General features: G+C 69.7%; 39 protein-coding genes. 31 read left to right on the top strand and 8 right to left on the bottom strand.

Annotated elements, in window-relative coordinates; genetic code table 11:
- The first annotated feature begins 302 nt into the window (after window positions 1-302).
- A complete protein-coding gene (locus tag VXC91_RS18470; protein ID WP_329508368.1) occupies window positions 303-878 on the top strand; it encodes a hypothetical protein in 576 nt (191 codons plus the stop codon).
- Between the two features lie 119 nt (window positions 879-997).
- On the opposite strand, the gene VXC91_RS18465 is transcribed toward VXC91_RS18470, so the two are convergent.
- The gene (locus VXC91_RS18465; protein ID WP_329508367.1) at window positions 998-1,300 is read right to left on the bottom strand and encodes a ferredoxin; all 303 of its coding nucleotides are present in this window, start codon (window positions 1,298-1,300) and stop codon (window positions 998-1,000) included.
- 246 nt (window positions 1,301-1,546) lie between these two features.
- Here VXC91_RS18465 and arc point away from each other — a divergent pair, with 246 nt between their 5' ends.
- The 6 genes from arc (at window position 1,547) to prcA (ending at window position 7,727) form a co-directional block, all read left to right on the top strand.
- Complete coding sequence (gene arc, locus VXC91_RS18460) at window positions 1,547-3,313, top strand: proteasome ATPase (protein ID WP_329508366.1); 1,767 nt, start codon at window positions 1,547-1,549, stop codon at window positions 3,311-3,313.
- Window positions 3,314-3,545: 232 nt separating this feature from the next.
- Complete coding sequence (dop, locus tag VXC91_RS18455) at window positions 3,546-5,057, top strand: depupylase/deamidase Dop (RefSeq protein ID WP_345123951.1); 1,512 nt, start codon at window positions 3,546-3,548, stop codon at window positions 5,055-5,057.
- A gap of 182 nt (window positions 5,058-5,239) precedes the next feature.
- Window positions 5,240-5,458 carry a ubiquitin-like protein Pup gene (locus VXC91_RS18450; RefSeq protein WP_058079921.1) on the top strand — a complete coding sequence of 73 codons (219 nt, stop codon included), beginning with the start codon at window positions 5,240-5,242 and terminating at the stop codon, window positions 5,456-5,458.
- A 68-nt stretch (window positions 5,459-5,526) separates the two neighbouring features.
- Complete coding sequence (locus tag VXC91_RS18445) at window positions 5,527-6,114, top strand: endonuclease VII domain-containing protein (protein ID WP_329508365.1); 588 nt, start codon at window positions 5,527-5,529, stop codon at window positions 6,112-6,114.
- On the top strand, window positions 6,066-6,911 hold the full coding sequence (prcB, locus tag VXC91_RS18440) for a proteasome subunit beta (RefSeq protein ID WP_329508364.1): 846 nt from the start codon (window positions 6,066-6,068) through the stop codon (window positions 6,909-6,911). Before VXC91_RS18445 ends, prcB begins: the two co-directional genes overlap by 49 nt.
- Before the next feature lie 60 nt (window positions 6,912-6,971).
- Window positions 6,972-7,727 (top strand): proteasome subunit alpha, encoded by a 756-nt coding sequence (prcA, locus tag VXC91_RS18435; RefSeq protein WP_329508363.1) that lies wholly within the window; start codon window positions 6,972-6,974, stop codon window positions 7,725-7,727.
- Window positions 7,728-7,818: 91 nt separating this feature from the next.
- Here prcA and VXC91_RS18430 read toward each other — a convergent pair whose 3' ends face one another.
- Window positions 7,819-8,832 carry a LacI family DNA-binding transcriptional regulator gene (locus tag VXC91_RS18430; RefSeq protein WP_329508362.1) on the bottom strand — a complete coding sequence of 338 codons (1,014 nt, stop codon included), beginning with the start codon at window positions 8,830-8,832 and terminating at the stop codon, window positions 7,819-7,821.
- A 128-nt stretch (window positions 8,833-8,960) separates the two neighbouring features.
- Here VXC91_RS18430 and VXC91_RS18425 point away from each other — a divergent pair, with 128 nt between their 5' ends.
- From VXC91_RS18425 to VXC91_RS18350, 16 genes are all read left to right on the top strand, one after another.
- Entirely contained in the window at window positions 8,961-10,220 is a 1,260-nt protein-coding gene (locus VXC91_RS18425) for an MFS transporter (protein WP_329508361.1), read from the top strand.
- A gap of 9 nt (window positions 10,221-10,229) precedes the next feature.
- Window positions 10,230-11,591, top strand: a complete 1,362-nt coding sequence (gene pafA, locus VXC91_RS18420; RefSeq protein ID WP_329508360.1) for a Pup--protein ligase — start codon at window positions 10,230-10,232, stop codon at window positions 11,589-11,591.
- 127 nt (window positions 11,592-11,718) lie between these two features.
- Window positions 11,719-12,723: an FKBP-type peptidyl-prolyl cis-trans isomerase gene (locus VXC91_RS18415; protein WP_329508359.1), complete on the top strand. Its 1,005-nt coding sequence runs from the start codon at window positions 11,719-11,721 to the stop codon at window positions 12,721-12,723.
- A gap of 70 nt (window positions 12,724-12,793) precedes the next feature.
- Window positions 12,794-13,165 (top strand): FKBP-type peptidyl-prolyl cis-trans isomerase, encoded by a 372-nt coding sequence (locus tag VXC91_RS18410; protein ID WP_329508358.1) that lies wholly within the window; start codon window positions 12,794-12,796, stop codon window positions 13,163-13,165.
- Window positions 13,166-13,580: 415 nt separating this feature from the next.
- Window positions 13,581-14,558 (top strand): helix-turn-helix transcriptional regulator, encoded by a 978-nt coding sequence (locus VXC91_RS18405; protein ID WP_329508357.1) that lies wholly within the window; start codon window positions 13,581-13,583, stop codon window positions 14,556-14,558.
- 18 nt (window positions 14,559-14,576) lie between these two features.
- Entirely contained in the window at window positions 14,577-15,602 is a 1,026-nt protein-coding gene (locus VXC91_RS18400) for a helix-turn-helix transcriptional regulator (RefSeq protein WP_329508356.1), read from the top strand.
- A 77-nt stretch (window positions 15,603-15,679) separates the two neighbouring features.
- Window positions 15,680-15,940 carry a CpXC domain-containing protein gene (locus VXC91_RS18395; RefSeq protein WP_329508355.1) on the top strand — a complete coding sequence of 87 codons (261 nt, stop codon included), beginning with the start codon at window positions 15,680-15,682 and terminating at the stop codon, window positions 15,938-15,940.
- A 10-nt stretch (window positions 15,941-15,950) separates the two neighbouring features.
- Complete coding sequence (locus VXC91_RS18390; RefSeq protein WP_329508354.1) at window positions 15,951-16,145, top strand: hypothetical protein; 195 nt, start codon at window positions 15,951-15,953, stop codon at window positions 16,143-16,145.
- Window positions 16,146-16,490: 345 nt separating this feature from the next.
- A complete protein-coding gene (gene tatA / locus VXC91_RS18385; RefSeq protein WP_329508353.1) occupies window positions 16,491-16,769 on the top strand; it encodes a Sec-independent protein translocase subunit TatA in 279 nt (92 codons plus the stop codon).
- A gap of 47 nt (window positions 16,770-16,816) precedes the next feature.
- Entirely contained in the window at window positions 16,817-17,764 is a 948-nt protein-coding gene (gene tatC / locus VXC91_RS18380; RefSeq protein ID WP_329508352.1) for a twin-arginine translocase subunit TatC, read from the top strand.
- 107 nt (window positions 17,765-17,871) lie between these two features.
- A complete protein-coding gene (locus VXC91_RS18375; protein WP_329508351.1) occupies window positions 17,872-20,724 on the top strand; it encodes a DEAD/DEAH box helicase in 2,853 nt (950 codons plus the stop codon).
- A 569-nt stretch (window positions 20,725-21,293) separates the two neighbouring features.
- Complete coding sequence (locus tag VXC91_RS18370) at window positions 21,294-22,892, top strand: ATP-binding protein (RefSeq protein WP_329508350.1); 1,599 nt, start codon at window positions 21,294-21,296, stop codon at window positions 22,890-22,892.
- Window positions 22,889-23,296 (top strand): roadblock/LC7 domain-containing protein, encoded by a 408-nt coding sequence (locus tag VXC91_RS18365; RefSeq protein WP_329508349.1) that lies wholly within the window; start codon window positions 22,889-22,891, stop codon window positions 23,294-23,296. The genes VXC91_RS18370 and VXC91_RS18365 overlap by 4 nt, the downstream gene beginning before the upstream one ends.
- Window positions 23,293-23,709, top strand: coding sequence for a DUF742 domain-containing protein (locus VXC91_RS18360; protein WP_329508348.1), 417 nt, complete (start codon window positions 23,293-23,295; stop codon window positions 23,707-23,709). The genes VXC91_RS18365 and VXC91_RS18360 overlap by 4 nt, the downstream gene beginning before the upstream one ends.
- A complete protein-coding gene (locus VXC91_RS18355; RefSeq protein WP_329508347.1) occupies window positions 23,690-24,310 on the top strand; it encodes a GTP-binding protein in 621 nt (206 codons plus the stop codon). Before VXC91_RS18360 ends, VXC91_RS18355 begins: the two co-directional genes overlap by 20 nt.
- Window positions 24,311-24,411: 101 nt before the next feature.
- Window positions 24,412-25,923: a cytochrome P450 gene (locus VXC91_RS18350; RefSeq protein WP_329508346.1), complete on the top strand. Its 1,512-nt coding sequence runs from the start codon at window positions 24,412-24,414 to the stop codon at window positions 25,921-25,923.
- A 64-nt stretch (window positions 25,924-25,987) separates the two neighbouring features.
- Here VXC91_RS18350 and VXC91_RS18345 read toward each other — a convergent pair whose 3' ends face one another.
- Window positions 25,988-26,986: an RluA family pseudouridine synthase gene (locus VXC91_RS18345; protein WP_329508345.1), complete on the bottom strand. Its 999-nt coding sequence runs from the start codon at window positions 26,984-26,986 to the stop codon at window positions 25,988-25,990.
- Between the two features lie 456 nt (window positions 26,987-27,442).
- Here VXC91_RS18345 and VXC91_RS18340 point away from each other — a divergent pair, with 456 nt between their 5' ends.
- The 3 genes from VXC91_RS18340 to VXC91_RS18330 all read left to right on the top strand — a co-directional run bounded on the left by VXC91_RS18340 (window position 27,443) and on the right by VXC91_RS18330 (window position 30,107).
- Window positions 27,443-28,093 carry a PadR family transcriptional regulator gene (locus VXC91_RS18340; protein WP_329508344.1) on the top strand — a complete coding sequence of 217 codons (651 nt, stop codon included), beginning with the start codon at window positions 27,443-27,445 and terminating at the stop codon, window positions 28,091-28,093.
- Between the two features lie 227 nt (window positions 28,094-28,320).
- Window positions 28,321-29,334, top strand: a complete 1,014-nt coding sequence (locus VXC91_RS18335; protein WP_329508343.1) for an ATP-binding cassette domain-containing protein — start codon at window positions 28,321-28,323, stop codon at window positions 29,332-29,334.
- On the top strand, window positions 29,331-30,107 hold the full coding sequence (locus VXC91_RS18330; protein WP_329508342.1) for an ABC transporter permease: 777 nt from the start codon (window positions 29,331-29,333) through the stop codon (window positions 30,105-30,107). The genes VXC91_RS18335 and VXC91_RS18330 overlap by 4 nt, the downstream gene beginning before the upstream one ends.
- Window positions 30,108-30,159: 52 nt before the next feature.
- On the opposite strand, the gene VXC91_RS18325 is transcribed toward VXC91_RS18330, so the two are convergent.
- Together VXC91_RS18325 and VXC91_RS18320 are read right to left on the bottom strand one after the other, a co-directional pair.
- On the bottom strand, window positions 30,160-31,002 hold the full coding sequence (locus VXC91_RS18325; RefSeq protein WP_329508341.1) for a siderophore-interacting protein: 843 nt from the start codon (window positions 31,000-31,002) through the stop codon (window positions 30,160-30,162).
- A 246-nt stretch (window positions 31,003-31,248) separates the two neighbouring features.
- On the bottom strand, window positions 31,249-32,178 hold the full coding sequence (locus VXC91_RS18320) for a 5'-3' exonuclease (RefSeq protein WP_329508369.1): 930 nt from the start codon (window positions 32,176-32,178) through the stop codon (window positions 31,249-31,251).
- 192 nt (window positions 32,179-32,370) lie between these two features.
- On the opposite strand from VXC91_RS18320, the gene VXC91_RS18315 reads away from it, so the two are divergent.
- The 4 genes from VXC91_RS18315 (at window position 32,371) to VXC91_RS18300 (ending at window position 37,997) form a co-directional block, all read left to right on the top strand.
- The gene (locus tag VXC91_RS18315; RefSeq protein WP_329508340.1) at window positions 32,371-33,456 is read left to right on the top strand and encodes a quaternary amine ABC transporter ATP-binding protein; all 1,086 of its coding nucleotides are present in this window, start codon (window positions 32,371-32,373) and stop codon (window positions 33,454-33,456) included.
- Entirely contained in the window at window positions 33,449-36,064 is a 2,616-nt protein-coding gene (locus tag VXC91_RS18310) for an ABC transporter permease/substrate binding protein (RefSeq protein ID WP_329508339.1), read from the top strand. The genes VXC91_RS18315 and VXC91_RS18310 overlap by 8 nt, the downstream gene beginning before the upstream one ends.
- A gap of 508 nt (window positions 36,065-36,572) precedes the next feature.
- Window positions 36,573-37,148 carry a helix-turn-helix domain-containing protein gene (locus VXC91_RS18305; protein ID WP_329508338.1) on the top strand — a complete coding sequence of 192 codons (576 nt, stop codon included), beginning with the start codon at window positions 36,573-36,575 and terminating at the stop codon, window positions 37,146-37,148.
- A 120-nt stretch (window positions 37,149-37,268) separates the two neighbouring features.
- A complete protein-coding gene (locus VXC91_RS18300) occupies window positions 37,269-37,997 on the top strand; it encodes a helical backbone metal receptor (RefSeq protein ID WP_329508337.1) in 729 nt (242 codons plus the stop codon).
- Here the strand turns inward: VXC91_RS18300 and VXC91_RS18295 are convergent.
- The gene (locus VXC91_RS18295) at window positions 37,963-39,084 is read right to left on the bottom strand and encodes a TDT family transporter (RefSeq protein ID WP_329508336.1); all 1,122 of its coding nucleotides are present in this window, start codon (window positions 39,082-39,084) and stop codon (window positions 37,963-37,965) included. The two genes, VXC91_RS18300 and VXC91_RS18295, sit on opposite strands and share 35 nt — an antisense overlap.
- A gap of 71 nt (window positions 39,085-39,155) precedes the next feature.
- Here VXC91_RS18295 and VXC91_RS18290 point away from each other — a divergent pair, with 71 nt between their 5' ends.
- Complete coding sequence (locus tag VXC91_RS18290; protein WP_329508335.1) at window positions 39,156-40,073, top strand: LysR family transcriptional regulator; 918 nt, start codon at window positions 39,156-39,158, stop codon at window positions 40,071-40,073.
- A 48-nt stretch (window positions 40,074-40,121) separates the two neighbouring features.
- Here VXC91_RS18290 and VXC91_RS18285 read toward each other — a convergent pair whose 3' ends face one another.
- Together VXC91_RS18285 and VXC91_RS18280 are read right to left on the bottom strand one after the other, a co-directional pair.
- On the bottom strand, window positions 40,122-40,805 hold the full coding sequence (locus tag VXC91_RS18285) for a gamma-glutamyl-gamma-aminobutyrate hydrolase family protein (protein WP_329508334.1): 684 nt from the start codon (window positions 40,803-40,805) through the stop codon (window positions 40,122-40,124).
- A gap of 51 nt (window positions 40,806-40,856) precedes the next feature.
- Window positions 40,857-41,221: FadR/GntR family transcriptional regulator (locus VXC91_RS18280; RefSeq protein ID WP_329508333.1), on the bottom strand; the 365-nt coding region annotated here is incomplete at its 5' end.

Below are 41,221 nucleotides of genomic sequence, written 5' to 3'. Positions count from 1 at the left end.
CCGCCCATGCGCCGTCGCCGGCCCGCCAAGGGTGCCTACGGCGAGGACTACGCCGGGCCCAACGCCGACGGAGGCGCCGGCCACTGACCCGGACCCCGCCGCAGCCAACGGGCGAGCGCCGTGGCCGAGTTCCCGCACACACCGCGGAACACGGCCACGGCGCTCGCCCGTTGAAGTCCCGGAACACACCGGGAGTTGACGCGACGCCAGAAGTACCGCCCCCGCCGTTCCGCCCCGATGTGACGTGTGGCACGATGCGGGACACCCCCACCGGTACAGCTCTCACAGGAGACACTTCTCGCGTGCAGCACCCCGCCGTTCCGGAACTCGCTCACACGACCACCCGGCCCATCCACTGGGTCGCTACGGCCACCGCCGTCTCCGGCGTGATCGCCCTGTCCTCCATGCTGCACCCCGGCTCCGCGACGGCGGCACAGCCCCACGGCGGGACCAAGACGGACCAGGCCACCGCAGCAGCCCCCGACCCGTCCAGAGCCGACATCCCGCTCGACTGCGGCCCCGTCAAGCTCATCATCGGAAAGAAGGCCACCGGCGACCTCGACGGCGACGACCACCCCGAAACGGTCGTCGTGGTCCACTGCGACGCGAGCATGGGCACCCCGCCCGACGGCGTCTACGTCCTCACCCAGGCCCCCGACGCCACCGAGCCCCGTGTCGTCGCCACTCTGGTCGACCCCAAGGACCGCATCACGGTCACCGACTTCGCCGTCCGTGACGCGGCCGTCACCGCCACCCTCCTCGGCTACTCCTCGCCCGACGTACCGAGTTGCTGCCCGGACGTGAAGACCCCCGCCAAGTGGCAGTGGAAGGGCGGCGCGTTCATCCGGTCCACGCCCTCCGGCGCACGGAGCGTGTGACGTCGCACACCCCACCGCCGGCGCGCACCGCCGTGTGAGCGCCCGGGAGCGCACAGGCGTCGATACGGCGAACCCGATGTGAGGAAACAGACACTGAATAACGCGGAGTGGCCCTGCGCTCACTCCGCGTCAGGTCCGTGGACCTCCACGCTGTCCGAAATTCGCCGTACATGAATGCACTCGCCAGGACACTCCCGTGCCGAGTCCACCACGTCCGTGAGAAGCGGCAGCGGTACGGGCGTTGCGGCTCCCCTGGCCTGCAAAAGCTCGTCGTCCGGGCCCTTCACATAGGCCAGACCGTCGATGTCCAGCTCGAAGACCTCCGGCGCGTACTGGGCGCAGATGCCGTCGCCGGTGCACAGATCCTGGTCGATCCAGACCTCCAGCGCCTCGCCGTCGACTCCGGCTTGCTGCACGGTCATCTCTCCTGCCGTTTCCTGCGCAGAGCCGCTCCGGGAATCCGGCAAGCTCTGACGGGTGTTGAACAGCGTGAGCCTACCTTCGGCGGCTTCCCAATCATGTTCGGTGGGTATTCCCCTGGCGTGAGGGAGAGCGCAAGGGTGAAGATCGGACACACCTCGACAGTCTTTGTGATCTAGGGGTTTCAATCGACACCCACCCAGGTAGGGTCTGGAAGCGTCCAGCTCCCCTTGGAGGAGGTGAGGACCGTGGCAGCCCACGACGACGACATGAACCGCGGCATCCGCCCGGGACGGGGGTCCGACGACCCGGCCGGGCAGATCGCCTACCTTGAGCAGGAGATCGCCGTCCTGCGACGCAAGCTCGCCGACTCTCCGCGGCACACGAGGATTCTCGAAGAGCGGATCGTCGAGCTGCAGACCAACCTGGCCGGCGTGTCCGCACAGAACGAGCGACTCGCCAACACGCTCCGTGAGGCCCGCGACCAGATCGTGGCCCTCAAGGAGGAGGTCGACCGGCTCGCACAGCCGCCGGCCGGCTTCGGTGTCTTCCTGCAGGCGAACGAGGACGGCACGGCCGACATCTTCACCGGCGGCCGCAAGCTTCGGGTGAACGTCAGCCCCAGCGTGGAGCTCGACGAGCTCCGCCGCGGCCAGGAAGTGATGCTCAACGAAGCGCTCAACGTGGTCGAGGCCATGGAGTTCGAGCGGGTCGGGGACATCGTCACCCTCAAGGAGATCCTCGAGGACGGCGAGCGCGCCCTGGTGCTCGGGCACACCGACGAGGAACGGGTGGTACGGCTCGCCGAGCCGCTGCTGGACGTCACCATCCGCCCCGGCGACGCCCTGCTGCTCGAACCACGCTCGGGATATGTCTACGAGGTCGTGCCCAAGAGCGAGGTCGAGGAACTCGTCCTCGAAGAGGTACCCGACATCGGCTACGAGCAGATCGGCGGCCTCGCCGGCCAGATCGAAGCCATCCGCGACGCGGTCGAGCTCCCGTACCTCTACCCCGACCTGTTCAAGGAGCACGAACTGCGGCCGCCCAAGGGCGTCCTGCTGTACGGGCCCCCCGGATGCGGAAAGACGCTCATCGCCAAGGCCGTGGCCAACTCGCTGGCCAAGAAGGTCGCCGAAGTCACCGGCCAGGCTGCCGGCAAGAGCTTCTTCCTCAACATCAAGGGCCCCGAGCTGCTGAACAAGTACGTCGGCGAGACCGAACGGCAGATCCGCCTCGTCTTCCAGCGCGCCCGTGAGAAGGCCAGCGAGGGCACACCCGTCATCGTCTTCTTCGACGAGATGGAATCCCTCTTCCGCACCCGCGGCTCCGGCGTCAGCTCGGACGTGGAGAACACCATCGTTCCCCAGCTGCTCGCCGAGATCGACGGCGTGGAAGGCCTGCAGAACGTGGTCGTCATCGGCGCCTCCAACCGCGAGGACATGATCGACCCCGCCATCCTGCGGCCCGGCCGCCTCGATGTGAAGATCAAGATCGAACGTCCGGACGCCGAAGCGGCCAAGGACATCTTCGGGAAGTACCTCACCGAGAAGCTCCCTCTGCACGCCGAGGACGTCGGCGAGCACGGAGGCGACAAGTCGGCCACCGTCCACGGCATGATCCAGACGGCAGTGGAACAGATGTACGCCGAATCGGACGAGAACCGCTTCCTCGAGGTGACCTACGCCAACGGCGACAAGGAAGTCCTCTACTTCAAGGACTTCAATTCCGGCGCCATGATCGAGAACATCGTCGGCCGCGCCAAGAAGATGGCGATCAAGGACTTCCTCGAACACAACCAGAAGGGCCTCCGGGTCTCCCACCTCCTCCAGGCGTGCGTGGATGAGTTCAAGGAGAACGAGGACCTGCCCAACACCACCAACCCGGACGACTGGGCCCGGATCTCCGGAAAGAAGGGCGAGCGGATCGTCTACATCCGTACCCTCATCACCGGAAAGCAGGGCGCGGACACCGGACGCTCCATCGACACGGTGGCGAACACCGGCCAGTACCTGTAAAAGGCAGGGGCGGCTGCGGGTGCCCTCACCGGGTACCCGCAGCCGACTGCTTTTCGCGCACGGCTGGAGCAAGGCAATGACGCAAATGATCTCCCCACCAGCGCAAAGGCGTTCTAGGCTCTTCGTACCGCCGCGTCGCGCCGTGCGGGGACGGGCACCGCACGCGCACCGGAGCACCAGCGGTATCTGAGCGCCGCCCCCGACCGAGGGCGCCGCCGGCAAGGAGGGCCGCATGACCGTACGGCGAGTAATGGGCATCGAGACGGAGTACGGCATCTCCGTCCCCGGGCACCCCAACGCCAATGCCATGCTCACCTCGTCCCAGATCGTCAACGCCTACGCGGCGGCGATGCACCGGGCCCGCCGGGCCCGCTGGGACTTCGAGGAGGAGAACCCGCTGCGGGACGCGCGAGGCTTCGACCTCGCCCGCGAGGCCGCCGACGCCAGCCAGCTCACCGACGAGGACATCGGCCTCGCCAACGTGATCCTCACCAACGGCGCACGGCTGTACGTCGACCACGCACACCCCGAGTACAGCGCCCCCGAGGTGACCAACCCCCGCGACGCCGTCCTCTGGGACAAGGCCGGCGAGCGGATCATGGCCGAGGCCGCGGAACGGGCCGCGCAGCTCCCCGGCGCCCAGCCGATCCACCTCTACAAGAACAACACCGACAACAAGGGCGCCTCCTACGGCACGCACGAGAACTACCTGATGAAGCGGGAGACCCCTTTCTCGGACATCGTGCGCCACCTCACCCCGTTCTTCGTCTCCCGCCCGGTCTTCGCAGGAGCCGGCCGCGTCGGCATCGGCCAGGACGGACACGAACACGGCTTCCAGCTCAGCCAGCGTGCCGACTACTTCGAGGTCGAAGTGGGCCTCGAGACGACACTCAAACGGCCCATCATCAACACCCGCGACGAACCCCATGCGGACGCGGAGAAATACCGCCGCCTGCACGTGATCATCGGCGACGCGAACCTCTCCGAGATCTCCACGTACCTGAAGCTCGGCACCACCGCCCTGGTCCTGTCGATGATCGAGGACGGCTTCATCGCCGTGGACCTGGCCGTCGACCAGCCCGTGCGCACCCTGCACCAGGTCTCCCACGACCCCACACTCAAGCGCCTCGTCACCCTCCGCAGCGGCCGGACACTCACCGCCGTCCAGCTTCAGATGGAGTACTACGAGCTGTCGCGCAAATACGTGGAGGAGCGGTTCGGAGGCGACGCCGACGAACAGACCAAGGACGTCCTGACCCGCTGGGAAGACACCCTGAACCGTCTGGAGAGGGACCCCATGAGTCTCGCCCGCGAACTCGACTGGGTCGCAAAACGAGAGCTCATGGAGGGCTACCGGCGCCGCGACGGCCTCGACTGGGACGCCGCCCGGCTCCACCTGATCGATCTCCAGTACGCCGACGTGCGCGCCGAGAAGGGCCTCTACAACCGTCTGGTGGCCCGCGGCCGCATGAAGCGGCTCCTGGACGAGGACGACGTCGAGCGGGCCCGTACGAAGCCACCGGAGGACACGCGGGCCTACTTCCGCGGCCGGTGCCTCGAACAGTACGCGGACGACGTCGCCGCGGCCTCCTGGGACTCGGTGATCTTCGACCTGCCGGGCAGGGACTCCCTCCAGCGGGTGCCAACCCTGGAACCGCTTCGCGGAACGCGTAATCACGTCAAGGAGCTCCTTGACCGTTGCCGCACGGCCGAGGACCTGGTCAGGGTGCTGTCGGGGAACTGACCGGTACCCCGGTGCGGTACCGGTCGGCCGGGGTGTAAAACCCCACGGCCGGGAATCATCGAGGTGGCCCCCGTACGTTGGAGTAACTGCGGGGCCGATGTCAGACCGGGCTTGTAGGGTCTGATCATCACTGATCGGCAGGAATGCCGACCATGTCGGGCGAACTGAGCGGGGTGAGGGTTATGGCGACCAAGGACACCGGCGGCGGACAGCAGAAGGCCACGCGCTCCACCGAGGAGGTCGAGGAGCAGGCGCAGGACGCGCAGGGCTCCGAAGACCTCAAGGAGCGGCACGAGAAACTGAGCGACGACGTGGACTCGGTTCTGGACGAGATCGACGACGTACTCGAGGAGAACGCCGAGGATTTCGTGAGGTCCTTCGTGCAAAAGGGTGGACAGTAAGAGGCGGGAGGCCGCTTTTTCCTTCGGATCGAAGGTTACGGGGGATGGGAGTGGCTGGAGAGCCGTCCATGAAGCGATGCACGGGCTGCGAGAGGGCGTTGCCGCTCACTGCCTTCGCTCGGGACAAGAACCGGCGCGATGGCCTTCAGGTGCGATGCCGGGAGTGCGTAGCGGAGTACAGCGCTGCGCACTACCGACGCCACCGGGAGGCCATCGGTAAGCCTGTGCGCGAGAGGATGGACGTTCCGGCGGGGCACAAGCTCTGCCGGACGTGTGGGGAGATCAAGCCCCACAGTGAATGGCACCGCAACGCGACTGCTTCTGACGGTCTGTCGACGCGCTGCAAGGCGTGCCGGGCGGTAAGGGGACGTGAAGACCACCTGAGGCGTCAGTACGGCATCACCGAATCCGAGCGCGACGAGTTGATCGCCTCCCAAGGAGGCGTCTGCTGCATATGTCTGTCAGCTCCAGCCGCACATGTGGATCACTGCCACGAGACGGGTAGGGTCCGTGGCGTACTGTGCTTCAGCTGCAATGCCGCGCTGGGGCAGTTCAAGGATCGGCCCGACGTCATAAGGCGGGCTGCGACATACGTGGAAGGAAACGCGTGGAAGCCAACCCTCGTAGCACCGGGCGTCTACCAGCTGCCTTCCTGACTCCCGGGTCGTCGTCCTTCATGGACTTCCTGTCGGAGCACCAGCCCGAGCTGCTGCCCGGCAACCGGCAGCTGCCCCCCACCCAGGGCGTGATCGAGGCCCCGCACGGCACGACCATCGTCGCCGTCACGTTCCCCGGCGGTGTGGTGCTCGCCGGTGACCGCAGGGCGACCATGGGCAATGTGATCGCGCAGCGGGACATCGAGAAGGTGTTCCCGGCGGACGAGTACTCGGCGGTCGGCATCGCGGGTACGGCGGGTCTCGCCGTGGAGATGGTGAAGCTGTTCCAGCTGGAGCTGGAGCACTTCGAGAAGGTCGAGGGTGCCCAGCTCTCCCTGGAGGGCAAGGCGAACCGCCTGTCGACCATGATCCGTTCCAACCTCGGCATGGCCATGCAGGGCCTGGCCGTGGTGCCCCTCTTCGCCGGTTATGACGTGGACCGGGAGAAGGGCCGCATTTTCTCCTACGACGTGACGGGCGGCCGCTCCGAGGAGCACGGCTTCGCGGCCACCGGTTCCGGCTCGATCTTCGCGCGCGGCGCCATGAAGAAGCTTTTCCGTGAGGATCTGGCCGAGGAGCAGGCCACCACGCTGGTGGTGCAGGCCCTGTACGACGCGGCAGACGACGACTCGGCGACGGGTGGTCCCGATGTCGCCCGCCGGATCTACCCGATCGTCACCGTGATCACCGAGGACGGTTTCCGCCGGCTCACCGAGGACGAGGCCTCCGAGATCGCCCGTGCGGTCCTGGAGCGGCGTCTGGAACAGCCGGACGGTCCGCGGGCTGCTCTGCTCTGACGCGGGCCCGGTGGTTGTCAGGGTGATCGAGTGACTTCGACAGAAAGGGACGGATAACCGGTGTCGACGCCGTTCTATGTCTCCCCCCAGCAGGCCATGGCCGACCGGGCGGAGTACGCCCGTAAGGGCATCGCTCGCGGCCGCAGTCTGGTCGTGATGCAGTACGCCGACGGCATCGTGTTCGTCGGTGAGAACCCGTCCCGGGCGTTGCACAAATTCAGCGAGATCTATGACCGCATCGGTTTCGCGGCGGCCGGTAAGTACAACGAGTACGAGAACCTGCGCATCGGTGGTGTGCGGTATGCGGACCTGCGGGGTTACACATACGACCGTGACGATGTGACCGCTCGCGGTCTTGCCAACGTCTACGCCCAGACGCTGGGCACGATCTTCTCGAGCGCGGCGGAGAAGCCGTACGAGGTGGAGTTGGTGGTCGCCGAGGTGGGGGAGACCCCGGAGGGTGATCAGATCTACCGTCTGCCGCACGACGGGTCGATCGTGGACGAGCACGGTTCGGTCGCGGTGGGCGGCAATGCGGAGCAGATCAGCAGTTTCCTGGATCAGCGTCATCGCGACGGTATGACTCTGGCGGAGGCGTTGAAGCTGGCTGTTCAGGCTCTGTCGCGGGACACGAACGGCAGTGAGCGGGAGATTCCCGCGGAGCGCCTGGAGGTCGCGGTTCTGGACCGTACGCGTCCGCAGAAGCGGAAGTTCAGGCGGATCGTGGGTCGTCAGCTGTCGCGTCTGCTGGAGGCGAACGGTGCGGCCACGGCTGTGGACACCGAGGACGCCGACGACGCCGAGGGCGAGGAGTGATCGCCTGCGCCGCTCTGTGAGGAGCCGGCGCTTTGTTTGTGCAAGGCCGTGTGCCCCGACCGTGCCGGGTCGGGGCACACGGCATTTGTGGTCAGGCGCCCGGGGGCGCCGTGGAGCCGCGGACGACGAGTTCGACGGGGATGTCGCCCTCTGCCGGTGTGCGGCCTTCCAGGACGGCGAGGAGGGCCTGCATGCCGCGTTCGCCGAAGAGTTCGGCGTCGAGGCGGACGGTGGTCAGTTCGGGGTCGATGGCAGTGGCGAGTGCCAGGTCGTCGATGCCGGTGATGGAAAGGTCGTCGGGGATGCGCAGGCCGAGGCGGCGGGCGGCCTTGTAGGCGCCGGCGGCCAGGAGGTCGTCGTCGCAGACGATGGCGGTGGGGCGGGCGCCGGGAGCGGCGAGAGCGGCTTCTGCGGCCGTGAGGGCGTCTTCGATGGAGATGGGTGCGTGGGTGCTGTTGAGGCTGGTGCCGGGGACCTGGGCGAGGTGTGCGGCGAGGGACCGGGCCCGGATCTCGAAGGTCCAGGAGGGGATGGCGGCGGCGAGGTGGAGGAAGTGGCGATGGCCGAGTGCGAGCAGGTGTTCGGCGACCTGGCGTGCACCGTCGGCGATGTCGAGGTTGACGGTCGCGGCGCCGAGGCTGCCTTCGGGGTCGCTGTCGAGCATGACGAGGGGGAGCTGGTCGCCTCGGATGGCGGTGAGGGCGCCGGCGGCCATGGAGGAGGCGATGACGCCGTCGAGGGCGGCTTGTGCGGAGTGGAAGGGGTCTCTGGCGGGGCCGACGCCCTCGGGTGAGGGGTAGAGGACGACGCCGAATCCGTGTTCGGCGGCGATCCGGGCGGCGCCGGTGTAGACGCCGGCGAAAAATTCGGTGGTGAGCGCCGGGACGACGAGGAGGATGGTGCGGGTGCGGCCGAGGCGGAGGTTGCGGGCGGCGAGGTTGGGGCGGTAGCCGAGGTCGCGTGCGGCTTCTCGGACCCGTTCGGCGGTGGTCTCGGAGACGCGCCCGCGCCATTTGCCGCCGAGGACGAGGGAGACCGCGGCCTGGGAGACTCCGGCGGCCCGGGCGACATCGCGGCTGGTGGGGCGCGTGCTACCTGGTGCCACCGTGGGCCTGCTCTTTCGTCTGGACTCGTGGACAGCGCACATGGTACGTATGGCGGACGGCGTTATACGTACAACCTCCCATGTGGCCGCTACCCAACGGCGACGAAGCGCACAAGAAGGGGCGGGGCATGGCCGCGGGATACCTGGAGATCCTCAGGGCGAGGCACGCCGTGCGCCTGCTGACCGGGACGTTGGTGGGCAGGCTTCCGAACGCGACCGCGGCGATCGCGGTGGTGTTGTTCGTGCGGGCCGAGGGCGGCACCTACAGCCTCGCCGGAGCGCTCGCCGCCGTGTACGGGGTCGCGAACGCCGTAGGGCAGCCGGTGCTCGGACGGCTGGTCGATCTGCAGGGCCAGCCGCGCGTGCAGTTGCCGGCGGCGGTCGTCTCCGGCCTCGCGATGACCGTGTTCGCCCTGGCGGGCGTGGCGTCACCCGTTCTGGCGTATGCGGCGATGATCGTCGCGGGGCTGTTCACGCCGCCGCTGGAGGGGGGTCTGCGTGCGCTGTGGCCGGTCGTGCTGCGCCGCGAGGCGCAGGTGCCCACGGCGTACGCGCTGGACGCGATCGCCCAGGAGGTCATGTTCACCGTCGGCCCGCTGCTGGTGGCCGCCTGTGTGGCCCTGTGGTCGGCCCGGGTGGCGCTCGTCGTGATCAACGTCATCGGTGTGCTGGGGGCCCTCTCCGTGGTCGTGTCGCCGCCGTCGCGCGCGTGGCGCTCGGGGCCGCGCGCGGCGCACTGGCTCGGCGCCCTGCGCTCACGGGGGCTCCTCGCGCTGCTCGGCGTGTTCCTGTTCGTGGGCATCGCGCTGGGTTCCATCACGGTGGCGGCGGTGTCGTACGCCGACGGTCACGGTGGTGACGGGGTATACGGCTGGCTGATGGCCGCACTGGGGCTGGGGGCCCTGGGCGGCGGGACCGTGTACGGGGCGCGGCAGTGGCGCGGTGCGCCGGAGCGGCGACTGCGTGTGCTCGTGGGGCTTCTGGCGGTGTGTTATCTGCCGCTGATGCTGATGCCGGGGGTTGTCACGATGGTGCTGCTCACGGTGCTCGCGGGGGTGTTCCTGGCGCCGTGTATCGCGTGTGCGTTCATCATCGTCGACCGGCACGCTCCGAGCGGTACGGTCACCGAGGCGTTCTCCTGGCTTGTGACGACGTTCACAGTGGGGGCGTCGGTCGGGACGGGCGTGGCGGGGCCGGTCGTGCAGGCGGGCGGAGCCCTGTGGGGGTTCGCGGTGCCGGGTGCCGCGGGGGCCGTGTCGTTGCTGGTGCTCCTGGCGACGGGGCGGGTCCTCGCAGCTCCCGCCGGGGGTGCGGTGGTTGCGGCTTCACCGGAAAATGATCCAAACCGTGCCGTCGAACCCCGTTTCAGCTCGGGGGATCGGGCGTAATGTTCACTCATGGACCGCCGCATCTTCGGGCTGGAGAACGAGTACGGCGTCACGTGCACGTTCAGGGGACAGCGCCGTCTGTCGCCTGACGAGGTGGCGCGGTACCTCTTCCGCCGTGTCGTGTCATGGGGCCGCAGCAGCAATGTCTTTCTGCGGAACGGTGCCCGCCTGTATCTCGACGTGGGCTCACATCCGGAATACGCGACACCCGAATGTGACAACGTGATCGAACTGGTCACCCACGACAAGGCCGGCGAGCGCATTCTCGAGGGGTTGCTGGTCGATGCCGAACGCCGCCTGCACGAGGAGGGAATCGCGGGCGACGTCTACCTGTTCAAGAACAACACCGACTCGGCGGGGAACTCCTACGGCTGCCACGAGAACTATCTGGTGGCGCGGCACGGGGAGTTCTCGCGGCTCGCGGACATCCTGATTCCGTTCCTGGTCACGCGGCAGCTGCTGTGCGGTGCCGGCAAGGTGCTGCAGACCCCGCGCGGTGCCGTGTACTGCGTGAGCCAGCGTGCCGAGCACATCTGGGAGGGCGTCAGCTCGGCGACCACGCGCTCCCGGCCGATCATCAACACGCGGGACGAGCCGCACGCGGACGCCGAGCGCTACCGCCGTCTGCACGTGATCGTCGGTGACTCGAACATGTCCGAGACGACCATGCTGCTCAAGGTCGGTGCCACCGACCTGGTGCTGCGCATGATCGAGGCGGGCACGGTGATGCGTGACCTCACCCTGGAGAACCCGATCCGGGCGATCCGCGAGGTCAGCCACGACATCACGGGCCGTCGCAAGGTGCGTCTGGCGAGCGGCCGCGAGGCGTCCGCGCTGGAGGTGCAGCGCGAGTACTACGAGAAGGCCGTGGACTTCTGTGAGCGCCGCGGGATCCGCACGGGCACGGTGGAGCAGGTCCTGGAGCTGTGGGGCCGCACGCTGGACGCGATCGAGTCCGAGGACCTGGACCGGATCGGCACCGAGATCGACTGGGTGATGAAGTACAAGCTCATCGAGCAGTACCGCGCCAAGCACAACATGACGATGTCGCATCCGCGGGTCGCGCAGATAGACCTCGCCTACCACGACATCCACCGCCGCCGTGGCCTGTACTACCTGCTGGAGAAGAAGGGCCGAGCCGCTCGGATCTGCAACGACTTGAAGATCTTCGAGGGCAAGTCGGTACCGCCGCAGACCACTCGGGCCCGGCTGCGGGGCGACTTCATCCGCAGGGCGCAGGAACAGCGCCGTGATTTCACGGTGGACTGGGTGCATCTCAAGCTCAACGACCAGGCTCAGCGCACCGTGTTGTGCAAGGACCCGTTCCGTTCGGTCGACGACCGGGTGGAGAAGCTGATCGCCGGAATGTGAGCACGCGTTTCACAGACATCACCGGAACGCAACGCGGGCGCCGTACGTTTGCCGTACGGCGCCTTCGTCACGCCGTAGAGTTGCGCGCACGCCATCAATCAAGATCGACCGATTACGAGGCCCCACCGTGCGCCGACGCTCACTCCTCCTCGCCGCTCTGCCCGCCGGACTGGTCACGCTCGCCGGATGCGGAGACGGCAAGTCCGGCTCGGGCCAGGCGAGTGCAAGCCCGACCTCCTCGGCCACGGTTCCGTCGGCCGCCCCGCCGCCGAAGATCGTCGACGGACCGCTGCCGGCCATCACCGCGGGCACCAAGTTCGGTGAGAAGCCGACGGTGGCCAAGGGCCCGGGCACGCCCTCGAAGGACCTGGCGGTCAGGACGGCGATTCCGGGCACCGGCCAGGCGGTCGCGGAGAACGACTACGTCCAGGTGAACTACCTGGGCCAGATCTGGGACACGGCAAAGGTCTTCGACAACTCCTACGACCGCAAGACGCCACTGGTGATCCAGCTTGCCCAGGGCAGCATCATCGACGGCTGGCGCTATGCCCTGCCGGGGAAGAAGGTGGGCAGCCGGGTCGAGATGTCCGTGCCCCCGACCTGGGGCTACGGCGCGCAGGGCAACACCCAGGGGGGCATCAAGGGCACCGACACCCTGGTGTTCGTGGTGGACGTCCAGAACACGTTCAACGCCAAGAGCTCCGCGAAGGGCAAGGACGTCGCGCAGACCGATCCCGACCTGCCGAAGGTGGGTACCAACACCGACGGCAAGGCCCCGTCCATCGACGTGCCCAAGGCGAAGGCGCCGACGGATCTGGTGGCGAACTATGTGATCGAGGGCGACGGCGCCGAGGTCGCCGCGGACAGCAGCGTGCTCGTGCAGTACAAGGGCGTGCTGTGGGAGGACGGCAAGGAGTTCGACTCGACGTACGGCCGCGGCCAGCTCGCCTCGTTCTCGCTGCAGCAGGTCGTCAAGGGCTGGGCGCAGGGTCTGACCGGCAAGAAGGTGGGCAGCCGTGTGCTCGTCGTGATCCCGCCCAAGCTGGGTTACGGCGACAACCCGCCCGCGGGCAGCAACATCAAAAAGGACTCCACGCTGGTCTTCTCGGTCGACATCCTGGCGAAGATGTAGCCCCTGTGGGGATGTGAGAGTGTCAGAGGTGCCGCAATGGCCTCAACACCGAACAGCAGGAGTTTTTGACGTGAGCATCGAGAAGCCCGAGATCGACTTCCCGGGCGGCGAGCCCCCGGCCGACCTCGAGATCAAGGACATCTGGGAGGGTGACGGCCCGGAGGCCAAGGCGGGCGACACCGTCTCCGTCCACTACGTGGGCGTGGCCTTCTCCAGCGGTGAGGAGTTCGACGCGTCCTGGAACCGCGGCACGCCGCTGAAGTTCCAGCTCGGCGTGGGTCAGGTCATCAAGGGCTGGGACCAGGGCGTGCAGGGCATGAAGGTCGGCGGCCGCCGTCAGCTGATCATTCCTCCGCACCTCGCCTACGGCGACCGTGGCGCGGGCGGCCGGATCAAGCCCGGCGAGACGCTGATCTTCGTCTGCGACCTGGTCGCGGTCTGATCCGGACCCGGTGAGCGCGGGTCGGGTCACCGACGCCCGAGCCGGACGTCCGCGGGGACGTCCGGCAGGACCCCCTTCCCCGGCGCGCCGGATGTGATCGGTGCGCCACGGCACGCTCGGCCGCGTTCCGGGCTCGGCAGCACATCCCGGACGGTGTGCGGTGCTCCGTGGGGGTGGCGAAGCCCCCGCGGCGTCCGGACCCGACTCCGTGTCGGGCCGGGCGGTGCCCCGGATGCTTCCCATACGGCCCCGGTCGCCGGCGCAGGGCGGCAGTCGCCGGGGCGATGCCGGTTCCGACCGGAACCGATCATCTGGGGCTCATGTCTGCGCGGGCATGAGCCCTCGGCTTTTGCCAGGACACCCGTGAGAGGTACGGTCGTCGGTCGTAGGCATCATGGGGAGGCGAAGGGCGTCGATGGCCATTGCCAAGGCAGAGCGGCTGATGAACCTGGCGCTGTGTCTGCTCGGGACGCGGCGGCCGCTCAGCAAGCGGGAGCTGCGCGAGTCCATTGAGGCCTACGTCGAGTCCTTCGGGCCGGAGAAGGCCGGGACGGGCTCCGACGACTCCTTCAATCGCATGTTCGAGCGCGACAAGGACGACCTGCGCGAGCTCGGTCTGGTCATCGAGACCGTGGAGAACCTGGACGGCGAGGTCGGCTATCTCGCCCGCCGTGACAGCAACCGTCTTCCGCCCATCACGCTCGACGCCGAGGAGGCCGCCGCGCTGGGGCTCGCCGCCAAGGTGTGGCAGCAGGCCCGGCTCGCGGGTGCCGCGAGCGGTGCGCTGCAGAAGCTGCGCGCCGCAGGCCTGCCCGAGGACGTGGATCCGTACGAGGCCCATGGGGCCCTGGAGCCGCGCATCCCCGTGCACGAAGCCTCATTCGAGCCGCTGATGCTCGCCTGTCGCGATCGCCGGCCCGTCGTCTTCGACTATCGCAAGGCCACCGCGGCGCGGCCGGAGCCGCGGCATGTCGAGCCCTGGGCACTGGAGTGCTGGCGCGGCCACTGGTACCTGGCCGGCTGGGACCGCGACCGGGGTGCGGAGCGCGTCTTCCGGCTCTCCCGGATCACCGGCAAGGTGCGCAGCCGGGGCGGCGGCTTCACCGCCGAGGTGCCCGATGTGGTCACCGTCCGTGAGACCGTCGCGAGCTGGGCGGGGGAGACCGCCGACCGTTCGGCCCGGATCCGGCTGCGGACGGGCGCGGGGTACCCCCTTCGGGCGAAGGCCACCTCCGTGCGGGAACTCGGCGGCGGGTGGGACGAGTTGGAGATTCCGTACGGGCACGGCCTGGACGCCTGGCTGGTGGAGTTCGGACCCGATGTCCTGGTCCTGGAGCCGGCGGAGCTGCGGGCCGATGTGGTGGATCGACTGCGCGCCGTGGCCAAGGGCTGAGGGGGGAGACGTACGAACGTGGCAGGCAAACCGGCCAGAGCGAACGCCATCGACCAGACGCGGCGGATGCTGTCGCTGGTGACCTATCTCCGGGAGCGTCCGGGTGCTCGCATCGAGGACGTCGCCCGTGCCTTCGGGATCACCGAGGACGAGCTGGTCTCGGATCTCGACGTGCTGCCCATGTGCGGGACCAGCTTCCGCGGCGGCGATCTGCTCGACATCGACACCGACGGCGAGCGCATCTGGTGGCACAACCCGGCCGCCCTCGGGGCGGACGCCGCCGAGCCCCTGCGCCTGGCGGCCGACGAGGCGACCGCCTTGCTGGTCGCCGCACGGGCCGTCGCCACCCTGCCGGGCCTGCGGGAGAGCGACCGTCAGGCCTTGCTGCGGGCCACCGTCAAGGTGGAGACCGCGGCCGGGGAGGCGGCGGGAGCCAGCTCCCGGCTCTCGGTCACCTTCGAGTCCGAGGGCGGCGTCTTCGCGGACGTCGACCGGGCCATCTCCGAGCGGCGCCGGCTGTGGATCCGCTACTACTCGCCGGCCCGTGACGAGGTCACCGAACGCGAGATCGACCCGATCCGCCTGGTCAGCGTGGGCCACACCTATGTGGAGGCGTGGTGCCGCCGCTCTGAGGCGCGCCGTACCTTCCGGCTCGACCGCGTCGCCGAGATCAAGATCCTCGACGAGCCGTCGGCGCCGCCGGAGGTCGAGCCCCGTGACCTCTCCGAGGGGCTCGTCCAGCCCGCCGCCGAGGACCCCGAGGTGGTGGTCGAGGTCGGCCCGGCGGGGCGCTGGGTCGCCGAGTACTACCCGCACGACAGCGCGGACGAGCTGACGGACGGCGGGCTCCGTATCACCTTGCGCACCCCCGACCCGGCGTCGCTGCGCCGGCTGGCGCTGCGGCTCGGACGCGACGGCCGGATCGTGTCGCCGCAGGACCTCGCGGACAGCGCCCGCCGGGCGGCAGCCGAGGCGCTCGCGGCGTACGACGGGCCGGACGGGGTTCAGGACGGGCTGGACGACAGGCAGGGGCAGGGGTTGTGAGCAAGTCGGCGACGTCTGGTGCGTCGGAGCAGTCGAACGCGTCGGCCCGTGCGCCTGAGGCGCCCGGAGCCGAGGAGATGTCGGTGCGAACGGCGTTCGCCGGCATGCGGCGGGTGGCCGACGTGGTGTTCAGGGCCGGCTGTCCGGACTGCCGGGCCCGCTTCGAACTGGGTGCGAGCGCGCTGCGGCTGGCCATCGGCGCCACCAGCAAGACCACCTTCTACTCCTTCACCTGCCCCGAGTGCGGTGCCTCCGTCCGCAAGCCGGCGGGGGAGCGCGTCGTCGAACTGCTCACCGGGGGCGGGGTGCGGACCCTGCGGCTGCACTCGACCCTCTAGGCTCGACGTCATGTTCTGGCCGATGCTCGCGATCGCCCTGGGATTCCTCGGGCTCGCCGTACTGGGTGTGCTCGCCGTCCGGGTCTTCGTGGAGGCGGAGCGTCTGGGGCGGCAGGTCTCGGACTCCGCACGCCGCATCAATCGCGCCGCCGAGGACCTGGAACGGTCGGCCGTGGGCGCCGCGCGAGCCGCGGACCGGATATGAGGACATGAACCAGGTGTGAGTCGCCCGTGGACTCCGAGTGGTCCATGATCCCCGCGCGGGCCGTCACCCGAGGCGCACCTGCTGGTCACCGGTGCTTTGTGATGCGTGGCGAGTTGCCCCATGGAGACGCAGCGGGTCACTTCGGCCTGTCTACTTGCCACCCGGGACAGGTACCCTCTGATCGCGGCCCCGAGAACGAGGCGCGGTCCGCAGACCGGGAGTACGCACAGGGATTGCCCCGCGTTCACCCCTGAGCGTTACGATCGCTGCACGGTGGTCGGACATGTGACCGACCGATCGGCCAGCAACTCCACCCATGCCGCCTCGGTGAGAAGGTAAAGACTTATGTTCGGACGGCTCGGAGCTCCCGAGATCATTCTCATCCTCGTCGTCATCATCCTGCTGTTCGGCGCGAAGAAGCTTCCGGACATGGCTCGCTCCCTCGGTAAGTCCGCGCGCATTCTGAAGAGCGAGGCCAAGGCGATGAAGGACGACGGCAAGCCGTCCGCGCCCGCCGGCCCGCCGAACGACGAGGCTCCCGCGCAGCGCACCATCCAGGCCGCCCCCGGCGATGTGACCAGCTCCCGTCCGGTCACCGAGCCGACGGACACGACCAAGCGCTGACGCAGGGCCGGATGCCTCCGGCCTGCCGCATGAGATGAGGACGTGGGTTGCTCAAGCCTGCCCGCAAGGAGAAGGACCCCGAAGGGCGCATGCCCCTTGCGGACCACCTTCGTGAGCTCCGCAACCGGCTTGCGAAGGCGATGCTGGCCATCATCCTGGTCACGGTCGTCGCCGCCTTCTTCTACAACGACATCATCAATTACCTCACCAAGCCGATCCTCGACTCGGTCGGCTGCGGTAAGACGTTCGAGGAACTGGCGAATGCGAACCAGCACGCACCGCCCTGTGCCCGGATCACGATCAACGGTCTGCTCGCTCCCTTCACGCTGGCCCTCCAGGTCTCGCTCACGGCCGGTGTCGTGTTCGCCTCGCCGGTCTGGCTCTACCAGCTGTGGGCGTTCGTGGCGCCGGGTCTGCACAGACACGAGCGCAAGTACGCCTACGCCTTCGTGGGAACCGGTGTCCCGCTGTTCCTGGGCGGCGCCTACTTCGCCTACAGGGTGCTGCCCACCACCGCGAAGGTGCTCATCGACTTCACCCCGGGTGGCGTCGACAACCTGCTGCCGCTCGACGATCTGCTTCAGCTCGTCACACGCATGGTGGTCGTCTTCGGACTCTCCTTCGAGCTGCCTCTGCTGCTGATCATGCTCAATATGACCGGGGTGATCACCGGCAGACGCATGCTCGGCTGGTGGCGCGCCATGATCCTGGGCATCACGGTCTTCGCGGCCGTGGCCACCCCGAGCACCGACCCGCTGTCGATGCTGGCGCTGGCCGGTCCGATCTGGGTGCTGTACTTCGCCGCGGTCGCCTTCTCGCTGATCAACGACCGGCGCAGGCGGCTGCGCGACGCCGCGGGGCCGGGCGACGACGAGGCCTCCGAGCTGGACCTCAGCCCCGAGGACGTCGGCGAGGTCGAGGCGGTGTCGGCCGGTGGCGCACCGACGGAGCAGCCGGGCACGGACCGGGTCAACGGCTACGACGACGTCACGTGACCGGACAGGCACCACACGTGCCATGACGGACGAGCCCACGGGCCCCACCGCGTATGACGGTGGGGCCCGTTACGGTGGGCGTTCCGGGCCGAGGCCTTGATCGGATAATGATCGTCCTGATGTCAGCGGGGCCCGGTACGCTCGAAAGTACGATGACAGAGGATCTCTCACCGGCCGAGCGGTACGCGGCAGCCCGTCAGCGGGCTGCCGAGCAGGCCACCGCGCTCGCCTCCTTCCGCGAGATGTACGACTTCGGCCTCGACCCCTTCCAGATCGAGGCCTGTCAGGCTCTCGAGGCCGGCAAGGGCGTACTGGTGGCCGCACCCACCGGCTCCGGCAAGACGGTCGTCGGCGAGTTCGCCGTCCACCTCGCCCTGCAGCAGGGCAAGAAGTGCTTCTACACGACCCCCATCAAGGCGCTGTCGAACCAGAAGTACTCCGATCTGTGCCGCCGCTACGGCACGGACAAGGTCGGTCTCCTGACCGGCGACAACAGCGTCAACTCCGGCGCCCCGATCGTCGTGATGACCACCGAGGTCCTGCGGAACATGCTCTATGCGGGCTCGCAGACCCTCCTCGGCCTCGGCTATGTGGTCATGGACGAGGTGCACTACCTCTCCGACCGCTTCCGCGGCGCCGTCTGGGAGGAAGTGATCATCCACCTGCCCCCGTCGGTGACCCTGGTGTCCCTGTCGGCGACGGTGTCGAACGCCGAGGAGTTCGGCGACTGGCTCGACACCGTCCGCGGCGACACCGAGGTGATCGTCTCCGAGCACCGGCCCGTACCGCTGTTCCAGCATGTGCTGGCCGGCCGCCGGATGTACGACCTGTTCGAGGAGGGTGAGGGCCACAAGAAGGCCGTCAACCCCGATCTGGTGCGCCTGGCCCGCACGGAGGCGAGCCGCCCGTCCTCCATGGACCGCAGGCGGGGCCGTGCCATGCGCGAGGCCGACCGTGAGCGGGAGCGCAGACAGCGCGCCCGGGTGTGGACTCCTGGCAGACCCGAGGTCATCGAGCGGCTGGACGCCGAGGGCCTGCTGCCCGCGATCACGTTCATCTTCAGCCGGGCCGCCTGCGAGGCCGCCGTCGAGCAGTGCCTGTACGCAGGGCTGCGGCTCAACAACGAGGAGGAGCGCGAGCAGGTGCGAACCCTCGTCGAGGACCGCACCGCCTCGATCCTGCCCGAGGACCTGCACGTCCTGGGCTACTACGAGTGGCTGGAGGGCCTGGAGCGCGGCATCGCCGCCCACCACGCGGGCATGCTGCCGACGTTCAAGGAGGTCGTCGAGGAACTCTTCGTCCGCGGCCTGGTGAAGGCCGTGTTCGCCACCGAGACCCTGGCACTCGGCATCAACATGCCCGCGCGCTCGGTGGTGCTGGAGAAGCTCGTCAAGTGGAACGGCGAGCAGCACGCCGACATCACCCCTGGTGAGTACACCCAGCTGACCGGTCGCGCCGGTCGGCGCGGCATCGACATCGAGGGCCACGCGGTCGTGCTGTGGCAGCGCGGCATGAACCCCGAGCATCTCGCGGGCCTCGCGGGCACGCGCACGTATCCGCTGCTCTCCAGCTTCAAGCCGTCGTACAACATGGCCGTGAACCTGGTCGAGCAGTTCGGCCGGCACCGCTCGCGCGAACTGCTCGAGACCTCCTTCGCACAGTTCCAGGCCGACAGGTCGGTCGTGGGGATCTCCCGCCAGGTCCAGCGCAACGAGGAGGGCCTCGCGGGCTACAAGGAGTCCATGACCTGCCACCTCGGCGACTTCGAGGAGTATGCCCGGCTGCGCCGCGAACTCAAGGACCGCGAGACGGAGTTGGCCCGGCAGGGCGCCGTGCAGCGCCGCGCCGAGGCCGCCGTCGCCCTGGAGAGGCTCAAGCCGGGTGACGTCATCCACGTCCCCACCGGCAAGTACGCCGGTCTGGCCCTGGTCCTCGACCCGGGCCTGCCCGCCGGCCGCTCCAACGGCCACCGCGGCTTCGAATACCACGACGGCCCGCGCCCCTTGGTCCTGACGGCCGAACGGCAGGTCAAGCGGCTGGCGTCCATGGACTTCCCGGTGCCCGTCGAGCCGCTGGAGCGGATGCGCATCCCCAAGTCGTTCAACCCGCGCTCGCCGCAGTCCCGTCGCGACCTGGCCTCCGCCCTGCGCAGCAAGGCCGGGCACATCCCGTCCGAGCGGCACCGCAAGCGGCGGGCCGCGGCCGCCGACGACCGCGAGATCGCCCGGCTGCGCGCGGCCCTGCGCGCCCACCCCTGCCACGGGTGCAACGACCGTGAGGACCACGCCCGTTGGGCCGAGCGCTACCACCGGCTGTCGCGCGACACCTCGCAGCTCGAGCGCCGCATCGAGGGCCGTACGAACACCATTGCCCGCACCTTCGACCGCATCGTCGCGCTGCTCACCGAGCTGGACTACCTGCGCGGCAACGAGGTGACGGAACACGGAAAGCGTCTGGCGCGGCTCTACGGAGAACTGGACCTCCTGGCCAGCGAGTGTCTGCGGGAGGGCGTCTGGGAGGGGCTCGCCCCGGCCGAACTGGCCGCGTGCGCATCGGCATTGGTATACGAGGCCAGGATGGGCGACGACGCGATGGCGCCGAAGCTGCCGTCGGGCCGGGCCAAGGCCGCGCTCGGTGAGATGGTGCGCATCTGGGGCCGGCTCGACGGCCTGGAGGAGGAATTCCGGATCACCCAGACCGAGGGCGTCGGCCAGCGCGAACCGGACCTGGGTTTCGCCTGGGCGGCGTACATGTGGGCCGGCGGCAAGGGCCTGGACGAGGTCCTGCGCGAGGCCGAGATGCCGGCCGGCGACTTCGTCCGCTGGTGCAAGCAGGTCATCGACGTCCTCGGCCAGATCGCGGCGGCCGCTCCCGCGGAGAGCTCGACCGTTGCCAAGAATGCGCGCAAGGCGGTGGACGGGCTGCTGCGGGGCGTCGTGGCGTACTCGTCGGTGGGGTGACGGTCACGGTCGCCTGAGAGCCCGCAGCGGCGGCCGGTCCGGCGGCTCTCGGGGATCGCCGGGTCGATCGCGTCCACGTGGCGCAGCCGCACCAGGTGTCACCGCTCCGACCCGGGGTGGTCGGAAGGGGGAGGGCGGTCGGGAGGCCTCCCGGGCCCTGCGCCGACGGGTGTGAGCCTCAGGCTCGGTCACCTCCCTGCCTGGCTCTGCGCCTCGTGCGGATCTGACGAGCCATCGATTCTCCGTCTCCACACGGGATTTCACCCGTGAAGACCGCTGCCTTCGCACATCAGTACCCGATTACTGATTGTGTTCGAACGACGGCGCTGCGTGTAAATAGGCCGAGCGTACCCCTGGCCTGGTGGGCATTTCAGGTGCTTGCTGAATACGGCACAGCGATGATCCGCCCGGATTAGGCTCGCGCGCAGCGCACCGAGTTGAGATGAATTCGTGCGTGTGTTCCCAAAGATACCGAAGGTTCCGCCGTTATCCGGGGCCGATCCGGTAACCACCCCAGCCTCTCCTCCTCAAGCAACCACGAACCAGCCGATTCGTCTCAGAGGGCATACATGGTGAGTGTTCAATCGCCCCCCGGTGGCCGCGAACTTCGCTACGCGTGCGAGCTGTTGGTGCCCGCCTTACTGACGGCGGCGGTGGCGGGGGCCGCCGCCGCGGTGGTCCCGGACCAGTCCCGGATCGCCGTCGGCTGGTGTGGAGCCATCGCCACCGTCCTGGTGACCGCCGTCGCGGCCGTGGCGGCACGCCGCGGGCGCACCCTCCGTGCCCTGCGCGCCGACTTCGCCCAGCGGAGCGCGTACCTGGAACAGCGCGTCGCCGCGCAGGACGACGACATCGAGTACTTCCGCTCGGAGGTGCTGCCCCCAACCCTCAGCATCCTGCGCAGTGGCGTCTCGCCCGCGGAGGTGATCCGCACGGTCGTCGACTCCAACCCCCAGTTCCGCGGACTTCCCCAACCGCAGAGGCAGTTGCTGCGCACCCTGCTCCAGCTCGTCGATCGTGAGATCGCGATGCGAGACTCCTCGCAGCGCGCCTTCGTCAACATCGCCCGCCGCGTCCAGGCCATCGTCCACCAGCAGGCCAAGGAACTCAGGGAGATGGAGGAGGACCACGGCCGCAACCCCGAGGTCTTCGACGACCTGCTGCGCATCGACCACGGCACCGCGCTGATCGGCCGCCTCGCCGACTCCATCGCCGTCATCGGCGGCGGCCGCCCGGGCCGTCAGTGGCCCCAGCCCGTCCCGCTGTACAGCGTGCTGCGTGGCGCGATGTCCCGCATCCTGGAGTACCGCCGTATCGAGCTGCACTCCATCGCCAAGGTCAACATCAAGGGCATCTCGGTCGAGCCGATCATCCACGCCGCGGCCGAACTCCTCGACAACGCCACGCGTTACTCGCCGCCGCAGACCAAGGTGCACGTCACCGCCACCGAGGTGCAGACCGGAATCGCCGTCGAGATCGAGGACGGCGGTATCAGCCTGAGTGAGGAGAACCGAGCCAAGGTCGAGAGGATGCTCGCCGAGGCTCAGGCCGGCGTGGACGTCCAGGAACTGGGCGAGGCCCCGCGTCTCGGTCTCGCCGTCGTCGGCCGCCTGTCGTCGATGTTCGACATGCATGTCTCACTGCGGCAGTCCGCCTACGGCGGTGTCCGCGCCATCCTCGTCATCCCCAACGACATGCTCACCACCGACCCCGCCCCCGGGTTCGCCCACGGCATCGGTGCCACCTCCGTGCCGACCCTGGACAACGACGGGGTCAAGGGTCCCGACCGCAAGGCGAAGAAGCGGCGGCCGACCACCGGCCCCCGGATCCCGCAGCAACTCGCCGTGGAGGACGACGTCCCCGTCGTCACCGAGTGGACTCCGGGCGGTCTGCCGCAGCGCCGCAGCCGCGTCAAGATCCCGCTGAGCCAGCGGATCGCGGAGGCCGCCGCCGCCGAGGCGGCGACGCACTCCCCGTGGACGCCCGTGCCCGAACCGGAGAAGGTGGAGTCCGCCCCCGGTCTGTGGGTCGAGGCCTTCATGAACGGACTCAAGGCCGACCCGGACCCGAACGCCTTCTCCGCCGGCCCTCCGGCCGACGACCCGTTCGCAGCCACCAACGACGAGCCGGCCCCGGCCCGGGCCGACGACGAGGGGGACCTCAAGTGATCCAGCAGCGAGGAAACTTCGACTGGTTGCTGAAGGAGCTCGCCGACGGCGTACCGGGCGTGCACCAGGTCGTGGTGCTCTCCGCCGACGGTCTGCGCATCGCCCGCTACGGCGGAGATCCCGACGCGGCCGACCGTGTCGCCGCGGCCTGTGCCGGGCTGCAGAGCCTGGCGGGAGCGGTCGCGGCCGAGATCCCGGACAGCGACGGCCGGATGCGCATGGTCATCATCGAGATCGACGGTGGCTATTTCTACATGATGGCGGCGGGCTCCAATGCCTACCTCGCGGTGCTGGCGGACACGGTCGCGGAGGCCGGCCTGATGAGCAACCGCATGCGGGATCTCGTGATTCGCATCGGCTCCCATCTCACGAGCCCGCCGCGGCACAACGGGCAGACCGTATGACTCCTCCACGACGCCGTCGGCGGAATCCCGAGGCACAACCCCCGCCGGAGCCTGCCGCAGCAGGCGGCGGGAAGGCGGGCGAGGAGAAGCAACCCGAGCGGTTGTACATCCTCACCGGCGCGACCGACGGGGGCGAGCGGGCGTCCATCGACCTGGTCACCCTGATCGTGGCGCGCTCCGACCCGGAGCCCACCGCAACGCCGGAGCAGGCGGTGCTGCTCCGGCTGTGCCGGGCACCCCTGTCCGTGGCCGAGATATCGGCCTACCTGAGCCTGCCGTTCAGCGTCGTGACCGTCCTGCTCACCGATCTGCTGGCGGCCGAACTGGTCCAGGCACGCGCCCCGATCGTCCGGCAGGCGACGCCCGACCGTTCCCTTCTCGAAGCGGTGATGCATGGACTGCAAAAACTCTGACGCCGTCCCGGGTCCACGGGTCGAGGACCACCTGCCGCACACGGCACAGGCCGCGGTCAAGATCGTGATCGTGGGCGGCTTCGGAGTCGGCAAGACCACCATGGTCGGTTCCGTCAGCGAGATAAGGCCGCTGACGACCGAGGAGACCATGACGCAGGCGGGCATCGGGGTCGACGACAACTACGGCTCCGACAGCAAGACGGCCACGACCGTGGCCATGGACTTCGGCCGGATCACCATCACCGAGCACCTGGTGCTGTATCTGTTCGGCACCCCGGGCCAGGAACGCTTCTGGTTTCTGTGGAACGGCCTGTTCGAGGGCGCCCTCGGCGCCGTCGTACTGCTCGACACCCGCCGTCTGGAGGTCAGCTTCGACGTCATCGGCCGCCTGGAGGAGCGCGGGGTGCCGTTCGTGGTCGCCGTCAACTCCTTTCCGGACGCGCCTTGTTACCCCATGGAGGAACTCCGTGCGGCGCTCGACCTGCCGGACGAGATCCCGATCATGGAGTGCGACGCCCGGCGCCGGGCCTCCAGCCGCGACGTCCTGATGACGCTGACGCGCTTCCTGCACTTCCTGGCGATGACTCGCGCTTCCCTCTGACCAGAGCGCTCGTGCGCCCCGCACACATACCGCCGTACCCCTCCGTATGGCCCGTCCCCACCCCCCGACACCGGATCCCTCTCAGCTTCGGAGCGACCATCGTGACGCCTGAATCCCACTCCCTGACCGGCAGGGACCTCACCGACACGGACGACGCCACCTCCTCGCCACCACCTGGCTGCCCGGCCCACGGCCGCGGTCCCGGCGGCACGCACCGGCTGTACGGGCCGGAGGCCGAGGACCTGGGAGCCCTGTACGAGAAGATGCGTGCCGAACACGGTGCCGTGGCGCCCGCGCTGCTCCACGACGACGTACCGATCTGGGTGGTGCTCGGCCACAGCGAGAATCTGCACATGGTGCGGTCACCCGCGCGGTTCACCCGGGACAGCCGCGTCTGGGCCCCGCTGATGTCCGGCGAGATCAAGCCGGATCACCCACTGAGCCCGCACTTCGCCTGGCAGCCCATCTGCTCGCACGTCGAGGGCGACGAGCACGTCAGGCTGCGCGGCGCCGTCACCGGCGCCGTGTCGACCATCGACTACCGGGGCCTGCGCCGCTCCATCAACCGTGCCACGCAGACCCTGGTCAACCGCTTCTGCGAGGCGGGCAGGGCCGATCTGGTCGGTCAGTTCGCCGACCATCTGCCGATGGCGGTGATGTGCGCGGTCCTCGGCATGGCGGACGAGTACAACGACCGGATCGTGCACGCCGCCCGCGACATGCTCAAGGGCACCGAGACCGCGATCGCCAGCAATCAGTACATCGTGGACGCGCTGACCCGGCTCACCGCCCGTCGCCGGGCTCAACCCGAGGACGACTTCACCAGCCACCTCATCAGCCATCCGGCCACGCTCACCGACAGCGAGATCAGGGAGCACCTCCGGGTCGTCCTGATCGCGGCGTACGAGGCCACGGCCAACCTCCTCGCCAACGTCCTGCGCGTGATCCTCACCGATCCGCGATTCAGGGCCCAGCTCAACGGCGGGCAGATGACGGTGCCCGAGGCGGTGGAGCAGTCCCTGTGGGACGAGCCGCCGTTCAGCAGCATCCTCGGCTATTTCGCCAAGCAGGACACCGAACTGGGCGGTCAGCGCATCCGCAAGGGCGACGGACTCCTGCTGGGCATCGCGCCCGGCAACGTCGACCCCCGGGTACGCCCGGACCTCTCCGCGAACATGCAGGGCAACCGCTCCCACCTCGCCTTCGGCGGGGGCCCGCACGAGTGCCCGGGCCAGGACATCGGCCGTGCCATCGCCGACACGGGCATCGATGCCCTGCTGATGCGTCTGCCGGACATCCGGCTCGACTGCGCGGAGGACGAACTGCAGTGGACCGGGTCCCTCGCGTCCCGGCACCTGGTGGAGCTGCCCGTGCGGTTCGAGCCCAGGCCGCCGCAGGAGACGACGCAGCGGTCGGCCCTGCACGCGGTCCCGCATCAGCGGCCCGGATGGCTGGTCACGACGCCCGACCCGGCGGCGACCACCCCGGCGCCGGAGGGCGCACGGCCCGTCCCGTCGACGCCCGTCGCACCCTCGCTGCCGGACCCGGCCGCCGGGCCGCAGCGCAGTTCCGGCGTGTGGCGGCGGCTGGTGCGGTGGTGGCGGGGCGAGTGAGCCACGGTGCCGCGTCCGCATCACGGGCGCCGGGCGCCGACCCACGCGATGGGGCGGACACCGCCTAGTGCGGCGACCGGAAAGGTTCACCGGCCTCCGGCAAACCTTTCCGGCCACAGCACCAGCGGGCCCATGACTCGTATGTCGGCCACGCCCGGAGCACCCTCTCGCTGACGAAACGATGCGCATGCCCCGTGACCGGATCGGTGAACTCCAGCACCCGCGCGAGCAGTTGGAGCGGTCGCCGGAAGTCGCCGGCCGGCCCGGGGCCCGCCACCACCGGATAGAGCGGATCGCCGAGGATCGGCAACCCCAACGCGTTCATGTGGACGCGCAGTTGATGGGTCTGCCCGGTACGCGGGAGCAACCGGTAACGGCCGAGCCCGGCGCGGTGCTCCAGCAGCTCGATCCGGCTCACCGCGTTGGGCTCGCCCGCCACCTCGTGGGCGGTCATCACCCCGCGCTCCTTCACGATCCGGCTGCGCACGGTGCGCGGCAGCGTCACCTCGGGGTCGTAGGCGGCGACGGCCTCGTACTCCTTGGCGACCCTCCGGTCGCGGAACAGCGTCTGGTAGGTGCCGCGCTCCTCGGGCCACACGGTGAACAGCACGAGCCCCGCGGTGAGCCGGTCCAGCCGGTGTGCCGCGGTCAGCGCGGGTATGCCGAGGTCGCGGCGCAGCCGGGCCAGGGCGGTCTCGGCGACGTGGCTGCCGCGCGGGGTGGTGGCGAGGAAGTGCGGCTTGTCGGCGACGACGATGTGCTCGTCGCGGTACACCACCTCGACCGGGTAGGGCACGCGCACCTCGTCGGGCAGTGCGCGGTGGAACCACACGTACATGCCCGGTACGTACGCCGCGTCACTCGCGACGGCCCTCCCGTCCGCCCCGACGATCAGCCCCGCGTCGAGCATGCCGTCGATCACCCCGTCCCCGGCGGCGAGCCGCGCCACGAGATGGTCCCGTACGGTGGCCCACGCCTCGCCGAACGGCAGCCGCAGCCGCACGGGATCGACCCCGTCGCGCTGCGGCAGGGGAGAGGGCGGGACCGGGGTCTTGCGTCGCATCACGGCCCAGCGTACGAGGCGCCGCGGGCACAGGGCGGAGCGGCATCGGGCGCCGGGATCCGCGGCCGCCGGGTGCCGCAGGCGGGGGTACCGAAAACCGCCGGGGCGCGGTGCCGGGGGCTTCGCCCTGGGGGCACCAAGCGCAGTGCCCTGCTCCACCCCGGACGGCCCGCACGACATGCACCTGCACGCACGGGTCGAGGGCGACCTGGCTCAGGCGGCCGGTTCCCGGGCGGCCGCGTCGGCGAGGGACCGAAGCGGCCGCCCGCCGTGGGGCCCGGGCCTCCACGCTCACCACCATCAGCCGGCGCAGCCGAAGGCGGCGTTCCGAGGCGATCGCATCCCTTGCGGGCCGCCCGACAACGCGATACATCGTGTCTATTGACTCCAAGCTCGAGGACGCGATATGTTCGGTCACGGATATTCGGTGGCGAGGTGAGATCGAGGTGAGACCCCATGGCGACGAAGCGCCGAAGGCTCGGCAACCCCTTGGCGCTCGCGGTCATGGTGTTGCTCACCGAGAAGCCGATGCATCCGTACGAGATCGCCCAGACGCTGCGCCGACGCGGCAAGGACACCAGTCTGAAGATCAACTACGGCTCGCTCTACACCGTCGTCCAGAATCTGCAGAAGCACGGTTTCGTCGAGGTCGCCGAGGTGCAGCGACAGGGGAACCGGCCCGAGCGCACGCTCTACGGGATCACGGACGCCGGGCGTGAAGAGGCCACGGAGTGGCTGTCGGACCTGCTCGCCGTCCCTGCGCAGGAGTACCCCATCTTCGAGTCGGCGCTCTCGCTGATGGCGGTGCTCCATCCCGACGAGGTGGCCCGCCTGCTCGAGGAGCGGCTGGACACCCTGGTGGTGCAGGCCGCCAGCGCGCGCGGCGGGTTGGAGAAGCTGTACGAGACGCTTCCGCGGCTCTTCCTCGTCGAGACGGAGTACAAGCTCCACATGATCGAGGCGGAAGCCGGGTGGGTGCGTGGCTTCCTCGAGGAGATCGGATCGGGCACGCTGCCCGGCGTCAAGGAGTGGCGCGCCTTCCATGAGACGGGGGAGTTCCCCGAGGAGCTCCTGAAGCTGGAAGGCGGCGATTCCGGCAGACCGTAGCCGCTGAACAAATGAAAACCCCGGCAGGGCTGTTGCAGCAGTCCCGCCAGGGTCTCGAACCCCGAGCTGAATCCGCCGTGAGGCACATCCAGGCGATCGAGGTGCGGCACACCCAGGATAGCCCGGCCCTCTTCACGTGGATCAGCCGTCACCCCTCATCCGGAGGGCGGCCCGTCCGCAGCACCGCGGACGCGTCGTCGTCCGCTGTCCACAGGAGAGCAGTCGTCATGACCACCCGTGCGCCCGCAGTCGAGGCGCGTCAGCTGATCAAGACCTATCCCGGTGACGTCACGGCCTTGAACGGCATGGACATCACCGTCGAGCCGGGCACCGTCTTCGGACTCCTCGGCCCGAACGGTGCCGGGAAGTCCACCACCGTCAAGATCCTCACCACCTTGGCCCGCCCCGATTCGGGCTCGGCCGCCGTCGCCGGCCACGATGTGCTGCACCACCCCGACCGGGTGCGCCGGGCCATCGGCGTGGTCGCACAGAGCTCCGGTGCCGACCCGGTCGCCACCGGTCGTGAGAACCTGCAACTCCAGGGCAGGCTCTACGGCTTGAAGGGACGGGCGCTGAACGGGCGTGTGGACGACCTGCTCGAGCGCTTCACGCTCACCGACGCCGCCGGGCGCCAGGTCAAGGGCTACTCCGGCGGCATGAGGCGGCGTCTCGACGTCGCGCTCGGTCTGGTGCACCGGCCCGAGGTGCTCTTCCTCGACGAGCCCACCACCGGCCTCGACCCCGAGGCCCGCACCGCCATGTGGGACGAGATCGGCCGTCTGGCCGGTCAGGAGGGCCTGACCATCCTGCTCACCACGCATCACCTCGAAGAGGCCGACCGCCTGGCCGAGCGCGTGGCGATCGTCGACCGGGGCCGGGTCGTGGTGGAGGGCACTCCGGACTCGCTCAAGGGCGAACTTCGCGGTGACGCCGTCCATGTGGAACTGCGCGAAGCCGTCGGCGAGGCCGGCCGTACGCTGCTGAGGGGCGCCCTCGCCGGGCTGTCGGGCATCAACGAGACGCACCTCGACGGGCGCCGCATCAGTGTCCGTGTCGATGACGGGGCCGCGGCGATGCCGGCGCTGCTGGGGGCGCTCGAGCGCGCCGGAGTCGGTGTAGCCGCCGCGACCGTCGCCCGGCCCTCGCTCGACGACGTCTACCTCCGCTATGCGGGGCGGCGTTACTCAGACGTCGAAGCCGAGGCCGCGGGTGACTTCGCCCTTGCCGGAGGTGCGCGATGAGCACGGCAGTGGCCCAGACCTGGTACATGACCCGGCGTCAGCTCATGGTGTTCGCACGGCAGCCCGCGTACGCGGTCATCACGCTGATCCAGCCGGTGATCTGGCTGTTCCTGTTCGGCAACCTCTTCAAGAAGGTCGTGGAACTGGGCGGCTTCGGCACCACCTCCTATCTCGACTACCTCGTGCCGGGAGTGGTCGTGATGAGCGCGCTCAGCTCCAACATGTGGGCGGGCATGGGCACCCTGGAGGAGATCCAGCGCGGCACGCTCAACCGGTTCCTGACGACCCCGGTCAGCCGGGCCGCGCTGATGAACGGCAACGTCGTCCACAACGGCCTGGTGACCGCCCTGCAATCGGTGATCATCGTCCTGCTCGGACTGCTCGGCGGCGCCCACTGCCCGGGAGGCGTCGGCGGGGTCGCGATCCTCGTCCTCGCCGCCGTGCTGCTCGGCACGATCTTCGGTGCGCTGTCCAACGCGCTGGGCATGCTGGTGCAGGAGCGGGAATCGATCATCGGGATCAACACCTTCCTGCTGCTCCCGCTCACGTTCCTGTCCTCGGCCTTCATGGCACCGTCCCGGATGCCCTCGTGGATGAGGCACATCGCCGACTTCAATCCGCTCAACTGGGCGATGGTCGCAGGGCGTTCGGCGATGTCGGAGCAGCCGGACTGGGGTGATGTGGTCAGCCGCGGCGGGGCGCTGCTGGGGCTCGCGACGGTCGCGGTGTGGCTGTCGATCCGGACGTTCCGGTCGTACCAGCGGTCGGTGTGAGCACCGCACGACGAAACGGCGGCACCGGCACGGTGCCGCCGCTTGCGGTCGGTCACGCGGCGGAGGCGCTCTCCTGCTCCGCCTCTATACGTGCGTTCCACTCCCGCTTCGACGCCTGCCAGCCGTCCTCGTTGTGCCCGAGGCGCCAGTAGCCGGAGATGGACATGTCCTCGCGCGGGATCTGCAGCTCCACCCGCAGGAGCCGGCGCAGTTCCTTCACGAAACTGGCTTCGCCGTGCACGAACGCGTGGACCCGGCCCTCCGGGAACGTCAGCGCGCGGACCGCCTCCACGAGTGACTCGCCGATCGGCCGGTCTCCGCGGTGCAGCCAGGTCACCTCCACATCGGAGTCGATCTTCTGCTCCTCCTCCGGGCCCGTGACCTCGATGAATGCATGCGCCGCGGCGCCGAGCGGCAGCGTCTCCAAGGCGGTCGAGATGGCGGGCAGGGCGCTCTCGTCCCCGGCGAGCAGGTGCCAGTCGGCGCCCGCGTCCGGGGCGTAGGCGCCGCCGGGGCCCATGAAGCGCACGGTCTCGCCGGGCTGGGCGCGCATCGCCCAGGGGCCGGCGAGTCCCTCGTCGCCGTGGATCACGAAGTCCAGCGTCAGCTCGCGGTGCTCGGGGTCCCAGTCGCGCACGGTGTACGTCCGTGTCACGGGCCACTGGCTGCGCGGGAAGTCCTCGCGGATGCGCTGTATGTCGAAGGGTTCGGGATAGGTGACGCCCTCGGCAGGGAAGAGCAGCTTCACATAGTGGTCGGTGCACGTGCCCACCGTGAAGTCGGCAAGGCCCTCGCCGCCGAGCACCACTCGCTGCATGTGCGGGGTCAGCCTCTCCGTGCGGATGACCTGCGCGAAGTGGGTCTTGCGGACCCTGGCTGCCGGGCGCTCTGCCATGACGGCCTCCCAGTTCACGTGCTTAGGTTTACCTAAGTTAGCATTTCCTGCCGGTGAACACCTGTCCCATGAAGACTCGATGAGCACTCCTCGTCGGAACCGTCACCTCCGGAGCGTCATGAGCGGGAGTTGCGGCCGGCTGCCCGGCTTTTGGCGGGGGCCGGCTCGGTGCCTTTGCCCGGGTGCGCGACGGTGCGTCGGACCGTGGGTTCCGGCGGGCCGCCCGGCGTGCGACACAGGGCGCTGTCACGCCCCGAGCGTGGTGAGCAGGCGCTGCAGTGAGCCGCCGAGGCCCCAGCGGGTCGCCAGGCCGTCGAGCGCGGCCGGGTCGCGCGGCGTGCGTGGGAGTCCGGCGTCCACATCGGGCAGGGGCACGTCGTCGGCGACCCGTACGACCTTGGGCGCGATGGCGACGTACGGCCGTGCCTCGTCGAGCCGCTTGCGCTGCGCCGGGGTGAGCTTCGACGTCGGGTCGTCGACCGCGGCCATGATCCCGGCCAGGTCCCCGAACGCGGCGAGCAGCTTCGCGGCCGTCTTCTCACCGATGCCCGGCACCCCAGGCAGCCCGTCGCTCGGGTCGCCGCGCAGCAGCGCCAGATCCGCGTAGCCCGGGCCGTCGACGCCGTACTTGGCGCGCAGAAACGCCTCGTCGGTCAGCTGGAGCGTGCCGACGCCCTTGAGCGGGTACAGCACACGGACACCGCGGGCGTCGTCGACCAGTTGGTACAGATCGCGGTCGCCGGTGACGATGTCGACCGGGCTCTGTGCGCGGGCCGTGAAGGTGCCGATCACGTCGTCCGCCTCGTATCCGGCCACGCCCACGCGCGCGATGCCCAGCGCGTCCAGGACGTCCTCGATGACGGGCACCTGAGGCGAGAGAGTGTCCGGCACCTCCTCCTCGTCCGGGACCGCCTCGTGCTCCTCCGCCACCCGGTGCGCCTTGTAGGAGGGGATCAGCTCGACCCGCCAGTGCGGGCGCCAGTCGGCGTCCATGCACGCGACCAGGTCGTCCGGGCGGTGGTCCCGGACCAGGCGGTCGATGAATTCCAGCAGTCCGCGCACCGCGTTCACGGGCGTGCCGTCCGGGGCCTTCACGGACTCCGGGACGCCGAAGTAGGCCCGGAAGTAGAGCGAGGCGGTGTCGAGGAGCATCAGGCGTCGGGTCACCTTCCGCATCATGCCGTACGCCGCCGACAGTCACCCTCGGACTCGGGACACGAGCGCCGGGATGACGCCTGTGAACGCCGTGTGAAGAGGATCACTCATGTGTTTGCCAAGTAAAAGCCGGGGCAGGCGCGGCTCGAAGCCATGCCCGTTGCACATTCAATCGTTTGCAGCGGCTCGGAACTCACGAGACGAGAGGTACCTGTGTCATCCAGGCTTGAAGCCGAGCACCTCTACAAGGTGTTCGGTAGACAACCGGACGAGGCGGTGGAGCGGCTCCGGCAGGGAGCGGACCGCGAAGAGCTGCGTGCCGACGGCACGACGGCCGCCGTGATCGACGCCTCCTTCACCGTGGAGCCGGGTCAGATCTTCGTCGTGATGGGCCTGTCCGGCTCCGGCAAGTCCACGCTGCTGCGCATGCTCAACGGGCTCCTCGAGCCCACCGCGGGACACGTGCGCTTCGACGGTCAGGACCTCACCGCACTCGGCCCCCGTGAGCTGCGCGAGGTCCGCTCGCGGAAGATCAGCATGGTCTTCCAGCATTTCGCACTCTTTCCGCACCGCAGCGTTCGTGAGAACGCCGCCTACGGCCTGGAAGTGCAGGGCGTGCCCCGCGCCGAGCGCGCCGCGCGTGCCGACGAGGCGCTCGCCCTGTGTGGCCTGGCCGGCTGGGAGGAGTCGTGGCCCGACGAGCTGTCCGGCGGCATGCAACAGCGTGTCGGCCTGGCCCGGGCGCTCGCCACGGACGCCGACCTGCTGCTGATGGACGAGTCGTTCAGCGCGCTCGACCCGCTGATCCGCCGTGACATGCAGGACCAGCTCCTGGAGCTGCAGAAGACCCTGAAGAAGACCATCGTCTTCATCACCCACGACCTCAACGAGGCCATGCGCCTGGGCGACCGCATCGCCGTGATGCGCGACGGCCGCATCGTGCAGATCGGCACCGCGGAGGACATCCTGGTGCGCCCGGCCGACGACTACGTCGCCTCCTTCACCAAGGACGTCGACCGCTCCCGTGTGCTCACCGCGGGCGCCGTCATGGACACCTCGGTCCAAGGCGACGAGGCGGACTGCGACTGTGAGACCGCGACGCCCGACACGCCGTTCGTGGAGCTGTGCGCCATCAGCGCCCGCCTCACGCACCCGGTCGCTGTGCTCGACCCGCGAGGCGGGCTCGTGGGCGTCGTACCGCGGCAGCGTCTCGTCGGCTTCCTCGGCGACCGGGAGGACGACCCCACGCCCTGCGCCTCCCGGCATGACCAGGGCGGGAAGGTGATTGCACGTGCCTAGGATCCCCTTCGGCGACTGGGTCAACTCCGTCGTCGACTGGCTGCTGCACCACATGGCGTGGCTGTTCGACTTCTGCAAGATGGTCTTCCAGGGCACCTTCGAGGGCATCAACACCGTCCTCCAGGCACCCGAGCCGCTCCTGCTCGCGGGCATCTTCGCCGTGATCGCATTCTGGCTGCGCGGCACGTCCGCGGCTCTCCTCACCTTCGTGGGTTTCGCCTTCATCGACTCCCTGGAGCTGTGGGACGACGCGATGGTGACCCTGTCCCTCGTCCTGGTGGCGACGCTCATTGCGCTCGTGGTCTCCGTGCCCGTGGGCATCTGGGCGGCCCGCTCCAGCCGGGTCGGCGGGCTCGTGCGACCGGTGCTCGACTTCATGCAGACGCTGCCCGCGATGATCTACCTCATCCCGGCGATCCTGTTCTTCGGCACGGGTGCGCCCGCGGGTATCGTGGCCACCCTGATCTTCGCCCTCGCACCCGGCGTCCGCATGACCGAGCTGGGCATCCGCCAGGTCGACAAGGAGCTGGTGGAGGCCGCCGACGCCTTCGGCACCACCCCGGGCAACACGCTGCTGCGCGTGCAACTGCCGCTCGCCCTGCCCACCGTCATGGCCGGCGTCAACCAGGTGATCATGCTGGGCCTGTCCATGGCGGCCATCGCGGGCATGGTCGGCACCGGCGGCCTCGGCGGCGACGTCAACGAGGCGATCGGCCAGCTCAACGTGGGGCTGGGCTCCGAGGCAGGTGTCGCCATCGTCATCCTGGCGATCTACCTGGACCGGATGACAAGTTCCCTCGGTACCCAGGTCTCGCCGCTGGGCCGCCGGGTCGCCGCCCGGCTGCGGGCCGCTCAGGGGCTGCAGATCTGGAACTACCGCCCCCGGCCCGCAGTGGCCGTGATCAGCGTGGTCGTGCTCGCGCTCGTCGCCGGGGGCATGGGCGTCTTCGGCGGCGGGGACAAGGCCGCCGACGCGTCCGACGCGCAGAACGTCGGCCAGGGCAAGAAGGTCAGCATCGGGTACATACCGTGGGACGAGGGCGTCGCCTCCACGTTCCTGTGGCAGGAGATCCTCGAGCGGCGCGGGTTCAAGGCCGACGTCAAACAGTTCGACGCCGGACCGCTCTACACCTCGCTCGCGCAGGGCGACATCGACTTCGAGACCGACTCCTGGCTGCCGACCACGCACGAGCAGTACTGGAAGAAGTACGGCAGTAAGCTCGACGACCTGGGCTCCTGGTACAGCCCGACCTCGCTCGAGCTGACCGTGCCCTCGTATGTGAAGGGCGTCGACTCGCTGGCGGACCTCAAGGGCAAGGCCGCCACATTCGGTGGGAAGATCACCGGCATCGAGTCCAGCGCCGGCGAGATGAGCATGCTCAAGAGCACCGTCCTCAAGCAGTACGGGCTCGACAAGGAGTACAAGGTCGTCGACAGCTCCACGCCGGCGATGCTCGCGGAGCTCAAGCGTGCCTACGCCAAGAAGGAGCCCATCGTCGTCACGCTGTGGTCCCCGCACTGGGCGTACAACGACTACGACCTGAAGAAGCTCAAGGACCCGAAGGGCGCCTGGGGCACGGGCGACGCAGTGCACACGCTCTCCCGCAAGGGCTTCGCACAGGACAACCCGGTCGTCGGCAACTGGCTGAAGAACTTCAGGATGGACGAGAAGCAGCTCACCAGCCTGGAGGCGGAGATCAACCGGGCGGGCCAGGGCAAGCAGCAGGACGCGGTGCGCGCCTGGCTGAAGAAGAACCCCGGCGTCGTCGACAAGCTCGCCCCCGTCCAGAAGTCCGCCTCCGGTACCCCGGCCGAGGCGAAGCGTGCGCTGGACGTCGCCTGGTTCCCCTGGGACGAGGACGTGGCCGTCACCTATCTGTGGAAGAACGTCCTGGAGCGGCGCGGCTACCGGCTGAACCTCAAGCAGATGGACGTCGGCCCGGTCTACACCGGTCTGGCCTCCGGCGACCTCGACCTCAACTTCGACGCGTGGCTGCCCTACGCCCAGAAGAACTACTGGGACAAGAGCAAGGACAACCTCTCGGACCTCGGCACCTGGTACCAGCCCACCTCGCTGGAGATCGCCGTGCCCTCGTACGTGAAGGACGTCAAGTCCCTCGAGGACCTCAAGGGCAAGTCGAAGACCTTCGGCGGCAGGATCATCGGCATCGAGCCGGGCACCGGCGAGATGAACCTCCTGAAGACGAAGGTGCTGCCCGGCTACGGCCTGGACAAGGAGTACAAGGTCGTCGACGGCTCCACGCCCGCAATGCTCGCCGAGCTCAAGCGCGCCTACGCCAAGAAGGAGCCGGTCGCCGTGGTCCTGTGGTCCCCGCACTGGGCCTACAGCGAGTACCGGCTCACCAAGCTCCAGGACGACAAGAAGCTGTTCGGCGAGGGCAACACGATCCGGACCATCGCCGGCCGGTCGTTCCCGGACCAGTACCCGCAGCTCACCAAGTGGATCAAGAACTTCAGGATGAGCGAGCCCGAACTGGGCAGCCTGGAGAGCGAGGTCAAGCGCCGCGGCCAGGGCCATGAGGAGGACGCCGTGGCCGCGTGGCTGAAGCAGCACCCCGACATGGTGGAGCGGATGACTCCGCAGTAGTCCGCCGCGGGCCCGTGTTCCGTACGTCCGTACGAGAAGGATCCGGACAACCCCGCCGGGTCCACGGTCGCGCGGATCCCATCGCCCTGCCGACCAGGGGCGCCGAACACCGTTTCGGCGCCCCTGAGTCCTGTCGTGCTGTTCCCCGCGCCGGGGCGCATGACCGCCGTGCCCGGGTTCACCCGCCCCGCGCGCTGTCCACGACCCTGCGCACCCCCCGGCCCGCCGCCGGGCCGCGACGTCCGGCGCATCCTGGTGGGCAGGGGCTTTGCTGCGTTTCGGAGGAGGCGCGCGCCGGTCGGCGGGACGGCTCGTCCGGTGGCGCGAACCGTGGCCCTCACCGCTCTTGTATGTGACAGCGATGTGACGGGCGCATAAAACGGTTTGCCGAACATGCGTAGGGTGCAGACAACTCAACAGAAGCGATGCACCGGTGAACCATCGGACGGCGGCGACACGCCCGCCGGGCAGGACAGTGGACCGACGAGCGAGGGAGGGAGCCGGAGCGATGGGCGACCGCAAAGAACAGCCCCTTCGGGTGGGCGTGGCCGTTCGGCGGCGGCGCCGGGCGCTGGAGCTCACCCTTGCCGTCGTGGCCGAGCGCAGCGGTCTGTCGGTCCCGTTCCTGAGTCAGGTCGAGAACGAGCGGGCGCGTCCCAGCCGCCCCTCCCTGGAACGGATCGCCGACGCCCTGGGCACCACCGCCGTCGAACTGCTCGCGGCGGCCGACCCGGCGTGCAGTGTGGACGTCCTGCGCGCCGACGACGAAGAGGTCGTGCCGGGAGAGGCGCGGGTGCGCGCCCTGGTACGCGGTCACCACCAGTTGCACGCGATGGAGTTCATCGGCGATCACGACGAGGGACGTGAATTCCAGCACCGCAACGACGAGTTGATGTACATCGTCGACGGCGCCGTCGAGGTCGAGGCGGAGGGCCGGGCGCACCGGCTCGGGCGGGGGGACACGCTCTACCTGAGCGGGGGTGTGCGCCACCGCTGGCGGGCGACGGTGCCGGACACCCGCGTGATCGTGGTCGCGGTCGCGGACCACATCGATGCCATCGAGGACTCCTCGAAGCGACGCTGACGGCGTCCCGACGGCCCTGACACCCCTCGGCGCGGTCCGCCGGCGATTCCCGCGCGGCAGCAGCGGCCCGGTCCTTTCGGCCCACATGCAAAAGGGTGCCGCGCTGGAATACTCACCGTCATGCCTGACGTGCGTGTCGTCTCCCTCGTGCCGTCGCTGACCGAGGCGGTGGCCGCCTCCGTGCCGGGCGCCCTGGTGGGCGCGACGGACTGGTGCACCCATCCGGCCGGTCTCGGCGTCGCCCGTATCGGGGGAACCAAGAACCCGAAGGTCGAGCGGATCGTCCGGCTGGCCCCCGACCTGGTGCTCGCCAATGAGGAGGAGAACCGGGAGCCGGACCTCGCGGCACTGCGCGAGGCGGGCCTGGAGGTCCTGGTCACCGAGGTGCGAAACGTCCCGCAGGCCTTCAGTGAGCTGGAGCGGGTCGTGACCGCCTGTGGGGCGGCCGTGCCGCCGCGCTGGCTGGAGGAGGCCCGGGACACCTGGTCGAGGCTGCCGGAGCCGACGACCCGGAAGACCGCCGTCGTTCCGGTGTGGAGGAGGCCCTGGATGGTGCTCGGCCAGGACACCTTCGCCGGGGACGTCCTGGCCCGGCTGGGCGTCGACAACCTGTACGCGACCCACCCGGAGCGCTATCCACGGATCCCCCTGCCGGAGCTGCGGGCCGCCGCGCCCGACCTCGTGGTGCTGCCCGACGAGCCGTACCGCTTCACGGCCGACGACGGCCCCGAGGCGTTCGAGGGCGCCCGCTGCGCGCTCGTCAGCGGGCGTCACCTCACCTGGTACGGGCCGTCGCTGACCCGGGCGTCACAGGTCATCGCCGAGGCGCTGCGAGCAGCTCTCCGCTGACGACCCCCCGGCCCGTACGGACGACGATGACGGCCCAGGCGCCCACAAGCAGCAGGTACAGGCCGATGGCGAGCCCGTCGAGAGCCACGAGGCCGGTGCGCCCGGCCAGTGCCTCCGCGCCCGTGACACACGTGCCGACGGGGAAGGTGAACGCCCACCAGGTCATCCCGAACCCCATGCCCCGGCGGTGCGCCCGTACCACCAGCGCGACGGAGAGCCCCAGCCACAGCAGGGCGAAGCCCAGCACCGGAACGCCGTAGAGCAGGGCGAGTACGTCGAATCCCCGGTCGTACGGGGCCGGTACGACGCCCGTCGCCGCATTCGCGGCCGCGGCGACCGCGGTGGCGGACTGGCCCAGCGGGCCGAGCACCAGGAAAAGCGTCGGGGTCTGGGGGAGGGGCGGCGGGCCCCCGGTGATGAGCCAGGCGAGGATCGCCGGCAGCAGCGCCAGGGTGGCCAGCAGACTGAGCCCGAACATCGCGAAGCAGGCGAGCAGCAGTGTCTCCCGGAGCTGTCCGGCCGGCAGATGTGGGACCAGCAGGGGACCCTGGGCCGCGGAGACCATGGGGGCGACCACCGCCAGCAGCCAGACGGGAGAGGCCTGGCCCGGCTCCATACGGTGCCGGGCGACCATCAGGTACGGCACGGCCACGGCGACCGCGAGACCGACGACTGTACCGGCGGTGAACAGCACGGTGTCCACGGCGAGGGCCGGGCCCGCCCCGATCCAGTCCCGGCCGACGACCAGGGTGGCTCCGCCCACGGCCAGCAGGGCCATGGCCAGACAGCCGTAGAAGGGCGCCATGGCGGGGTCGAGGAGGTGGGCGCGGGCCTGGTCACGGTGGTGGGTCCAGTGCAGTGCGCGAGCGCCGAGGAGGGCAAGGAGCAGGACGGACGAGAGCGCCCAGACGAGCGCGAAGACCGTTCGCAGCCCGGCGTCCCGCCCGGCGCCGGGCAGTCCGGCGCCGGCCGTCGCCACGATCGCGGTCCCCATCACGGCGGAGTACCAGTTCGGACCGAGATGCCGGACGGCGGTGGCCCGCCGATAGGGAGCGGGCAGGGCGAGGGACCGGGCTGCGAAGACCATGTCCTCCACGGTGGCGCCGAAACAGGCCCCTGACCAGGGGCTGCGTGTCTATGGGGGCATAAGGTGGGTTTATGAGGGAGGACCTTGGCCATTCCGTGGCCGGACTCGCACACCGGGTGCCGGACCTGGGGGCGCTGGAGCTGCTGCTCGCCGTGGCGCGGCTGGGCAGCCTGGGGCGGGCGGCGCGGGAGCTGGGGATCACCCAGCCCGCGGCCAGCAGCCGGATCCGGTCGATGGAACGGCAACTGGGCGTGGCGCTGGTGGACCGTTCCCCGGCGGGCTCACGGTTGACCGACGCCGGGGCGCTGGTCACCGACTGGGCACGGCGGATCGTGGAGGCGGCCGAGGCGTTCGACGCCGGGGCGCAGGCGTTGCGGGACCGACGGGACTCGCGGCTGCGGGTGGCCGCGAGCATGACCATCGCGGAGTACCTGCTGCCGGGCTGGCTGATCGCGCTGCGTGCCCGGCGGCCGGACACGGCGGTGTCGCTGCTGGCCGGGAACTCGACGGCGGTCGCGGAACAGCTGCTCGCGGGCGAGGCCGATCTGGGCTTCGTGGAGGGCCTGTCCGTGCCGGCGGGGCTGGACGAGACGGTGGTCGCCCACGACCGTCTGATCGTGGTGACGGCACCGGGGCACCCGTGGGCGCGCCGCCGGGGCCCGCTGTCGGCCGCGGAACTGGCATCGACACCGCTCGTCCTCCGTGAGGAGGGTTCGGGCACCCGCCAGGTCCTGGACGCGGCCCTCGGTGGTCTGGCCCGCCCCCTCCTGGAACTGTCCTCCACGACGGCCGTCAAGGCCTCCGCGGTCAGTGGCGCCGGTCCGGCGGTCCTGAGCGAGCTGGCCGTGGGAGAGGAACTTGCGGCCCGCCGGCTGGTGAGCGTCCCGGTCGAGGACGTACGGCTGGACCGGGCACTGCGGGCGGTGTGGCGCACCGGCCATCGGCCGACGGGGCCCGGCCGCGACCTGCTGGGTCTGACGCGCGGCTAGTGCTGCGGCCGGAAGGGTTTGCCGGTGAACCTTTCGGGTCGCGGCACTCTAGGAGGCGGCCCGTACCAGCGCCCGCATCACTCGCAGGTCCTCGTCCATCTCCGGATGCCACTGCACGCCCAGCACCCATCCGGCACCCGGCAGTTCCACGGCCTCCACCGTGCCGTCCTCCGCGTACGCCGAGACGATCAGGTCCTCGCCCAACCGGTCCACCGCCTGATGGTGGTGCGTGGGCACCGAAGCCGGCTCGGGCGCCACGTCCGCGTACCGGGTTCCCGGCACCGGCTCCACCGCGTGCCGGCCGAACACCCCGACCCGGGTGACGTGCCCGTCGATGTGCTGGACGAGCGTGCCGCCGAGGGTGACGTTCAGCAGCTGCATCCCGCGGCAGATGCCGAGCAGCGGTGTACCGGAGGCCAACGCCGCCTCGATCAGGGCCAGTTCCCACACGTCCCGCTCGGGCGCGGGCGGGCCGGTCCGCGGGGAGCGCTCGGCGCCGTAGCGGGCCGGGTCGACGTCCGGGCCGCCCGCGATCACCAGGCCGTCCAGCCGGGCCACCGTCGCCGCCGCGTGCGCGGGACGGTCCGGCGGCAGCATCACGGCGAGTCCGCCGGCCCGCTGCACCAGCCGCGGATAGCCCACCGGCAGCAGCGCCGCCTCCAGCTCCCAGACACCCCAGCGCGCTCCCGACTCCACATACGTACTCACACCGATCAGCGGTCGTTCCGCCACGCGGCCTCCCCAGGCTTGCAATGGAACATTTTCATACCTTTGTGAGTCGGGTTATGCCAAGAACCCTCGCAGCAGCGCCGCCGTGCCCGCGCAGTGCTCCCGCATCATCTCCCGCGCCCCGTCCGCGTCCCCGTCGAGCACCGCCGCCACCACTGCCTCGTGCTGCCGCTGTGAGTGCTCCAGGTTCCGCACCAGCAGAGGGATGCAGTCCAGCAGGTCGTTCACCGTCGCCCGCACGGCCGCGTACTGCGCGGTCAGTGATGGTGAGCCGCCCAACTCGGCCACGGTGAGGTGCAGCAGTGTGTCCAGCCGCCGGTACTCCGTGAGCGGCGCGTCCTGCGTGCGCGCCAGCGCCTCCCGCAGGCGTCCGGCCTGCTCGGTCGTGAGGCCGTGCGCCGCGCACAGCCCCGCCGCCC

Origin of the sequence: Streptomyces chiangmaiensis (genome assembly GCF_036281785.1) — a bacterium.
In the GTDB taxonomy this organism is placed as follows: domain Bacteria; phylum Actinomycetota; class Actinomycetes; order Streptomycetales; family Streptomycetaceae; genus Streptomyces; species Streptomyces chiangmaiensis.
This window is presented reverse-complemented; position numbering and strand designations above follow the sequence as displayed.

What these genes read in the sequence shown, in the direction of transcription:
- VXC91_RS18295 (WP_329508336.1), bottom strand. Translation starts at nt 39,084, where the DNA reads ATGGTCTTCGCAGCCCGGTCCCTCGCCCTGCCCGCTCCCTATCGGCGG.
- VXC91_RS18450 (WP_058079921.1), top strand. Translation starts at nt 5,240, where the DNA reads ATGGCGACCAAGGACACCGGCGGCGGACAGCAGAAGGCCACGCGCTCC.
- VXC91_RS18325 (WP_329508341.1), bottom strand. Translation starts at nt 31,002, where the DNA reads ATGGCAGAGCGCCCGGCAGCCAGGGTCCGCAAGACCCACTTCGCGCAG.
- VXC91_RS18335 (WP_329508343.1), top strand. Translation starts at nt 28,321, where the DNA reads ATGACCACCCGTGCGCCCGCAGTCGAGGCGCGTCAGCTGATCAAGACC.
- VXC91_RS18465 (WP_329508367.1), bottom strand. Translation starts at nt 1,300, where the DNA reads ATGACCGTGCAGCAAGCCGGAGTCGACGGCGAGGCGCTGGAGGTCTGG.
- VXC91_RS18405 (WP_329508357.1), top strand. Translation starts at nt 13,581, where the DNA reads ATGGCCATTGCCAAGGCAGAGCGGCTGATGAACCTGGCGCTGTGTCTG.
- VXC91_RS18370 (WP_329508350.1), top strand. Translation starts at nt 21,294, where the DNA reads ATGGTGAGTGTTCAATCGCCCCCCGGTGGCCGCGAACTTCGCTACGCG.
- VXC91_RS18345 (WP_329508345.1), bottom strand. Translation starts at nt 26,986, where the DNA reads ATGCGACGCAAGACCCCGGTCCCGCCCTCTCCCCTGCCGCAGCGCGAC.
- VXC91_RS18355 (WP_329508347.1), top strand. Translation starts at nt 23,690, where the DNA reads ATGGACTGCAAAAACTCTGACGCCGTCCCGGGTCCACGGGTCGAGGAC.
- VXC91_RS18290 (WP_329508335.1), top strand. Translation starts at nt 39,156, where the DNA reads ATGAGGGAGGACCTTGGCCATTCCGTGGCCGGACTCGCACACCGGGTG.
- dop (WP_345123951.1), top strand. Translation starts at nt 3,546, where the DNA reads ATGACCGTACGGCGAGTAATGGGCATCGAGACGGAGTACGGCATCTCC.
- VXC91_RS18330 (WP_329508342.1), top strand. Translation starts at nt 29,331, where the DNA reads ATGAGCACGGCAGTGGCCCAGACCTGGTACATGACCCGGCGTCAGCTC.
- tatA (WP_329508353.1), top strand. Translation starts at nt 16,491, where the DNA reads ATGTTCGGACGGCTCGGAGCTCCCGAGATCATTCTCATCCTCGTCGTC.
- VXC91_RS18360 (WP_329508348.1), top strand. Translation starts at nt 23,293, where the DNA reads ATGACTCCTCCACGACGCCGTCGGCGGAATCCCGAGGCACAACCCCCG.
- VXC91_RS18445 (WP_329508365.1), top strand. Translation starts at nt 5,527, where the DNA reads ATGAAGCGATGCACGGGCTGCGAGAGGGCGTTGCCGCTCACTGCCTTC.
- VXC91_RS18425 (WP_329508361.1), top strand. Translation starts at nt 8,961, where the DNA reads ATGGCCGCGGGATACCTGGAGATCCTCAGGGCGAGGCACGCCGTGCGC.
- VXC91_RS18340 (WP_329508344.1), top strand. Translation starts at nt 27,443, where the DNA reads ATGGCGACGAAGCGCCGAAGGCTCGGCAACCCCTTGGCGCTCGCGGTC.
- VXC91_RS18395 (WP_329508355.1), top strand. Translation starts at nt 15,680, where the DNA reads ATGTCGGTGCGAACGGCGTTCGCCGGCATGCGGCGGGTGGCCGACGTG.
- VXC91_RS18300 (WP_329508337.1), top strand. Translation starts at nt 37,269, where the DNA reads ATGCCTGACGTGCGTGTCGTCTCCCTCGTGCCGTCGCTGACCGAGGCG.
- VXC91_RS18305 (WP_329508338.1), top strand. Translation starts at nt 36,573, where the DNA reads ATGGGCGACCGCAAAGAACAGCCCCTTCGGGTGGGCGTGGCCGTTCGG.
- VXC91_RS18390 (WP_329508354.1), top strand. Translation starts at nt 15,951, where the DNA reads ATGTTCTGGCCGATGCTCGCGATCGCCCTGGGATTCCTCGGGCTCGCC.
- VXC91_RS18320 (WP_329508369.1), bottom strand. Translation starts at nt 32,178, where the DNA reads ATGCGGAAGGTGACCCGACGCCTGATGCTCCTCGACACCGCCTCGCTC.
- pafA (WP_329508360.1), top strand. Translation starts at nt 10,230, where the DNA reads ATGGACCGCCGCATCTTCGGGCTGGAGAACGAGTACGGCGTCACGTGC.
- VXC91_RS18375 (WP_329508351.1), top strand. Translation starts at nt 17,872, where the DNA reads ATGATCGTCCTGATGTCAGCGGGGCCCGGTACGCTCGAAAGTACGATG.